Genomic DNA, 57,671 nt, shown 5'->3' with positions numbered 1-57,671 from the left:
TCTTGTTGCGGAAGCACCAGGCACACCTTCAAGTTCAATGACTTTGGCTCCTTCACCGAGATGTTCCACGAAGTATTCAGCTGCCATGCGTCCGCCTTTAACGTTATCCGATGCCACCAGTGCCGCCACTTCGCCTTTATCTGCGGAGCGGTCCAGCGTAATCACGGGAATGCCCACACTGTTGGCGGATTGAACCGCTGTGGAGATCGCCGCAGAGTCCGCTGGATTAATCAGTAGTGCGCTGACGCCTTGCTGAATGAGATCATCCACATCATTGGTTTGTTTAGCCGAATCATTCTGTGCATCAACCACGATGACCTGTATTCCCTGTTTTTTGGCTTCAGCCATTACCCCGTCCTTCAGTGATACAAAGAATGGATTGTTTAGTGTAGATATCGACAAACCTATTTTCTTTTGTCCGTTACTTTTGGAAGGGTCAGGTTTGGCCCATTCTGGTGGCTCCAGAGAGCACCCGGCCATAACGATGATCATCAGCATACTTACAAGTGTTAACGTCCACTTTTTCATATATATTCTCTCCTTATGCTGTTTTCTTGCGATCCAGCAGGACGGCAATGGCAATGACGATACCTTTTACAACCATTTGATAAAATGAGTTTACTTCAAGTAAGTTCAATCCATTATTCAGGACGCCGATAATCAGAACACCGATCAGTGTACCAACGATTCGTCCGCGTCCTCCAGCGAGACTTGTACCACCCAATACAACTGCTGCAATCGCATCCAGCTCATAGGATGTACCTGCTGTTGGTTGCGCTGAATTCAAGCGCGATGTCAGAATTGCACCTGCCAAAGCAGCGAGCATACCTGTCAGGGAGTAGATCATAATTTTCACGCGATTAACTTTGATACCCGAGATAATGGAAGCTTTCTCATTACCGCCGATAGCATACGTTTTGCGACCAAAAGCTGTTTTATGCAGAACAATCCATAGAATCATGAAGGTAATCAGCATCGTGATTGCAGGTACCGGAATACCCAGCAGGTAACCGCGGCCAAACAATTGGAACAACAGGTTATCCCCGAGTCCTGTAATTGGGTTACCGTTCGTGTATACCAAAGTTAGTCCTCTGAATATCGTCATCGTAGCCAATGTAGCGATAAATGGAGCCATGTTACCTTTGGTAATCATCAGTCCGTTCACCATACCCATGACACCACCGAGTGCTACACCAATAATGATGGACAAGATCGGATCGAGGCCCGACAACATCATGTTTGCTACAAAAGCACTGGATAGAGCCAAAATTGAGCCGACAGACAGATCAATTCCACCTGTCAGGATAACAAACGTCATACCGAAGGCAATCAGCGCATTAATCGAGACTTGACGCAGTAAATTCAAGATATTAAGCGGTTCCAAGAAACTTGGATTCAACACCGATACGATGAGAATAAGAATGATTAAGCCAAGCAGCGGTCCCAATTTTTGTATCATATTTGAGAAACGGAAGCCGCTTTTCGCCGTTTTGTTTTCCTGCATTGTTGTCATATCACTGTCCCCCTGTGGCCAATGTCATAATGTGTTCTTGTGTTGCTACTTCCCTTGCGACCTCACCACTGATGTGTCCTTCATGCACAACCGCGATCCGGTCGCTCATGCCCAGCACTTCAGGTAACTCGGACGATACCATGATGATTGCAACTCCGCGGGCTGTCAGTTCATTCATCAATTCATAGATTTCGCGCTTCGCTCCGACATCCACTCCGCGTGTAGGTTCATCCAGGATAAGTACGCTTGGACCGATCCCAACCCATTTTGCGATAACCACCTTCTGCTGGTTACCCCCGGATAGATTTCTTGCCGCCGTCTCGGAGGATTGCGTTTTAATCTGTAGACGTTTGATCAATGTATCTACGAATTCTTGTTCTTTCGAAGCCGAAATGAAACCTTTGTTTGAAAAACTGAACAGATTCGTCAACGCCATATTTTCGCGAATCGAGAAGTCCAGCACCAACCCCTCATCCTTGCGGTCTTCTGTAATAAACCCGATTCCATGTTTCACGGCATCTGCCGGTTTACGAATGTTCGCTTTTTTACCGCGGATGAAGATCTCACCACTGTCCAACGTATCCAACCCAAAGATGGTTCTCATGATCTCTGTTCGTCCAGAACCCATAAGTCCTGAGAAACCGAGGATTTCTCCAGCTCTCACGGTGAAGTTAATATTCTCAAACAACCCTTTGCTGCTTGCATTCCTTACCTCCAGAACAACTTCACCATAGGAAGGCTTCCGGACAGGGTAACGCTCGGTAAGTTCACGACCCACCATTTTTCGCACCACTTCATCAAAACTTGTCTGTGGAATAGGCTGAGTATCTACTGTTCTACCATCACGCATAATCGTAATCCGGTCACAGATCGTGAATATCTCCTCCATACGGTGAGAAATATACACGATGGATACGCCGTCCTTTTTCAGCGAGCTGATCACACCAAATAACTTCTGGATCTCACGCTCCGTAAGTGCGGCTGTTGGCTCGTCCATAATGATGACCTTGGCATCTGTCATTAGTGCTTTGGCAATCTCGATCATCTGTTGCTGCCCGACAGAGCACTCTCCCGCAGGACGTTCCAGTGATATGTCTACGGAAAGTTTGGCAAACTGTTCTTTAGCGAGCGCTTTCATTTGTTTTGTATTAAGTAAACCTAAGGATGATGTCAGTTCCTTACCAATAAAGAGATTATCCAGCACCGTCATTTCAGGCCATACATTCAGTTCCTGATGTATAAAGGTGATACCCAGGCTTTCTGCTTCCTTCGGGCTCCCAAAATAGTTCTCTTCTCCGTCTATACGGATGGTTCCCTGATCTCGCTGATGAAGACCAATCAGAATGTTCATCAGGGTGGATTTGCCGGCTCCATTCTCCCCCATCAGGGCATGAACTTCACCATCCTTTAGTTCAAAATCCACTCCACTTAACACCTGATTCGTACCAAACGCTTTATAAATGTCTTGCATCTGAATGTGCATTACGCAACCTCCTTTAACCGAAATGGACTCCCGATTGTAAAATGCAATTGGCATAGGGTGTTGCTTCACCTGTTCGGATGACCGCCTTCACCTGTCGGGTTAATACTTTGAATTGTTCGTGACTGACGGAAGCATCGATGACTTCTTCACCGAATTTCTCCGTGATGAATTGCATAGCTGTGGGATTGCCTTCTTGAATTTCTTCTGCCACAATAACTTTCTCAATGACCATATCTTCTGCGATAACCTCTACCACTTCGCGAAAACTTGGTGTGCCCAGTTTCAGGGCCAGATCGATTTTGATTACCCCGTCAGGTACCGGCAGACCTGCATCCGCAATCGCAATCATGTCCGTATGGCCCAGATCAGACAGAATCTTGGAGATGTGACTATTCAACATGCCATTTCTTTTCATTACAAGCTCTCCTCTACTTCATCCCGTGTTGGCATGCCGCCCTGGGCTCCGAACTTGGTGACGGACAACGACGCAGCCCGATTAGCGAAGCGTACGCTCTCTTGCAACGGTTTGCCTTCAGCCAAAGCAACTGCAAATGCGGCGTTGAACGTATCCCCTGCACCGGTGGTATCGACAGCCTCCACCTTATAAGTTGGAACTAGAATTTCTTCTGTGCCATCAAAATAACGAACACCTTTACTGCCTTCCGTGATGAACAATTTGTTAGGATATTGACGTAGTGCCTCTGCCGGACTCATGCCCTGAAACAAGATCTCCGCTTCATGTTCGTTCGGCGTGATATATGCGGCGTTGTTGATAACTTCTTGCGGCAATGCTCTTGCCGGAGCAGGATTAAGGAGTAATGGGGTTCCAAACTCTGCACACATTGTACTTACATGAACAACGGTTTCCTCCGGAATTTCCTGCTGAATGAGTACAATATCTGCATTACGGATCACTTCCGCTGCTTCATCGACATATGCAGGAGTGACTTCACGATTCGCCGCTTCAACTACTACAATACTATTATCACCTTCCGCCAGAATGATATGAGCCGTTCCACTTTCTAAATGTGTAACCGGTTTCACATTTTGCGTATTTACAGCATTTGCTCTGAAGTTCTCTAAAATATCTTTGCCAAAGGCATCGTCGCCTACCCGGCCGATCATCGCAACCTCGGCACCAAGTCGTGCAGCAGCTACAGCCTGATTGGCTCCTTTGCCCCCAGGAACCGTTTTGAAGCTTTCGCCAAGAACGGTTTCACCCGCCCCAGGCCGTCTTGACGAAGTAACAACCAGATCCATCGAACTGCTTCCAATTACACATATTTTAGCCATCTGATCTCACCTTTCTCGTAGTGCCCCGTTCGATGAAGCTCACGGGCAACTGTATGTTTTTGTTCTCTATTGCAGCTTGTTCCACAAGCTGGATAAGTAATCCCGCCGCTTCTCTTCCCATCTCGTATGCTGGCTGATGGATGGTGGACAATGCCGGCGATAACAGGCTGCTCATCGGTATATCATCGAAACCAATCACTTGGACATCATCAGGAATCTTCCTTCCAATTCGTGAGGCCTCATGCAGTACTGCCATGGCTGCGATATCATTACTGGCAATCACCCCATCTGTGTCCGCATACTTCCTGAATAATTCTTCAGCCCATATACCTGCCTCGTTAATTGAAAATGAGGTCGTTTGGATTACCCGGTAATCTAACCCAGCATCACGGATAATTTCTATCGCCCCTTCAAAGCGATCCTGAGCTGGTCTGATCTGTGACGGTCCTTGCATAACTGTGATCCGGCGACTGCCGCGTTGGATAATCTCCCTTGCAGCTAGTCTTCCACCTTCCCTACCATCCGCATACACGGATGGACGATCCAGTGATGTTCTATCCAAAAACACGACGGGAATCTTCAGGTTTTTATATATTGAAGAATGAGGGTAGTTCGTTGAAGAGATTACACCGACCACATTGTTCTGGATAAACGTCTGGATGTAATCCTGCTCCTTCCGTTCATCCTCATCACTGTTTCCGAATATCAGTCTGTAGTCCTGTTCCTGCATCCGGTCCTCTACCCCGCGGGCCAACTGCGGAAAGTAGGGGTTGGCAATGTCCGGCAACAACAGGCCAATCAGTTTGGACTTGCGCTTATATAATGAGCGGGCCACTTCATTTGGCGAAAAGTGAAGCGCCTTCACAGCATCTTCTACTTTCTTGCGTGTGTCCGCATGAACATAACCTCTATCATTAATGACTCTGGATACGGTGGCAACAGATACGCCAGCCAGTTGAGCTACGTCTTTAATTGTTGTCATAAGTTGCGCTCCTCTATGTGTAACCGGTTACAGACATTAAATTATCATATTATTTTCAATTTGACAAGCGTTTTTATTCTGGAAATTTCTCCAAGTCTACACGAAATTGCACTGGAATTCATCTATAGCATGGTTCTTCCTGTCTTATTAAGTCTTCTCAGCTAAGTTACGGAGTTTATTATCATTACAAATCATAGCGATATGTGATATGGTCAGTGAGGATATTAGATTCATACATACATATATGCAAGAAATGCGAGGAGAAGATCGAAAGTGAGAGAGAGAAATACCCTTGAGAAACCGAGTAAATTTAGTGATCCCATTGTTGTTATGCTCGTGGCAAGCCTATGTTGCTTGTTATGGGGAAGCGCGTACCCATCCATCAAACTTGGATATATCGCGTTTAACATTCTGCCGGAAGATATTGCTTCCAAGTATGTATTTGCAGGATACCGATTTACACTGGCGGGCGTGCTACTCTTGCTCCTGTCTCGTATCGTAAGAAAACAGAAGCTGCAATTGTCCAAGCCGCAGTGGACAAGTCTCATCATGCTTGGTATATTGCAAACCGGTTTGCAATATATGTTTTTCTACGTTGGCGTAGCCAATACAACGGGTGTCAAAGGCTCCATTATGAATGCAACGACGACCTTTTTCAGTGTGGTTCTGGCCCATTTCATCTATAAGAACGACAAATTAAGCAGAAATAAAATCGTTGGCTGCTTGCTCGGATTCGTTGGTGTAATCATCGTAAACTTTCATACGGATCTGCTTGCTTTTTCCTTCTCATTTACAGGCGAAGGGTTCGTTATTATAGCTGCACTTGTTTTTTCCGTTACGGCCCTTTACGCAAAACGTCTCACGGCTACGATCGATGTTCTGATCATCACAGGTGTCAGCTTATTTGTCGGGGGATTGACACTTACACTGTTAGGTCTGTTACTCGGCGGACGAGTCACTCATTTCACTCTGGAATCCACCAGTAATTTGATCTATTTGGCCTTGCTGTCATCCGTCGCATTTTGTTTGTGGAATATGCTTCTCAAGTACAATAAGGTCGGAAGAGTGTCTGTATACAACTTCCTTATCCCTGTGTTTGGCGCATTGTTATCTGCGTTATTCCTGGGGGAAACGATCTTGGAGCTGAAAAACTTGGCCGCATTGTTGTTCGTATCCGTTGGCATCTACTTGGTTAATCGTGTACGTTCTGTACAAAGCGCCGATAACACGCCAATAAAATAACTAATAGTGCATCTTATGGACATTAAAAAAAGCCGCTAATTAGCGGCTTTTGTTTGTTTATACAGTCCCATGAATATTCAATTCTCTGGATTATATCCCTTAATATATACTCGTAAAGTCAATCAAGTCCTCTTCTTCCTCATAGTTAAATACAATGGCGTGATTACCCAAATGATATACCATCTCATAACCACCTACGACTTCATTGTAATATTCTGAGGACGGTTTCCCCATCCATATTCTAACATTCCATGGCGAAAGATTCTGCTTCTCATTGTACAGGTCAAAAACGGCAATACGTGATTTATTGGTAAGCTCATGCATGTATGAATCGAATCCAACGCCGAATTTAGAATAATAATAGAACGCTCCCCATTCTTCGTTAGAACGAGAATTGGGTTTCCCCAGCTTTTTTTGTGCATTTTGAAGCGTCATGCCAATCTTGATGTCCGTTCGCCCAGGCAATGCACCCTTTAATGCAGCGTCCTTCAGGCTTTTCAGGTAAGCACGATCGCCAACACCCGAGTTCGGCCAATCTCTTGTACGAAGGTTGCGCGTATCTTCCAACCGCATTTCCAATTTGTTCACATTCAGCTTAAACGTATTAACGCCATAGACGAATTGAAGGTTGTTGTAATTTTTTAACTGCACTCGGGCACCTGTAAGAGTACGAATTCCACCATCTCTGATCGCGGAGTATGCATCGTCAATTTTTTTTCCCTTATTATCGACATATGTGACACGGCGCAATTCCCCGGAACGAACGATATACGTTTTCACTTCATTGAAATTAGAAGTTCCCCAGTCCGTGATCATCAGCATATCTGGTGTACTCGCCTCTTTGCCTTTCACAACGAAGTTCCAGGTTTGGGGCATAATAATCGTATTCAGATCCAGTTTTGCTGCTTGCACTGTTCCGTATGCTGCACCTTTTTTCAGCAAGGCCGCACGATACGTTCCTGTATAACTTTTATCACCTTTTTTGTTTTTCGTCCAACCATTTTCCTCGGTCAACGTGCTCTTCTGTTCATCATAAGCAAAAATATAAACCGTGTATGCCGTTTGCTTGACATCACGAAGCGTAAATGAAAGTCGGCTCATACTTGCGAGCTGTTTGGCAGAGATTTGCTCTCCTTTGGCAGCAGCATTGGGTGGTAACAGGAACAATGCGCTCAGAACATAGCCAATTAAGGTAAGTAAGGCCAGCGAAGCCCATTTTGCGTTGTGTTTAGGGTGTATCATTGATGACTCTCCTTTGAGTAAAAAAATCAAAATCTAAAAGCTCATTTCTAAATTTGAATCGTGCATAATCTCAACATTCAAACAGGTACTTGCTAGAGTGTACTCTTGGTCAAACTATGTAATTAATATGGGTTTATGTTCAATAAGCAATCCCTCCTACTAGTACTATTTTCCTAAGAATGATAACATACCCTTTCTAATAAAGAAATATATCAATCTATTTTATCGTTATTAATCCATATAACATAAAAAAGCCGCTAATTAGCGGCTCTTCAAGTAACTTCGAATACGATATAATTATAGGCAGGAGTATATCACATTACGTAAGCGTCGTTGAACGTACGGCTCCTGACTATTCAGCAGGTGCTGGGCATACATGACCGTAAGCTCTGAATCCGGATCCATAATAGCCATACATCCAGCAGCGCCACTCCATCCAAATTCACCAAGCGGGCTTAGCGAACCACTGCCTGCTTTGGAAATATGTGTACGAACACCTAATCCATAGCCGTATCCATACATATGATCCCAAGAATAATCACCGCGAGTCATCTCGTTCAGATGATCTGTTCGCATTAATTCCACTGAAGCTTTTGACAAAATGCGTACACCTTCAGTACTTGTGCCAAGACCAGTAAGCGTGTTCAGAAAACGTGCGTAATCACTAACGGTTGACAACAAGCCTGCACCGCCACTTTCCAGCTCGGTGCCTACCCGGAATCCGTTTCCGTCCAGACGTACAGCCTTCTCAAGCTCATCATTATAAGCATACTGCGGAATCAGGCGTGTCTGCTGCTCATCGTTTAGATTGAACGTTGTATCGTTCATACCAAGTGGACCGGTGATTTTGTCCCGGAGATACGTACCAAAGCTTTTACCACTTACCACTTCAATCAAGGCTCCCAGTACATCATGGCACATGCTGTAATTCCAGTGTGTCCCTGGTTCAAACAGCAGTGGTTCTTTCGCAAGGGCTCTCGCAAAGTCACGTGTCGGCAATGTGCCGTCGGTTCTTTTGACAGCTTCCCGGATGCTTGGACTACCCACGTCATAGGAGAACCCGGCGGTCATGGTGAATAAGTCGCGCACTGTAATGGCTCTTGTCGCCTTTTCCAGTCGAATCTCTCCGTTCGCCATCGTTTTCTTTACGGTCATATCAGCATATTCTGGCAGATAATCGGACAACGGATCACTTAGCAGCATTTCACCTCTCTCCACCAGTTGCAATCCTGCCACGCAGGTCATGATTTTGGTCATGGAGTATAGATTGAAGATCGCTCCATCACCAATCGGTGTTTTCTCTTCCAGATTAGCGTATCCATTACGATAATGGAAAACGGTATCATTTCGATGCATCACCAGCACCTCTGCCCACGGTATACGCCAGGATGTAATCTGGTCAATAAATGAAGCAAGCGGTTTAAAGTCCATGTTTTTTCCTTCTTTCTATGTATAATCATTATATTTCGAATGTGATCTAGGGTATGTCCCATAATCCACATACTATTAATATACGACCATTTGCTTGCGCTGACTACCAGCAGGCTTGGTGATATAATCATCTGTTCCAAATTCAAGGCCCAGAACTCGGTGTATGTATTACATCTCGCATTGTTTATTATCAAAAATTAAAAACCCCCTTTTCTCAACAAAATCAAATCCATCTGAACCGATGGAAGTACTTGTCTACTGAAAGGGGATCAAACAACGTTTTTTACGATCGAGCACGCTTGTTCTCAACAGTCTTCATCCGGTTCTGATCATCATCTAACCGATCATTACTAAATTCCTGTCCTGCTTCTACCTCTCCATGTCCGGAAACATTTCGGGAGAACTGGGTGAATTGCTTTTTATGCTCATCCTGCTCATGTTTTTGCTGCAGAAGCTCTTGCGGGTCCTGATGTGACATCCATTAACCTCCTCATAAATCAAACATAACTTCCGAGTTTATTGCTGATGTTTTGCTTCATCTTTAATTTCTTCACGAAAGCCGGAAATACTATGTTTGCGTCGTTCATTTTTTTCCTCGATTTGAGTCTTTTCGTGTTCCGGGATTTCATCTCCAAATTCCTCAAGATAATCCTCTGCTTCCCGGTAGTTCTCGATTGTGTTCTCCACTGCATTCTGCAGATGCTCCACGTTATCCTTACGGTTATCCGGATTGCTCATAATAGTCACCTCCCGAAATGGAATCATGCAATATATCTGCACTACAGAAGTTTTCCATAACTAGGCTTGGCTTATGCATTTTGATCAAAATCAGCCTTTTTCCATTAAGGAACATGCAAATGAACATAAATATGAGGTTCAAACATAAAATAGCACAAGGTCTGTCGCTGCTTGCTTCATGAATGAGAAGTGCTTGACTTTAAGAGTGGTATTGAGTCTAGCCTGTAACCCAAAGGAGAGTAAGGAAAATGAAGCGAGTGCTCTTGTCCTATCCTCTTAGTGCAAATACTCCTGTGTACAAATATAATCCACCAGTTGAGATACAGCAGCAGTCCAGTATAGAAAAGGGAGATATGTACAATCAATTTGTAATCTCATCTCTTAATCATAATGGTACCCATATTGACGGACCGTGGCACTTCGATCCACAAGGTAAAAAGCTAAGTGATATTCCAATAGACGACTTTATTTTCACTCATCCAACAATCATCGATATTCCCAAAAGTGATGATGAACTGATCACCAAAGCTGATCTGAAGCCATATGAGCACCAGATTGCCGGCTCCGATTTGCTGCTCATACGCACCGGTTTTGGAAAGCTTCGTTTCTCAGACCCTGTTCGTTATAGTGACCATAACCCGGGGTTTGCAGCATCTGCTGCCAGTTACCTGATGGTTTTTGATTCATTACGAGCCGTTGGCATGGATATGATCTCTGCTGGCTCTTCACTTTATGAGGATGAAGCCATCGCTTTCCATCAGAAGATTCTGGGGAAAGACCGGATAGATGGCAAGTTCATTCTCGTTATTGAGGATATGAATTTAAATCAGGATTTATCAGACATCGGTGTTGTCTATGCTGTGCCTTTGTTTATTGAAGGTGTTGACAGCAGTTTCACTACCATTTTCACTGAAAAATGTTAACTATAACACTCTGGAATCACCATTACGTTTCCTTTCTTACACAAACATAACATGTAAAAAACGCGCCGGAGAGTTACTCTCTCTAGCGCGTTTTTTGTAGTGAGTAATGAGTTACTTAGTGAATATCTTTCTTTTTGAAATTGCCGCCTCTGACTTCAGCTACATCGTATACAACTACAAAAGCAGTCGGATCAATTTCATGAATGATATCTTTAATTTTACTCTCTTCCATTCGGTTGATGACACAAGTGATTTCCTTGAATTGCTCATTAGAGTAGCCGCCGTATGCATCGGTATACGTTGCTCCACGACCTAGTCTGTCCCGAATGGTTTCAACCATGATTTCTGGTTGATTCGTAATAATTTTAAACGTTTTGGAGCCGCTCAAGCCCTCTTCAACAATATGTATTACTTTAGAAGCAATAAAATACGCAAGTCCTGACAAGATCGCGCCTTGCAAACCGAATACAGTAGAAACGACAACAAAGACGAACATATTAAGAAAGAGGATGAGATCACTGGTTCCAAAAGGTACTTTGCGCGAAAGGAGTACAGCCAACATATCTATACCATCCAATGCCCCGCCATTACGTAATGCAAGTCCCATACCAAAACCGATGATAATCCCGCCGACCACCGTTACGAGCAAGGTATCACCTTCAATGATGGTTGGTACATGGTGCATCAGACTGGTGCTGATTGCCAGTGAAGCAATACCGATGATTGAATATAACGCAAAGCTTTTACCGATTTGCTTGTACCCTAGCCACACAAATGGAATGTTAATAATCCCGATGAGCATCCCGAGTGGTAATCCAAATAGCTGTGATCCTACGATACTCAGACCTGTGACACCACCATCTGAGACATTATTCGGGATCAATATGGCTTCCAGGCCATATCCCGTTATAAATCCCCCAATGATAATCAATAATACTTTGGAGAGGATCTTTAACTTGTTTGACTTTTGTTTTCTGTTTTGATGCATTGCATTTCCCCCTTGATGAACAACAGATAAAAAACAGTCTATAATAAAAATCACTGTTTTGGCAATAGAATGTCATTGGTATGTGTTACATCATTGTCCGATAAACGTTCGGTACGACGAAATTTATGCTCTAGCATCTCATCGGTGTGTTAAGCATTTCGGGCACGACTTCACAATCATATCTTGACATGCTCTGTGTTCTGTACTGACAACTTGCGTGAATACAAATAGTGGAACCGTAGCATATTACAATAATTGATCGATATCAAGAAGGGAATAGTTACTGTGATTAATAAGTTTAGAAATTGGCTATTTAATCAACCTGCACGATCCAACAATGAAGGGAAACATAAGCAAGTCGATGGCGAGAAGTCAGCGATATTACCTAAGGCGCTGAGTTGTTCGCTTGAGAACAACGTGGCCATGCTGAAGCAAGAGATGGGACATAGCACAGATTACATACTTCGTTGTTGGAACAGTGAACACGGCCATCCTTTACTGGCTGTAAGCTTTTTTGAAGGCCTGGTCGATCAGCAACTACTAACAGCACTGCTGGAGGAGCTTACTGCAGGTATTCGAAATGGCGCTATTTCTGATCATAATGTCGAAACCTGGTTGATGGATCATATTCCTATTGGAAGCATCACCTGTCTTGATAACGAGGAGGCACTTATCCATGCTGTTCTTGATGGACAAGTTGCTCTTCTCGTCGAAGGAAGCCCCAAGGCCTTTGCTGCTTCTATCAGCGGTGGTGCTAAAAGAGCAGTTGAGGAGCCGTCATCACAGACAGTGATACGCGGCCCTAAAGAGGGGTTTACTGAGGATATATCCACTAACATCGCACTTCTCCGGAGAAAGATTAAATCAACTGATCTCCACATTGATTCTCGAAATATAGGAACTTACACTCAGACGAAGGTATCCGTGGCGTATATACGAGGCATTGCAGACCCGGAGGTTGTCATCGAAATATCCAAACGATTAGACTCCATCCACACCGACAGTATTCTCGAAAGTGGATATATTGAGGAATTTATTCAAGATGGTGTATGGACGCCATTTCCAACTATATACAACACCGAGCGTCCGGATGCTGTAGCTGGCAGCTTACTTGAAGGGCTGGTGGCCATATTGGTTGACGGTACCCCATTTGTGCTGACTGCTCCCGTAACCTTTTTTCGGTTCATGGCATCCAGCGAAGACTACTACCAGCGTTATGATTTGGCATCTTTCCTTCGGATCATTCGGATCGCATCCTTTTTTCTGGCATTACTGTTGCCCTCGTTCTTTATAGCAACAACTACTTTTCACCAGGAAATGCTGCCTACGACTATGCTTATCACTCTGGCTGCACAGAGAGAAACCACTCCACTGCCAGCACTGCTTGAAGCGATAATTATGGAATTGACCTTCGAGGTTATACGTGAAGCAGGAACGCGGATGCCGCGTGCCATTGGGCCGGCCATCTCGATCGTTGGTGCGTTGGTCATTGGACAGGCTGCAGTTCAGGCGGGAATGGTTTCCGCTGCTATGGTTATCGTGGTGTCCTTTACGGCAATCTGCAACTTTGTGCTCCCAGCTATCAATATGTCGGGTACGGTTCGTTTACTCCGATTTGTTCTTATGCTGTTGGCAGGTTCCTTCGGATTATATGGCGTGTTGGCCGGCACTGTCCCCATTCTCGTTCGATTGGTATCTTTAAATTCGTTTGGTGTTCCTTATATGCTGCCGATCGCACCTTTCATTAAGGGCAATCTGAAAGATCTGTTTGTACGTGTACCTTGGTGGAAAATGAAGAATCGACCTGTGATGTATGGTGGTGCAAATGTAAAGAGGCAGACCACGGAACACGAGTCCTTTGCAGAACGGGCAGGGGAACACGGGAAAGACCCTATGGCATAAGGAGGTAAGATGTGGCTCGATTAGGTAAGTACATGATGATTATAGCCTTTTTATTCGGTTTGACGGGATGTTGGAACCGTGTCGAACTGAATGAGCTGTGGGTAACTGCTGCTACTGGAGTAGATATGATGGACGATGGCCAGTGGTTGGTGTCGTACCAGATTATTCTTCCCTCCGCCATTGCAAGTGGAACAGGAGGAGGAACGGGAGGGTCATCACAACCGGCATTTCATGTCTACTCTGTAAAAGCCAAAACTTATAATCAGGCTTTATCTTATAGTAATTTGCAAACATCAAGACGAATTTACGTAGCCCATAACCGTGTTATCTATATTGGGAAAAAAGCGGCTGAAAACGGTATGGACCGGGTAGTCGATTTTTATCTGCGCAATACGGAAGCCAGAGAAATGGTATCTATGGTTGTAACCGATGGCCTTGCATCCAATCTAATAAAGAAGATAGCCGTGCCAGAAAAAAATCAAGGTGCTGCCATGTCCGATATGATCGACAAAGAGAGCGATTATCTATCGTTATTTCCAAAAGTTAGAGTTTTTGATTTCGCATTGAGCATGAATTCGGATTCCAAATCCATTGGGGTACCGGTCGCTGAGCTGGTTGGAGAGCATGATCTTAAGAATGAGAAGGAAGCAGAGAATATGGACGCTTTCAAGGCAACATCGGCTCCGCTCAAGTTGACGTTGACTAAACTGGGAGTATTCCAAAATGGAAAACTCAAAGGGTTTCTCGACAAGCAAGAGAGTCTTGGCGTCTCTTATCTCTCACAGAAGATTAATAGAACCGAAATTTCATTCCCATGCAGCGAGCAAGCCGAAAGGAAAATGTACTCTTCCCTTAGAGTAGAGTCAGCAGATGTGAAGCTTATACCCAGAAAAACGAATTCTCATTACACCATGCAGGTTAAAGTTAAGTTGAATGGAGGGTTAATTGATACTACCTGTACTAAGGATATTTCCAAGACAAAGACCATACATGAAATGGAAAATGAGATTGCAAAGGAAGTAACCAGCACGATTAATGAAGGCTGGTCTAAACTCCAGGAACTTGGTGTGGATGCAGTTGGATTTGCTGATCGGATTCATCGCAAGTTCCCCAAAGAGTGGAAAAATATAAAAGGTAATTGGAGTCAGGAATTCAAGAAGATGGAACTGGACATTCGAGTGGATGCACGAATCGACCGTCCTGGACTTCTACAAAAGCATATTGGAAGTGAAAACTAATCCATTTTGTAATAAGGGGATAAATTTATGAAAAAAACAGATGCCCGGGTATCCGGGTTAGTCATTGCCTTCTCCCTGTTTCAGGTTGGCAGTACAACGTTATTCCTGTTGGGAGCTACAGCCAGGCAAGATGCTTGGCTGGCCATGACGATAGGCGCACTTGCAGGGTTCGTACTCCTGATGATGTACCTATCCATTCACAAACTTGACCCGCAGCGAGATTTGTTCGAACTCCTATGTCATTATTGGGGCAAATGGATTGGCAAACTAGGCGGTCTGTTGTTCATCGGTTACTTTACATACGAAGCTTCGAGGACAGTCAGGGACATTGGTGAACTCGGAACACTGACATTGCTGAACAGGACACCAACTGAAGTCGTTACGTTGATTGCATTGGTTGTTTGTGCCGATGTAGTTCGGTTTGGACCCAAAGTCTGGTTCCTTCTATGTCATCTATTCTTTATTCTTTTGGTGTTTGGCTATGGTGTTATCCTACTGTTTACCCCTTTTACGAAACTCATTCACTTTGAATTTTTGTTCCCTGTATTAGAGAATGGGCTAACTCCAGTAATCAACGCTGCTATTCCCGAAATCATGTCCTTTCCCTTCGGTCAGACGATTCTCTTTCTTGTGTTGTTTAAGATTGTCACGAATAAACGTAAACTAAAGCGGTCGATCATCATTGCCTACTGGATCACTGCGGTGTTCCTAGTGATTATGAATGAATTAACCATCCTGGTCCTGGGTCCACAATTGGCTGCATCCATCACCTATCCGTTATTTGCAGTTACTCAAATGATCCAGATCGCGAAGATCATTGAGAGAGCTGATGTCCTGTTTACGTTGGTTCTATTTATTGGGATCGGAATCAAAACAGCGGGTTTTATGTTCGGTGCCGTCATCGGGCTGCAGACGATCTTCCCCTTGAGATATAAGGCTGCGTTGATGTTACTAAGCATAATTATATACGCGCTTACGTTTCTCAGCCCAAGGTTGACCGAATTTTTGTGGTTTGGTTTAAATGTAGCTTTGGTTTATGTCTGGCCTATCTTTCAGATAGCTCTTCCTGCCTTTCTTTTCCTGACCATGCTAATTCGGAAGAAAAAAAGACGGGCGTTAACTTAAAATGTGTCCCCGCCGTATCACGCTGAATTTAATAATCCAGAACCCTTGAGTTGGGGAACATGAGTTACAGATGTAATTTATCCAGACTATGAAGTCGTTATTAACTCAGTAGTACACTTGAAGTTGCGCAAAAAAATACCGGATTCCTAATAGCGGAATCCGGTTTAATATTCACTCATATATAGCAAACATATAATTATGCCAACCTCATTTTGAAATCCTGATATCCGAATTCGCGAACAACTTCGCATTCGCCGTCTTTTCTTTTAACAGCAATCGCTGGAAGCGGCATACCGTTGAACGTGTTGGTTTTCACCATGGAGTAGATCGCCATGTCCTCGAATACCAGACGGTCGCCTTCTTGCAAAGGCTGATCGAATGAATAATCCCCAATCACGTCACCAGACAGACAGGTTTGTCCACCAAGGCGATACAGATGAGCCTTCTCACCCACTTCTCCCGAACCGATCAGCGGCGGACGATATGGCATTTCCAGCACATCCGGCATATGACACGTTGCAGAAGTATCCAGAATGGCGATGTCCATACCGTTCTTATGGAAGTCCAGCACAGAAGTCACCAGATAACCCGCGTTCAGCGCAACAGCTTCTCCTGGCTCCAGATATACTTCCAGGCCATAATCGTTCTGCATGCGTTTGATGCAAGCTTCCAACCTTGGAATATCATAATCTTCACGCGTGATATGGTGTCCACCACCGAAGTTGATCCATTCCATTTGTGGCAACCATTGTCCAAACTTCTCAACCACTGCGTTCAGCGTAGTCTCCAGATCGTCGGAGTTTTGCTGACAAAGTGTGTGGAAGTGCAGTCCGGAGACACCTTCCAACAGCTCTGCTTGGAAATCCTCTTGTTTCGCGCCAAAACGCGAACCCGGAGAACACGGATCGTAGATCTCGTGCCCTTCTTGGGTAGAGCATTCAGGATTGACGCGCAAGCCGACCTTACGGCCAGCTTGAAGCGCCTTATCCTTAAACTTGGCAAGCTGTGAAAACGAATTAAAAATAATGTGATCACAGATGGAGAGAATCTCATCAATCTCTTCTGCGCGGTATGCCGGAGCAAAGACATGGTTCTCTTTGCCCATTTCCTCGTGGCCCAGGCGCGCTTCATATAAACCGCTCGCCGTAGCGCCGCTCAGGTATTCTCCAATCAGCGGATACATCGCGGTCATGGAGAATGCCTTTTGAGCGAGCACGATTTTGGCACCTGTACGCTGCATAACACCGTTCAGGATTTTTAGGTTTTTCTCGATAAGCGTCTCGTCAACAACAAAACATGGTGTCGGTAATTGCTCAAACCGCATTTTAACGAACGAGCTCCGATTCTTTAACTTCTTCTGGCAGCTCATCAACGAGTACCGGGTTGAAGTCTTCTACCCATGGGAGGCCCCATTTGTTCAACTCTTCCATGAATGGATCTGGGTTGAACTCTTCTACATTGTATACGCCTGGTTTGTTCCATTTGCCTGTCATGACCATTGCCGCACCAATCATGGCTGGCACGCCTGTTGTGTAAGAGATCGCTTGGGAACCCACTTCTTTGTAACACTCTTGGTGATCACAAATATTGTACACATAATATGTTTTGTCTTGACCATCTTTTTTACCTTTGAAAATACAACCGATGTTCGTTTTACCTACAGTACGTGGTCCAAGGGATGCCGGATCTGGCAGTACTGCTTTCAGGAATTGCAATGGAATAATTTGTTTTCCTTCATATTCGATAGGATCGATTGAAGTCATGCCTACATTTTCAAGTGCTTTCAAGTGGGTCAGGTAGCTTTGACCAAATGTCATGAAGAAACGGATACGTTTCAGACCTGGCATGTTTTTCGCCAAAGATTCCAGTTCCTCATGGTACAACAGGTACATGTCTTTCTCACCAACTTCTTTGAAGTCGTAGACACGTTTGATTTCCATTGGCTTCGTTTCGATCCATTCACCATTTTCCCAGTATCTTCCGTTCGCAGATACTTCGCGAATGTTGATCTCGGGGTTGAAGTTGGTTGCGAACGGATAGCCGTGGTCGCCGCCATTGCAGTCCAGAATATCGATGTACTCAATTTCGTCAAAGTAATGCTTCAGGGCATAAGCGGAGAATACGCCAGTCACGCCTGGGTCAAATCCACTACCGAGTAATGCAGTGATGCCTGCTTGTTCAAAACGCTCTTTGTAATCCCATTGCCAGCTGTATTCAAACTTCGCTGTATCATGTGGCTCATAGTTAGCTGTGTCCATGTAATTTGTTTTAGTTGCAAGGCAAGCATCCATGATTGTCAGATCTTGATACGGCAAAGCAAGGTTCATAACGATATCCGGTTTAACTTCGTTGATCAGAGCGATTAGTTCTTCAACATTGTCAGCATCAACTTGTGCTGTCGTAATTTTTGTTTTTCCGCCGTCCAGCTTCGCTTTGAGTTCATCACATTTGGATTTTGTACGACTCGCGATGCAGATTTCCTCAAAAACTTCGCTGTTTTGAACGCATTTGTGTACTGCCACGGAAGCTACGCCGCCGGCGCCGATGATTAGTGCTTTTCCCATTTTACATTCTCCTATCCCAATATGTATTTTTTTAATTGGTTTAATTTGGTTTGATACGGTCACAACAACAAGACAACAAAAAAAGCAAGGTGAAAAATGCCCGCAATCGCGCATCATCACACTTGCTTATCGATATACATCATAAAAAAGACGTGAAGTCTCCATGACCAAAAAAGTCCACAAGAACTCCTTTGGCGGAAAGCTCCTTCATGTATATCAATATTGGATCAGAGTCTATATAGCAAATAATTCGCCTTTACCACTCTTATTGACCGTTTCACAAGTTGATGTGCAATTGCACTGGTTGTAAAGTAACCAACTTATAAAATTTGAGCTTTGAACTCAATCAATAAAGCAACGTAAGTTGCCAATCGGCGTTTGACCCGGCTGTCCGTATGGCCTTAACTTCCTGGTGAAGTGGTCAAAATTATCTGCTGGAAAGCTCTAATTCATATTGATAAATAAACTTCCCAAAATCACAGGTCTTACACTATCAGACGTTGAAAAAAAAATCAAGCAATTATCAAAATAATTTTTTTGAACGGATTATGACTTGGAATGAAATTGATATCCTTCGAAGACTTTTAACCCTTCGGTGTTAAGTAATTCCCCTGTTACTTCAGGCTTTTGAGGACTTTTCTCAAATACGTCTTCACACGCGATCATGATGTTACCACCAGCAATTTCCGCTAATTGATCATGGGATACGCTGTACACCAGCCTTCCCAGATTTGACCAAACCATAGCACCTGAACACATTACACACGGTTCACAACTGGTATATAGAGTGTACTCGCTCAGGTCAAACACATGATGTTCGGAACAATATTTTCGGATAAGTCCAATTTCTGCATGATGCGTAGGGTCACAAAAAGTGTTGATTTTATTCTCACCAATCATGACCACTTCTTCATTTTTCACCAGAATGGCTCCGAATGGTTCGTTTCCTTCTTTCCGAGCTTGCAGAGCGATCTCAATGGCTTTATGCATAAAAAACTCATCTTTATTCATAGGGTTTACCTCCATAACAAAAATTATGTATCCCACTTTATCTTTCCTATTTAAGATAGTTCAATCCCTTGAGCTGATTCTTGTTCATCCGATTCTATCATTATTACTAATCAAGAGTATGACGAAAATTCGCCATAATCCAGTGAAGCGCCAAGAAACATTTGGATGCTGTTTCCTAATGATCATGGATAATAATTCATCTTCATTCAGTCGACCTGCCTCCTTAATCGCATTTAATCAAGTCTGAAATAATTGCACAATGAGTAAATTTGCACAATGAGCAACTTGTTGTTATGATAAACCTCACAAAGTGCATATTCAGTACGTGTGCTCTTAGGAATAATTAAACCATTGTCATTGGTGTTGGAGGTGCACGCATAAGCGGAGAATAATGATCAAACGAAACTTGCGACATTTGAAGAAAGAAGCAACGGAAAAAGCGCTTGCCGGTGCTGCATTTGAACTGACTCTTAAACATGGGCTTGATGGCTTTACGGTCGAAGATATCGTGCATCAGGTGGGATGTTCACGCAGGACATTTGCAAACTACTTTACATGTAAAGAAGAAGCCGTAGCAAGAGGAGCAATATCCGTTCAGAATACAACGGAACTCGAAGAGTTACTTACCGAAATGCCTGAACATGCCTCCTTGCTTGACGTACTGTATAACCTGATCAAGATGCAGCTTACAACAGAACTAATTGGGAGACTTCATCAGCTACTCTCCCTATCTCAGACCTATCCCGTGCTAGAACCACATTATCTTGGAGCCATGCACCGAATGCAGACGCAGGCACAAGATACCTTATTAGACTTATCCAACGGGAAGTATGACGAGATCTATACTTATCTTCTGATTAACGCATTATATGGAACGATACTCCCATTAATTGATGGAAGACTCAATGTGTTGCTGCCCGGACAAGTCATAACTGAAGATGCCAAGCCCGGTGCTATCACCTTCGATCAATTTCTGGAAACGACGTTTAGTCACTTGCGGGCAGGATTCGAACATGCCAACCATCCACATTCATCATAGAGGGAGTGTAAAATAGAGAAATGTCTACATTATTATACAGAGTGGGGAAAACCGCTTTTAGCAAACCTGCAACCTTCATCATTGGCTGGGTTTTAATTCTGGGAATTGTCATCTCCATGATCGGTATCAATGGTATTCACATCAGTTCTGAAATGAAAATTGAAGGTACCGAGTCACAGAAGGTTCTGGATCAATTGGCAAAAGAACTGCCAGCCGCCTCCGGCGGTCAAGGAAGTGTTGTGTTCAAGGCACCGGGCAACGAGCGTTTGGATACGCCTGAACGTTTGGCTGCCATAATGAAAGGTGTTAATGAAGTTTACGGATTAGACAAAGTCATTAACCCTGCGGACTATGCAGCTGAAGCAGCTAATTCGGGTGCTACGGCGGAAATGGCTCAGAATGCTCAGGCTACTGATATGGCGCAATCCGCAACAACCACGCCTCCTCCCTATGGACCTTTGATGGTGGATGGTGTTCCTGTACCTGGCATGTTAATCTCTTCGGACGGCAGTATCGCACTGTTCCAATTCCAATTTACAATCGAGCAATCTGCCATCACGCAGGATGTATTTGATTCCGTTATTCAATCTGTTATGACGGTAGAGCAAGGAACCAACATTACGGTCTTGCCAGGCGAGACGCTCAAAACGGTATCGATTGGGGTCGGCTCGGCTGAGATTGTCGGATTGGTCATTGCTGTCATTGTATTGCTGATCACCCTAGGCTCCGTTGTTGCAGCAGGTTTGCCTCTGATCACTGCACTCCTCGGAGTTGCGATTGGAGTTGGTGGTGCGTTCTCGATCTCCAAATTCATCGAAATGCCTAGTGTCACCTCCGTCCTGGCTCTCATGGTTGGATTGGCCGTTGGAATCGACTATGCTCTCTTCATTGTTAATCGCCAGCGTCGAATGATTATCGATCAAGGCTTGAGCGCAAAAGAAGCAACGGCCAGAGCCATTGGTACATCGGGCAGCGCAGTATTTTTTGCCGGATTAACCGTCATTATTGCACTGTGCGGTATGCTTGTCATCGGTCTCACCTTCTTGTCTACGATGGCTTTGGTTGCAGCAGCCACTGTACTCATCAACGTATTTGTTGCTTTAACCCTGTTGCCAGCTTTACTGGGATTGGTAGGCGAACGCATCTGCTCCGCCAAAGCTCGTGAGAAAAGCTCGAAACATCCTAAAGCCTCCAGTCACGGAGTGGCGGATAGATGGGTGAAATTCGTTATTAAGAATCGTTGGGCTACCATTATCGCCATCATCGTCATTCTTGGTTTTGCGGCGACACCGATCGCGAAAATGGAAATGGGTATTCCTGGCGCTTCCTCAGCCAATCTCGATACGGACGCAAGACAGAGCTATGATGCCATCTCGGAAGGCTTCGGAGAAGGATTCAACGGACCACTTATTCTCGTCGCAGAGCCTAATCAAACTTCTGCCAAAGTCACGCCCGAGCTCTTGGGTGGCCTGATGATGGAACTGCAAGGTCAAAACAACGTTGCACAGGTTACACCCCTTGGTATGACAGGAGATTTGGCTATCTTTAGTCTCATTCCAAAAACGGGTCCTAACGATACGCTTACTAAAACACTGGTTAGTGATCTGCGCTCGGCTGATTCGAGTATCGCACAGACCTATGATGTGAAGCTTGGGGTTACTGGACTTACAGCTGTTAACATCGATATGTCTGCCAAACTCGCGCAAGTGTTCCCTATTTATGTAGGCATCATCATCCTGTTGTCACTGATCATTCTATTGCTTGTATTCCGTTCGATCATCGTTCCCATTAAAGCAACGATTGGCTTCCTGCTTAGTATCCTGGCTACATTCGGGATCACAACTGCTGTATTCCAATGGGGCTGGCTGCATGCGCTCTTTGGTTTTGATACCGGCGGCCCGCTGCTGAGTTTTATGCCAATCATCGTGACAGGTATCTTGTATGGCCTCGCGATGGACTATCAAGTCTTCCTTGTTAGCTCCATGCGGGAATCCTATGTTCATGGTCATCGCGGAACTGAATCCGTCGTTCATGGGTACAGTCAGGTCAGTCGCGTGGTTGTTGCCGCAGCAGTGATTATGGTCTCTGTATTTGCAGGCTTTATCTTCACCGATGATGTCATGATCAAACAGATTGGTTTCACTTTAGCTGTAGGTATTCTTATCGATGCTTTCATCATACGTATGGGCATGGTCCCTGCCATCATGGCTATTTTTGGAGACAAAGCTTGGGCACTTCCAAAATGGCTGGATCGAATTCTGCCAAACCTGGATGTTGAAGGCGAGAAGCTGATTGCTTCCCTGAATGCTGAAGAGCCTGCCAACACGAAGTCTGGATTAAAATAATCCTGCCAATAGAATGGTATACCACAATTACTATCAAGACTACATTCACCAATCCAAAGACCTCCTCTGTTTTTATAAACAGGAGGTTTTTTTCTTTTTCACATTTTATGCGGTTGGTCAATATGTACATCATGTACAGGATTCGTATACTAAAAGAACAAACCAAGCCGCTATAACAGCGACTTGGTTTGTAGTCCAAATACCACGGATATGGATTCATCCGTTTAGTTTAAACATCATCTCATCGATTGGGTCTTACTATCAGGCATCTGTTGTTTATATTCCGTTGGACTTAGCCCCGTATACTCTTTGAACACCTTCGAGAAATAGTGCTGATCGCTAAATGACAACAAATCGGATACTTCCTTAAACTTCATGTCGGGTTGACTTTCCATCAGTCTGCAGGCTTCCTGAATGCGAAGCTGGGTGTAATACTGAACAAACGTAATTTGTGTTTCATTTTTGATCACTCTGCTGACATACGACGGGCTGACGTGAAACTTCATGGCAATGTCGTTGATAGACAATGGAGAGTACTTATTTAGTTTTACGTAATCGTCAATCTGTTCGAACAGGATCGCCTTGCTTTTGCGGACGTGGGATTGCAGCATATCAAAACACTGTCCCGTCCATTCCGTCAGTTCCCGCCAAAAATCGGCATAGGACTGTGCCTGGACGAATTGTTTTGCCCGAAGCTCCAACCCCAATCTCATGCCCGAACCCTGTTCCTCGTACAGATGAGCAAACGTGTCTACGATCAATCCAATAAACCGCTCCACCTCGGTCATATGTACATTTTCCTCTGCCCATCGATTCAACAATTCAGATAATTTAAGAGCAAACCGTTCTTTCTGCCGAGCCTGTATCATCTGTACAAAAACAGATTCCTGCACTGGATCCAGACAGCCTGTCTCAGATCTGGCCCTTGACACAGGATTCCCGGTATCCAACACTATTCCTTGCTTCAACCGTTGCTGCTCAGACAAAATGGACGACATTCGGTGATAAAGCTCCGGCAGATTACCAGACTCAGCGAATAGAAGTTGTCCTCCGATGATCGCATCAATGTCATTCGCAACCAGATGCCGTCGCAACGATTCAAGACATTCATGTAGGGAAGAGTACACCTCAAGTGCACTCTTGTTGACAAAAGCGATAAATTGATATGGGGTTTGACTGGTGTACACACGGCAAGAATGGAATGTAAAAAACTTCTGCACTATATCTTCAAGTTCCACCTGTATCCATCGTTCATGCCCTGTGGTGAAGGGTTGTTTGCTCATAACAATCATCATCTGGCTGAATAAGGGCGGAAAATGCTCCCCCTGTTTTGGCGTAGTCTCACATTGGGGATGAATGATTTCCTGCAAATCCAGCAGTTCCTTGGACATCTGTTGATCAAGTTGGTCAATTACTCGACCCATAACTTCTTCAAGCGCCTCTCGCTCGACAGGTTTTAGCAAATAATCAAACACTTGCAGGTTCAATGCTTTTCTTGTGTATTCAAAATCGCTATAACCGCTAATCAAGATGACCTTCAGATCCGGGTTGGCAAGCTTGGCTTGCTCAATCAGGGACAGGCCATCCATTTTCGGCATTCGAATATCTGTCAACAGCAGATCTATCGGTGACTGCTTTATCGCTGCCAAAGCTTCCTCTCCATTTGTTGCCGTAGCCGCTACACGAATTGGGAAGCTCAGCGTTTCCAAGAGCATGTTGATATTGCGTAATATTGGCTTGCTATCCTCAACGATCATAACGTTATACATCGTCTGTACCTCCTTAGCTAGTAAAAATCCTTCGTCAGTGAGCCGATGATTTGAATCGTTGCTCCATGTTGTTCTTCCGCATGATTGTTAAATATATTAATAAAGAGCCGGTTGTTATACATTAGTTTGAGTCGATTGACACTATTGATAATCCCCATGTTACCAAGAGCTGTGCCTCGATCGTCCGTCTGGTTCATTCCGGAACCCGATGCCTGAATGTTGGCTATAATCTCCTGAATCTTATCCAGTGGAAAGCCCTCTCCGTTATCTTTGATCTCCAAAGCCCATAATCCGTTATATTGCTTCACGGTAATCTGGATACGCCAAGGCGGAGCGGTGTTGGCAAAGGCATGTTCAATGCAGTTTTCCACAAACGGCTGAATGACCAACCGCGGCAACCGGATTTCGTTCGCCAGCTCGTCTGCACGGATGTCCCACTCCAGATCCTCTTCGTACTTTTGTTGTACAAGCGACAGGTAATGTCTCGTATGCTGAAGCTCATCAGCCAAGGTCACATGGGCGTAGGGTGAAGAGACAATATAACGCAGACTGTCCGAAAGATGTTTGCACATATCCGATACAACTTTGGTTTTCCCCTCTTGAGCAGCAATACTGATCAGGTATAGAACATTATGAATAAAATGAGGTGCGATCTGGGCCTGCAACGCCGAATTACGCGCCTTTACTTCTTCATGGAGCGCCGATTTTTCCCGGTCAATGGATTGCTGCAGCCGCTCCATGAGATCCTGAAAGGCTTCGTTAAGCAATAACAGATCGTTGTTCTTTGGTGTTTCATCCACTTTCAGATTCATATTGCTGTAGTTCATACGCCAGATTTGACTGCGGAGCTTACGGATTGGAAGCAGCAGGTTTCGCGTTGACAGGAAGATATACACAAAGGAAACCAGCATGAGCGCTGTAATGAGCAGGATGGACATGGTCTGAACCGAATGGATCGAACCCAGGACGGATTTTTTTGGTGTTATGATATACGTAATCCAACCTGTACTGGGTGATATGGAATGTGTGATATAATTGTCGTCTTTGTCCACATCAAGTCCCTCGTCTGATGAAGGCTTCGTCCAATTGGCAAATGTCACACCGTCTTCCGTGCCTGTCATCTGCTCCCCATGTTCATTCAGAATATAGACTTCCCCTGCTGTGATACCTTCCGTAAGGTTCTGTATATAGGCCTGTTCCATCTGAATACTAAGATAACCGTACACCTTACCATTCTGATCATTGATCGTGCGAACAAAGGAAATGGTATCGACTTGGCGCAGCAGAACAAAACCACTTTCCGTCCAATCTCGTCCGATCTGACTACTCTCCATCATGGTGTTCAGGATTGCGGGAGGATTGCCCGAACCCAGATATGACGTCAGGAGAATACCGTGATTGTCATAGATGGACATGTCCTTGATATTCATGCTCGGACCGATCGCCTGAAACATGATGTCTTTGATGATCCTAATTTGCTTCAGCCTTTCATAGTTACTATGAGCTGAGGAGCTCTTATCCATGACTGCAAAGATATTCTTGCTGGACAATATTCGCTGTGACATTTGGTTCTGTTGTTCTACGTATAGATCAACCTGCTCTCTCACCTTCGTAGCAGTCACGAGCGTATCCTGCTCCGTTTTCAGTTTGAGCGGGCGAATAACAATCACATTTACATACACGATAAAACAGCCCAGCACGAACAAAAGCAGGGCCAGAAACGTCAAAAGCACCTTCGTCTGCAAACTGAATTGAGTTGCCTTATGTATGAGCTTCGCCATTCTTAGAGGTGCCCTCCTGTACTGACATGATGTGAAATCCCTTACATTCAAGTCTACTGTATCACGGTACTCCATGAAATGATAGCGATTTCAAGTTCAGAATTTTACACATCAACGTTCAAGCACAGACATGTACCGGCGCGAGAAAAGAATCTATAATCGGACTTGTAAACGGATTCACTAAACGTTTTAGAGGGGGATTTGCATTGAAAACAATAAAAAGAAAAAAGGCGATTTCCATTATTCTGGCCGGTTTATTATCTGTCTCGTTAACCGCTTGTGGTTCAGGAGATACGGATTCAGGTACAGCTGCTGGCGGGGACAGCAAGGGTGGCAAAGTCACATTGGAGCTGGCAATCTCCAAAAGTTCTCAGGACTCTGCCTTCATCCAGCAGGACATTCTCGATGCATTCGAAAAACAGACGAACATTCGCGTCAATCTGCAGTTGATTCCAGCGGAACAAACAACGACCGTACTGCAGACCAAACTGGCTGTAGATGAGACACCCGATATTATTCAGTACAATCTGGCGAGCGCAGTCACGGACCTGAACCTTGAACGTAACTTCGAGATTCTGGATAACGAGCCTTGGGCGAGCAGAATTGTGAACAAGGACGTCCTCTCTTCCGGTGGCCATCTCTACAGCTTCCATGTCAGTCAGGATACGGGGATGCAAGGGGTCGTTTATAACAAACAAATCTTTGAAGAACTCGGGTTGTCGATTCCAACGAACTACGAAGAATTCCTGGCGATCTGTGAAAAAATCAAAGCAAGTGGCATTACACCTGTATTCATGCCATACAAAGATGCCTGGGCTGCCAACATCTGGCCTGCTGCAGCTTTTGCCGATTTTGTAGCCAAAAATGATCCGACGTTTTTTGATGAATTGAACAGCAACAAGAAAAAATGGTCCGATATTCCCGAGTTCAAAACATTCCTAGAACAACAGTATGAAGTGTACACCAAAGGCTACACCAATACCGATGTACTCAGCGATAGCTATGACATGGCCGTAGGTAAATTCCTGAACAAGGAAGTTGCCATGATGTTTATGGGCGACTGGTTAATTGAAGGGGTAGCCGAGCAAGATCCAAATATGGAACTGGGCGTATTCCCGATTCCATCGTCGGACAATGCCAGTCTGGGTGCAAGCCCACTGGGCGGACAACTGTTCATTCCGAAGAAATCCAAACATTTGGATGAAGCCAAACAGTTCCTGGACTATATCGCTTCCAAAGATGTTGCGCAACAGATCGTGGATTCCAAAGGATACGTATCCAATTTCAGTGATGTTACTACACCGGAACTGCCAGCCTACAAACAGGATATTGTAGACAATTACATTACGCCGAAGAAAACCGTACTGACCACGGATGCATACATGCTGGTTGATCGCAGCGAACTGTACCGATTGTTGCAGGACCAATTCGCAGGCGGATTGTCACCGGAGGAAGTACTGAAATCCTGGGATGAGAAGTTCAGTCAGCTAATGCAGGATAAAGGTGTAGAAGGTTTCTAAAGAGTGAAATATAAGGCAGCATCACATGATCAATCGTTATGCTGCCTGGCTATAACGGAGTGTGAGACATGAAAAGGACCAAAAATCTGTACTCGTATTACATGATATTTCCCGCATTGATTATCTACTCCATCTTTTTCGTTGTGCCTGCTCTCGCCGCTTTCTATTACTCTTTCACGGATTGGCGGTTGGATCGATTGGAGCTGAAGTTTATCGGGTGGGATAATTTCCAGAAAATTTTCTCAGACAAAACGCTGATTCTGGCGCTGAAAAACACGGCGATATTTGCGATCGTCACCGTAGTGGGCAAAAACGTTATCGGTCTGTTGCTGGCCGTAGGACTTAACATGCGATTAAGAACAAAAAACCTGCTGCGTGCGATCTTCTACTCCCCTTCCATACTCAGCATACTTGTGATCAGCATTCTGTTCACTCCCATGTTGCGTACCGAAGGTACAATCAACAATTTGTTGGAATCGGTAGGATTGCATTCGTTAAGCCAAGCTTGGCTGACCAACCCATCGATTGTGATTTGGACGATTGCCATCGTCTCCATCTGGCAGAGCGCCGGGTTCCAAATGGCCATCTATCTGGCTGGTCTGCAGTCTATTTCCCAGGAGTATTACGAAGCCGCCAAGATTGATGGCGCAAGTTCGTGGAGAAGTTTTTTCAAAATCACACTGCCACTCTTGCTGCCCGCGATTAACATTAACTTGATGTTGACATTGATCGGTGGACTCAAAGTATTCTCCGAAGTATATGTCATGACCGGTGGTGGCCCGGGTAACGCTTCCCAGGTCGTAGGTACGATCATTCTGCGGTCTTTCGGCGAAGGCAACTGGGGACTTGGTACGGCGGTCAACACCCTTCTGTTTGTGGTCGTTACCATTATCGCTATACCGCTATTGATCTTCATGCGGCGTAAGGAGGTTACGGAATAACATGGGCTATACACGCAAACTCGCCATCCGCAACTATATCGTGGAAGGTTTCCTGATTCTGGCCTCTCTTATCGTTCTGTTGCCGCTTGTCATTCTGATCTTTGGTTCATTCAAAACCAGTGCCGAAGTGCTCAGCTTTTCCCTGAGTTTCCCGGAAACATGGCAGTTCTCGAACTATGTTCGTGTCTTCCAGGAAGGCGGTCTGTCGCGAGCATTCTTCAACAGTATTTTGATTACGGGCATATCTTCCATCATTAATATCGTTGCTTCTTCCGCAGCGGCATTCATTCTGGCACGTCGGGAAACCAAACTATCCGGCACCATCTATATGTATTTCTTCATGGGACTTATTGCGCCAATGTCCATTATTACGACCATACGGGTTGTACAAGGATTAGGATTCTACGGCAGCATCACAAGCGTTATCTTGATCTATGCCGCGCTAAATACGGCCTTCAGTGTATTTTTGTACAGTGGATTCATCAAAACTATTCCACGAGCGCTGGACGAAGTCGCATTTCTGGAAGGAGCAAGTGTGTTCGGTGTGTTCTTCCGCATCGTCACACCGCTCATCCTGCCTGTTAACGCAACGGTAGCGATCATGGTGTTCATGTCCGTCTGGAATGACATCACCATTCCGGTGTACTTCCTGACAGACAGCTCCACTTGGACGATGCCACTATCGATCTACAATTTCTACGGCAAATATAGCCGGGACTGGAACCTGATCTTCGCCAATCTCGTGCTTACTTCGCTGCCTGTATTCATCCTGTATCTATTCGGGCAAAAATATATTGTCAGCGGTCTTACTGCCGGTGCAGTTAAAGGTTAAACCTTATATTGTCGCAGATCTATGATACGCGAAAAATTAGAATCATTTTTATATGCTTCATGATAGACGTTAAGACCCACCTTAATTAATTGGCGGGTCTTTTCCTTGTTTATTTTGTAAAAACGTTTAACACTTCACGATTACTCGTGTTTATATGTGTCGTACAGATTCGCAGGTAACGCCTGCACAAAAGGGGACCACTCGCTAGTGCTATATAGATGAAGTCGGTGCATGGCCCGTGTGCATGCCGTATACAGAAGCTTGCGATCATATTCCTGGCTGTAAGCAACGGGTGAAGCATCATAGACCAGGACAGCATCGAACTCAACGCCTTTGGCGAGATACACAGGAATAACCATGATTCCTTTTTCGAAAATCTGTGTGTTCTTTGTTATGAGCTGTAGCCCTTCGCCGCCTTGACTTTGCAACCTTTCATGGGCGTCACGGCTTTCAGCCGCGGTTTTCGTAATCACAGCGATGGAATCAAACCCCTCCGCCTTAAGCGCGGCGATGTCTGCGAGAATCTGCGCAACACGCAGCTTTTCGTCCTTCAATCCTGTTAAAAGAGGCTTCTGATCTCCCCTTTCAAACGGTCTAATCTCTTCTCCCCCTGGTAACATCTGTCTCGTGAATTCAACAATCTCTTTGGTTGAACGATAACTGCGTACGAGCCGTATCAATGCAGTTTCGCCTTCTCCATATAGGTGAACCAGTGGCGAGTTGGATGCTGCCAAATCCGTAGCCTGCATAAAAATTGCTTGCCCGAAATCCCCCAGCACCGTCATGCGGGCACGAGGAAACAGTTTCTTGAGATACTCGTATTGAAACGCCGAATAATCCTGACCTTCATCAACAAAGACATAACGAATCTCTGTGTTCGTCCGTACGCCTTCGATCATCTCTTTTACATATAAATACGGAGTAGCATCCTCATGGAACAGCTTGTTCTGAAGGATCATGGCCTTGGTCTGTTTACAAATCTCAGGCCAGTGCTGTGGGGGGATTGCCCCATTCGTTTGTTCCCGATAAGCGGCTTCATCTACAAATAGTTGTTCGTATATCCCTTTCACATCCACGAACTGGAATTTCCGCACACTCTTTCTTAACGGTTTAAACGTGTCTTTCACCAATTTCTGACGAAGTAGTTCCTCTTCCCGCACTCCAAAGTTAAAGGCACCCTCATCTTGCACTTCCTTGTTATTTCCGTTCTCACGGGCTGCATATTTTTCCGCCACATCAAACACAGGCTTTTCTTTGTGCAACATGCGGAAAGCTTCCACATACTCATCCGTGTCCAGATAATTCAACTCCTCCTGAACCCAGTCTGCTTCCCGCTCCAGACGTTCCAGCGAAACGAGTTCTCTCAGCAACCATTCCTGCAAAAGAAGAATACGGTTGGACAAGGTAAGATTTTGATCCAAACTGTAAAATTGAGTCTTAATTTGGTCCGCAGTGATGAATTCACGTTCCCGAAATTGAATCCCGTTAAACCGCATGCCCTCCCGCCCCAGCCACTTACCGTAGTTTTGGAGCACTTCAAGGAATGTCTCGGAAGCTTTGTACTTAATCGCCTCCAGACGAGCTTCATATCCCGGATCATTCTGAGCTGTCAGCACATATTCAATCTGATCAAAGGCATCCTCTGGTCGTAAGGAAGAATCCAGCCAATAATTCAGATATTCCTGAAAAGTGGTCTGCTGCATGTTCTCTTCGCCAAGTTCCGGGAGTACGGTCGAGATATAACTGGTAAACATCGGATTCGGCGAGAAAAGCACAATCTGATCTGCTTTGACGGTCTGGCGGTGTTTATATAGTAAGTAAGCGACTCGCTGTAACGCAGCGGACGTCTTGCCACTGCCAGCTGCCCCTTGAACGATAAGCATTCGGCTTCGGTCATCACGGATAATGGCGTTTTGTTCCTTTTGGATAGTTGCTACAATGCTCTTCATTTGTGAGTCTGCACCCTTGGCAAGTACTTGCTGCAACAATTCGTCACCAATCGTCTCAGTTGAATCAAACATGCTATGAAGCTGCCCATGTTGGATCTGGAATTGTCGTTTGAGCTCCATCTTGCCCTCGATTCGTCCTGAAGGTGTGTCATAACTTGCTGGCCCGGGAGAGTGATCATAGTACAGACTCGCAATTGGCGTACGCCAGTCATAGATTAGAAAGTTCAATCCATCTTCATCCATGAAGGATGATACCCCGATGTAGATCTGTTCAGTCAGTGTCATACCTTTTTCGATATAGTCGAAACGGCCAAAATACGGCGTTGGAAGCAGTCTCTTTGTATTTTTCCATTGTTGTGTTAACAGCTTGTGCCCGCGCTCCCTCTCGGCCAACACTCTGGACTGCTGATTAATGGTATAGAATGCATCTTCAAAATCCGTGTACGAACCCGTATTAATTGTAACTTCTTCCCAGAATCGTTTACGAATTTCGGCAGCCTGTTCATGCAGTCCTGCAACCTTCGGTTCTAACTCTTCGAGTCGTGCCTGAAGTTTGTTCCTCACCTGCACCAGTCTTTCCTCTTCCAACTTCCATTCGTTTGTTTTATCCATGAATAAGTCCACTCCCTTTTCCATTTATTAGGACCAAAAAAAGAGCATTGACAAATCGGAATGTCGGATGTAGAATTAAATTAGGAGAAATAATGATTCACCCTTTATATTCAATAGAAATGTCAATTCCGCTATAGATTATATCATGGCTTTTTTTCACGTTCAATGCTTTTTTCTGTTCCGTCTGAGTTGAACAATAATTTATATTAAATAAGATGTCCCTTAAGCTACACTGGGGGCATCTTTTTTTGTGTCCTTGGCATGGTTCATACCCTGAATGTGCTGTAAGCTATACACCCCTTTATAAATTCGATAAAATGAACAAAACATGAAACATGAGTTGATGCTTTTGGGAGGGATACATAAACATGAATATAGAACCTGTGGAGGACCGTTGTCCTGTTGAGTTTGCAGTCAATATGATTGGTGGGAAATGGAAGCTATTAATTATAAATCGGCTCATCCGCCATTCAACCATTCGATTCAATGAATTGCAGAAAATGCTTGACCCCATTACGCATCGCACGTTAACCAGGCAATTACGAGAACTTGAACAAGCTGGTTTGATAAACCGTGTTACCCACCCTGTAGTTCCGCCTAAAGTCGAATATTCCCTTACAGAAAAAGGACAAAGCCTGACTTCGATCTTGTTTCAGCTGGGTGATTGGGGATCGAAACATATGTAAAACGCCTTCCCATAGTATCTCAAGGGATACTTTATATCATTAATGTGCGTACTTACGCTCCTATTCTAAATCCGTTATGCTGAGGTCAATGCTGAGTGTTAACTCATCCATTCCAATGACATATTGAAAGGAAGTTATTGACCACTATGACACAGAATGATCGATTTTTAGTATATGGGGCATCAGGCTCCCAAGGCGGCGCTGTCGCTCAATTACTCGTTCAACACGGTTGTGAGGTTTGCACGATTACTCGAAATGAGGCAACAGCCAAAACACTAAAAGAACAAAACATTGAAGCTTTCATCGGGGATCTATCAGATGTGGAACAGCTCCATACGGCGCATGAAGGTGTAAGTAAAGTATTCCTGAACCTGCCGGTGGAGTTCAATCCTGATAAGATCAGACAATATACCAAAAATGCAATTGATGCTGCTATACAGGCAAACGTTAAATTAATTGTAGTTAACACGGGTACCTATGTTCCTGACCCTATCACCCATTCCAAAGGAATTGAATTGAAACGTGAAGTTATCCATGAATTGCAGCAAAGTGGTCTTCCATATATCATTGTGGAACCCATTGTATACTTGGAAAACTTCCTGATTCCCGGAATACTGAACAATGGCGTTTTGGCCTACCCGGTACCAGCAGACAAGCCGATCTCCTGGATTAGCTTAAACGATGCAGCTCAATTCCACTATTATGCCTTGACTCATTCGGAATTGGCAGGAAGCATTATCCCAGCACCCGGATTAGAAGCCCTGACAGGTGCACAATTAGCGGAACAATTCAGTGCTGTATTAGGTGAAAAGATCAGCTTCATGTCTCTACCTTTTGATCATTTTGAAGCAGCGATTCAGCCTTTGTTGGGAAGTGAGACAGCAGCAGGTCTTAAAGGATTGTACCAATGGATTGATGGGCATACAGATCTTCTTCCACGGTATGAAGAGTTGGATGATAATATCAAAGCCAATCTTAAATTAACCAAAATAAGCGATTGGATTCATCAAACAATGATTAAATAATATTTTATGAACAAGCGATTTGAATCTCCAACCAGAGAACGGAGACAGACAAAATTCGGAAATCCAAGTACAATGCGACTAGCGATGCGGATCGGCTTGTTGTTGAACGCGTTGCATCCATTGCAGAAAAATACGGTGTCCCTCGCACACACATTGCACTTGCGTGGTTACTGCAAAAAGACACTGTAGCGGCTCCAATTATTGGTGCCACCAAAATATCGCATCTGGAAGATGCGGTAGGCGCTCTTTCCGTTAAGTTGACCTCAGAAGATGTCACATTCCTTGAAGAACCTTATGTACCTCACCCTGTAGTAGGTGCTCAATAGTAGATTTTGCTCAAAAATGAAATAGACCCCCTCTTTCCACATCCCGAAGCTGGGGGTCTCCTTTATAAATTGTGATTTATTTGCGCCAAAACGTCGAACATTCTGCCTTATCTTTTATATTAAACTCAATCATTCTTTCAAGTAACGAATAATCAATCTCCTGTTTCCACTTCATTCGCACCAATTCTTTGGTGTGGTCATACCCCGCTTGAGTGATCTCTTCCGAAAAACGATTAATTCCTGCTTTCTCGGGAGCAACAGCCAAATGTTGTTTGGATACACTAAAACCAATAATGAAGGTATCATGGTCGGTAAACATCGGCTGGTTCCATGCTACTTTTGGTTTTAAATTCGGGAATTTTTCAGTGACCCAGTTCAAAACTTCTTCCGTTCGTGCCTGGTGTTCCGGATTATCGATGCGAGCTATAAATTCTGCAAAGGTCTCCATTGGTTCCCCCATATCATGAAATATACTATTTAATTTGCCCCATTCAAACTTATTCTATCATGAATATCAACATTCAAAACCCCTTATCTGCCCGATAACTCAACAAAAAATGAGCAGCCTGCTAGACTTTAAATGTTTTCTATTATCCAAGAACGCAACTGACCAGCATAGAAGGCGCGTTCATCTGGATCGGACGGAGAACCATTTGTCAGATAGAGTTGATCATTCACGTATCTAGGATAAACATGCAGATGATAATGCCACACGTCTTGATTGCCAGCAGGTTCATTATGTTGCCGTGTAGACGTACGACACTTCTGTTCGTTGCGATCATATAACAAAACAAAAAAGCAGCTGACCTTGGCGGTAGCTGCTTTCTACTATCTTCAACTATCACTTTTAAACCTTCACACTTACATTGTGCTGATATCAATAACAAAGCGATATTTCACGTCAGAAGCCAGTACACGCTTATAAGCTTCGTCAATCTGGTCAGCAGAGATGACCTCAATGTTAGGGGCAATATCATGTTCTGCACAGAAATCAAGCATTTCCTGCGTTTCACGGATACCACCGATCATTGAACCTGCGAATGAACGGCGATGACCGATAAGTGAGAATACGTTTACGGCTAAAGGCTCTGGAGGAGCACCCACGTTTACGAGTGTACCATCCAGCGTAAGCAGTGAGAAATAAGCGTTAATGTCAATATTCGCACTTACTGTGTTAATCATCAGATCAAATGTGCCTGCAAGTTTCTCGAATGTTTCCGGTTCGCTTGTGGCAAAGTAGTGATTTGCACCAAATTGCAGTCCATCTTCTTTTTTGCTCAAGGATTGGGAGAGAACCGTTACTTCGGCACCCATCGCATGCGCAATTTTGACAGCCATATGACCAAGCCCCCCCATACCTACAACGGCAACCTTCTTACCTGGGCCAGCTCCCCAGTGATGCAGAGGTTAATATGTCGTAATACCGGCACAGAGCAAAGGTGCAGCAGCATCAAGTGTAATGTTATCAGGGATGCGAACGATGAACTCCTCTACGACAACAATGTGAGTTGAATATCCACCTTGTGTAGGCTCACCGTATTTGTCGACCCCAGCATAAGTAGGAATATTTCCTTTAAGACAGTATTGCTCTTCACCTTTGCGGCAGTTATCACATTCACCACAAGAGTCAACCATACATCCGACCCCTACTCGGTCACCGACCTTGTATTTGGATACTCCGGTTCCTACATCCGTTACAATCCCGGCAATTTCGTGCCCAGGAACGAGTGGATAGTTCACAGGACCCCATTCACCGTGGGCAGTATGGATGTCTGAATGGCAGATACCTGCATATTTAATCTCGATTAATACATCATTGGTATCCAGATCACGTCGTTTAATTTCAGCATTTCTGAATTGTTGGTCTGGTCCGTCAACGGCTCTGGCTTTAGCTATAATCAATGGTATAACCTCCTCGTAATTTAAAGTTCAAAAATAATCTTACCCCCTCTAGTTAACTCTAGGTCAAATGTTGATCTTATTTTTTTATCTCCAAGGTACTTTGACATCCAGTAATCCCACATGATAGAATTCACTCGGATCTATCCTAGAGTTAACTCGAAGTCTACCCCCAGTAGAAAGGAATTCATTCTAAATGACCTATTCAATCGGTGAAGTTGCCAAAAAATTAGACCTTACGGTATATACATTGCGTTACTACGATAAGGAAGGACTCATGCCTTTTGTAGAACGATCCACTAGCGGAACACGGTTGTTCAAAGACTCCGACATCGACTTTTTAAAGATCATTCAATGTCTGAAGCTGACCGGAATGCCTATTAAAGACATTAAGGACTTTATTGAATGGTGCTCTGAAGGGGACTCCTCGCTGAAGCAAAGATACGACATGTTTACGGAGCGAAAAGCGATTGTGGAAGCACAAATGGAGGAATTAAGAAGGACCATGGAAGTTATTGAGCACAAATGCTCTTACTACGAAACTGCTTTGGAAGCGGGAACCGAAGAGATTCATAGAATCAAACCGATGGAAAATGCCATAACCAATTGATGGTTTTTACTCGCTATTTCAATAAATAGCGAAAAAAAGTAGCTTGAAGTCCGCTAACGGATTTCAAGCTACTTTTTGTGCTACGTATCTGCTCACCATATTGAATAGCCATTCAGGGATGCTCATTCTATTACATGTAGAGCTATCCGTGTCACGTGTGCCTAGCTCCACAGCCGAGTTCACGATCATACAACCCGATGGTGTATCCTCTGCTTCACTGATCATAACATTGAAAATTTTATGCAGTGCTTCCACTGCCGTCTTGGATGCCTTAATTTCTGCAAGTAATGTGGTGCTGACCTTACCGCTGTAACGATCCATTGCTTGCAAGAACAGCGAATGTTTATCATCAAACGTATCAAATATGCTTCTGCGATGAATTCTCATATGCTCAACCAGATCACTCATCGACGTCTTCTCGTAACCTTGTTCCCAGAAAATCTTCATCGCTTTATCCAATACTTCGTTCACTTCAAACTCTTTACTTCTAGCCATTCGACTTCCCTCCCAAAATCAATCTAATACATCGGGAACGATCAGTAAACAAAAGATGCAGATACCTCTTTTCCTTCTCAATCTGATCATATATCAGAGTCCTTCACAATTCAGTCGTGAATATTCTCGCATGTTTGGTTTTCCACCCAGAGAAGACATTAAACGCCTAAGAGGCATGGACCCATGAAACGACTGCCTTCTCCTCTCATGCTGCTGGCTAATACCTTTCCGTATCGCTAAAAAAGAGCATCTCCCCGTCTTCTAACGACGTTTGGAAATGCTCTATACTACTCTGCTATTTTATGCAGTCCAATTTTAGTTCTCCGAAAGCAAGCTATCCGAAATAAATTGCAGCTGACCTTCCAATGTTAACGGATCGTTGTATGAGTCTGATGTCGGGTCGAGCTGGAACACATGATTTGCCTTCACCGCAGGCAAGTTCTTCCATAATGTATTGTCATATACGATCTTGGGATCGGTTGTATCTCCCGACCACGGGCTCGTGAAGATGATATCACCCGCATACTCCGGTAATAGTTCCATGGAGATTGAAGCCCATCCAGTCCCGCTGTCAATCGCTTCTGCTTGGGCCTTGGCTGGTGCCTTGAGATCAAACTCCCCGTAAATAATTTCACCGCCTCGACCATAGTTATGACCAAATACAAATAATCCTTTGGCGTACGGATTCAGTATGGAAACGGTGCGATCGCCTACAGCTTCCTGAACCTTGGGCTTCAGTTCGTTGATCTTCGCTTCCCATTTAGCATTCCAAGCTTTAGCAGCGTCTTCTCTATTGGTGAGCTTACCCATTTCAAGCATTAGATCCTTGAAATTGCGCTTACCATATGCAATCTGTACGACAGGCGCAATCTGCTCCAACTTGTCGATGCCCTCTGTGCCAGTGTACACGATCAATAAGTCAGGTTTTAAACTGATTAGTTTCTCTGGCGTAGGCTCTTCACCCAGATCACTGGTGCCTGCTGCTGCAAGTTGATCCTTGATATATTTGTTGTTCATCGCTCCTGATAAAGCGCCGACTACCGGTGCATCCAGGGCAACAAAGTACCCCGTCGAAAATGATGTCAAATCAATAATGCGCTTAGGATTCTTGGGTACCTGTACTTCGCCTGCATCCGATTGATATGTAACAAGTTCCTCTTCGGCAGTTGCCGCTTTATCAGCGGAAGAAGCTGAATCCGAGTCAGACTTGCTTTCTGTCTCCGTAGCTGCATTCGTGCTCTTCCCGGTTGTACTTTGGGTCGTGGCAGTCTGACCACATGCACTAAGTACAATCAGCAAGATAAGTGCCGTCATGATCCATATTGATTTTATCTGTTTACGCAAAATAAACCCACCTTTTTATTGATATTGATAATCATTATCAATGATATCATGCTCTGCAGGATTTGACAAGCTATGTTTATTTCCATCTCTCTATGAACTCTAACTTGCAAGTCACCAACTTAAACAGCTATCATCAATAGAGTAGACAAGTCACTTTTATTAAAAAGAGAGATCATTGGAATGCCAATGAAACGTATTCAAGGAGGACAACATGGAAGAGATTATATTGTGGTTAAAGTATTTGTTTTTAGGTATTGTTCAAGGGGCAACGGAGCCGATTCCCGTCTCCTCAAGCGGGCATCTGATCATCGCCCAGAGGCTCATGGGCATGAAGCAGAACGGATTATCATTTGAGACTTTAACGAACACTGCATCACTTATCGCTATTATTTTTATATACCGGGAAGATATCAAAAAATTGATCATTGGTGCACTAGGTTACCTGCGTACTCGTAAGAAAGAATATAAAGCGGACTTCATGTTTTGCTTATACATAATTATTGGTACGATCCCCGCTGCTGTCATTGCGATCCTGTTCAAGGATCGGATTGAAGAAATTTTCTCGTCCGTGTATACTGTTTCCATCGCATTATTGATCACCGGGGTCGCCTTGTGGCTTATTCGTAATCTTCGTGGTCGCAAACAAGACGGTGATCTGTCTACGAAAGATGCACTGTTGGTGGGTCTGGCTCAGGCGGTCGCTCTTATTCCGGGCATTAGCCGCTCTGGGGCGACGGTAATTGCCTCCATCGCTGTCGGCATGAAACAGGAAACGGCTTTGAAGTTCTCCTTTATGCTGTACATTCCCATAAGCATTGGTGGACTCATTATGGGTGTATCAGACATTGCCAATGATCCGAATCGATCACAGCTGGCCATGCCTTATCTGATCGCCTTCATCACGACGCTCTTTGTCACCTATTTCTCCATGAGATGGTTTATGGGCATTATGGCCAAAGGCAACCTGAAATACTTTTCGTATTATTGTTTTGCGGCAGGAACATTGTTACTGATCTTCTTATAAAAAAAGTTCACACACCAAAAGGAACAACCAGCGATGGTTGTTCCTTTGTTGTATTGTTTTTTGAGTCATCGTAAATCTCCTTTACTTCAAAGTAAGGATAGTATAAACTGAGCCCAAACAAATAAATAGTACGGTCTTTTATGATAGGTACTACCCGAAAGGATAGTGTAAATGATGAGTATGGCTGAATACCACGGTAAAGTTAAACACATTCAAGATACCCCTTTTGGATATACGCTGTCCGTTATTGGTGGCAAATGGAAAATGGTGATTATGTACCTTCTGGCAGAAAACCCACCTGTCCGCTTCAATGAACTGAAAAGGCAGATTGGCACGATCACATATAAAACGCTGAGTTCACAGCTCAAAGAATTGGAAGCAGATGGTATGGTCGAACGGAAAGAGTATCCCCAAGTTCCTCCTAAAGTCGAGTACCGCCTGACAGCGAAAGCAGAAATGTTATTGCCCGTTTTGGAAGGACTATGCGAATGGGGTGTTCAACATCAAGAACCTTCGATCAATAAAAGCGCAAAGGATTGAACGCTTTTGTCTATATTTTCAGATGAAATAATTAGAGTAAATGGAGTATGTTAAATTGAATATTTCTATAAGCATTCCATTCTTAGTCTTAGCACAGTTCTATGGTTTGGCATACTGCAAAATGGCTGTAGCCGCACGAATTCGCAACTCTTCTTCTTCACTGTGTAACGCTTTTCTGAGCACCTGGAGAGCGGCTTGAATCGTGGCTTCATCTACCTCTGTTGAGAGAGAGTTGGTTGCTCCGGCTGCTATACTAACTGCAAGACCTCGATCCAGCTGTGCTTGTGATATGGGATACTCAAACTTCGCAAGGATGGCTGAATCATTTTGCAGTGCCTGTACTTTGTCATTCAGCTCAGCAAGGGGAATGCGCCCCAACCAAGTGACTCCGCGCCGGTGACAGATCAGGTCCTCTTCCGTGCCAGCGGAATCGTCGTAATAATAATCCCCGATATCCCCAACATACGTCCATTCATCATCGCTAATTAATACATAATCTCCATCCTGCATGAGGTTAACAAACATATGTAGTATCGCAAGTGTGTTCGCCAATTCCCACTCATCAAAACCATAGTGCTGGATCAACTTTTCCTTCCATAGCTCCGGGGGCGTTTGCTCCAGATCTCCTGTACCTGACCAAGCGATACCAATATAATTCTCTTCCAAAAAGGACTTTACTCTGTTAATCCCATGCACGGTCGACTGGATATGATACAGATTCATGCGTACCGCCTTCCTTTCAATCATTCGTGTGAACATAGGTAACCATTGTAACATTAGTGGTGTCTATTTCAAACGTGATGACTTCTTCAAGTTCTATACTTCATGCTAAAAAACACTTTGGATATAGCCCCAGGCTATAACTAGGTATAATTTAATGGAATTACATTATAACTCCGGATCTGTGATAAATTTTGTGTAACATAAAAGCAGAGGGGTTTTAAACGATGACAAAAAGCAGTGTATTGGGATATCCGCGTATTGGTGCTGATCGGGAATGGAAGAAAGCGTTGGAAGCGTTCTGGGCAGGTAAGCTGGAGGAATCCGAATTCCACGCACGTTTGCAGGAGATCCGTATCGATCATCTGCGCAAGCAACAAGCGAAAGGCATCGACATCATTCCGGTTAATGACTTTAGCTATTATGATCATATCCTGGATACGGCCGTGATGTTTGGCATTATTCCTAAACGTTTTGCTTATGATGGTGGCTCGGTTCCGTTGTCCGTATATTATGGCATTGCCCGGGGAACAAAAGATGCCGCAGCAAGTGAAATGACAAAATGGTTTAACACCAACTATCACTACATCGTACCTGAACTGGACGGGGCTTCCCCAACTCTGACGGAGAACAAACCACTTCTCGCTTATCGTGAAGCAAAAGAAAAACTTGGCATTGAAGGCAAACCGGTTATTGTTGGACCGTTGACCTTCCTGAAGCTCTCCAAAGGCTATGATAAATCCGAGACGGACGCTTGGCTGGACCGCTTGCTGCCACTTTACACTCAATTGCTTCAAGAACTTGCAAGCGAAGGTGTTCAGTGGGTGCAGATCGACGAACCTATTCTGGTAACCAAATTAAGCGATGAAGACGTACAGCGTCTGAATAAAATATATGAAACATTTGCAGCAGCTGTTTCAGGCTTGAATATCATGCTGCAAACGTACTTTGAATCTGTCGAAAACTACAGCGACATTGTGGCATTGCCAGTTCAAGGTGTAGGACTTGATTTTGTACACGGACTCTCTGGTAACACACAATCCATTCGGACATCCGGATTCCCTGCAGACAAAGTGCTCGGTGCAGGTATTATTGATGGACGTGGGATCTGGAAAGCTTCCCTTCAAGGAAAACTAAAATTGCTGAATGAACTGACTGAGTTCGTGACGCCTGAACGTATCATCGTGCAATCATCCTGCAGCCTGCTGCATGTGCCAGTAACCACAGACCGTGAGGCAAAACTTACATCTGAACTGAAGAATGCTCTTGCATTTGCAGATGAAAAGCTGGATGAGATTGTTCTTTTGACTACTGCCTTATCTTCACCAAATGCAGAGATTACGGCCAAAATAGACGATGCAGAGCTTGCTCTTCACGCGCTTCAGCAATCCGAAGATCGAAACCGTACCGCTGTACAGAAAGCCGTTGCTTCCATCAGTGTTCAACAGCCGGAGCGCTCCCGTCCTTTTGCAGAGCGTCATGAAGCCCAACAGGCCAAATGGCAATTGCCACTCTTCCCGACAACAACGATTGGCAGTTTCCCACAATCGGCTGAAGTCAGAAAAGCACGTCAATTGTGGCGCAAGGGTGAGTTGAACAATGAACAGTATGCTGCCTTCATCCGGGAGCAGATTGATATCTGGATCAAGATTCAGGAAGAGATCGGAATTGACGTATTGGTACATGGTGAGTTTGAGCGTACCGACATGGTTGAATTCTTTGGCGAGAAACTTGCCGGCTTTGCCTTTACACAGTTCGGCTGGGTACAATCGTATGGTTCACGTTGTGTGAAGCCACCTATTATCTTCGGTGATGTTGCATTTACGGGTGAAATGACTGTGGAAGAAACGGAATATGCTCAATCGCAGACAGAGCGCCCTGTTAAAGGTATGCTGACTGGCCCGATTACCATCATGAACTGGTCATTCGTACGCGAAGACATTGCTCGTGAGCAGATTGCCTATCAATTGGCGTATGCGTTGAGACAGGAAGTCGAGGCACTTGAACAGGCAGGCATTGGCATGATCCAGGTTGACGAGCCGGCTGTTCGTGAAGGGCTTCCGCTGAAAGAAAATGAACAAGCCGATTACCTGGCTTGGGCAGTCAAAGCGTTCCGTATCTCCACGTGCACGGTGCATGAAACGACTCAAATTCATACGCATATGTGCTATTGCGAATTCCATGACATGATTGATTCCATCGAAGCTATGGATGCGGATGTTATCTCCATTGAGACTTCTCGTAGTCACGGTGAGCTGATTCACAGCTTTGAAGAAAATACGTATGAACTCGGTATCGGTCTTGGCGTATATGATATCCATAGTCCACGTGTTCCGAGTGTGGATGAAATGAGCAGCATGATTGAACGCGCCTTGCGTGTTCTTGATCCAAAGCTGTTCTGGATTAACCCGGACTGCGGATTAAAAACCCGTGGACAGGAAGAAACGATCGCTTCCCTGCGCAATATGGTTGACGCAACCCGGATCGCCCGCACCAATTACGCTTCAGCTGCTGTATCGTAATCGGCTGCAAGCAGCATAGCTTCAAAAGTAAAGCCGGACACCCCTTTGTTAAATGGGGGTCCGGCTTTACTTTTGTGGTTACTTTTAACATACATCCATCTACTTCAATTTAGGCGATCTCTGGCGTTCCTGCCCCTTTTCTCACCATCCAACGCTTACGACTAGATACTCTCTTCCAGCCATTGCTGCAACGGTACATCTTCGGTCAGTTCACCGAGCAGTATATGACGGAACTCCCCATCCTTATCAATAACCATCGTTGCGGGTAAACCTGTAATACGATACATGCCTGATATGTTGCCCGTCACGTCAATGATGACTGGAAAATCAAATGCCTGCTTATCCATAAACTCACGGATCGTGCCCTTCGATTCCCCCACGTTAACAAACAGGGTCTCCACATCGTTCTGATAGTCTTGAGCAATCTGGTGAACGAGCGGCATCTCCCTTACACAAGGGGTACACCACGAAGCCCAAAAGTTAATCATGACCGCTTTGCCCCGATAATCAGACAGCCGGACTTGTTCGCCTGTTGAGTTAACCGCTGTGAACTCAGGGGCCTTTGCACCTGCTTGAATAGCGTTGCCTCGCCCAGACTCAGGTTCGGATACATTTTCGAAAATGGCCCATGCACCCGAGAACAATGCTACCAAACCAATCAAGATTGTAAGTGTACGTCTACTTTTAAACCTCTTCTTCTGCAATGGACTCACCTTCGCTTTAATCCAAGACTTTGATGAAATGCTGCATGGAGCGAACCATATTGATCACGAAAATCGTGGGTGGAACCCTCTCCCACACTACGTCCATGGTTCATGAATATCACCTGATCCGCAATATCATCAGCAATCTCCAGCTGATGGGTTGAGAACACGACCATGTGGCCATCCTGCTTGATATCCTTGAGCAGCTGAGCTAATTCCTGCATCCAGAATGGGTCCAATCCATTTGTTGGCTCATCCATGATGAGCAGTGGAGGTTTGGACAGTACTGCTTGAGCGAATAACACACGTTGGCGCATACCTTTGGAGAAAGTCGTAACCCGGTTTTTCTTTTGATCCTCCAACCCTACCATGGTCAATACTTCCTCTACTCTCTCCTTGGGAACTTTCCTCAGGGAAGCCCAGAACAGAAGCATTTCCTCCGCACTCAGTCCTTGATTAAATTGATAATCGTCCGGCATATATCCAATCTGCTCTGAATAACGCTTCCGTTCCTTCAACCATCGCACATTGTTCACCACAACCTCACCGGAAGTAGGCCGAAGAATTCCTGCGATCATACGCAGAACCGTGCTTTTCCCTGCGCCATTCCCACCACAGAGGGCAAGCAGTTGGCCGGAATTCATGCGAAAGGAAATATCCTCAACAATAGGGTGCTTTTTAATGGATTTGCCCAATCCCATCACTTCGAGTCCCGCCTTATCCATGAGATCGCCCCCTCTCCCAGATCGCGTATACCGCCAGAACAGAGCAGGCAATCCAGAATAGACAAATCCCGAGGAAAATCCAACTGCCACTTGGTTGCTGCACCCACTCCACCCAGCGATAATATTCCGGTCCCAGAATGGAGCCGCCTCCCAGTTTAATGACGACAAACAATCGCACCAGCTCTGCCGGATTGATGAGCGTTAGCACAATAAGCAACGGTTTCACCCACAAATAAGGCATCAGCCCCAGCACAGAGAGCAATAACGTCGGCCAACCAATGACTGCGAAAAACCATACGGTCACGGAGATGGTTAATGCCTGCCACCGATTGCGTGATAATGAACCGATGAAGAGCGCAAGCGTCAGAAATAACAACACCAGTCCAAAGGAAAATGCGAGGAAAAGAAGATATGTTATGACATCCAGTGGATTCCCAACGACTCCGCTAATGACGCCCATTAGGCCGTATCCAAATGCAACAATAGTGATTAAAACAATCGACAGCCCAACATACTTGCCAACAATAAAGGACATCGTGCCAATGGGATATGTGGACAGCAATTGCCAGCTGCCGTCTTCCTTTTCAGAGGTTAATGAGAAGGAACCGAGGAATAGCGTCATTAATGGCAAAAGGTAAAGAATAAGATTCAACATCGAACCCGTTGTGCCCGAATATCCTTGAACCAGATTCTGCGAATTCAGAAGTAACAAGCTTAAGCTAAATGTGCAAAAAAGGATCAGAAACGAATACGCCCAGGGATTGCGAAATCCCATCTTCACTTCTCGTCTTGCAATCTGTATCATATCTGACATCATTGATCACCATTTTCTATTGTCATTCCTGGTGGCCTGACTCTTCTTTCATCTCACCTTCATGATGCATCTCATTACCATCTCCTTCTTTACCATGTCCGTGCTCAGCATGCCCATGTTCACCCATCATGTCCATATTCTCTGTATTCTGTTTCCAATCATGAGAAGCAAGATCCTCAGCAGTCATAATCGTTCCTACACCTTGCTCTGCAATGAAAGCTTCAGCCGAAGGCTTGTCCTTAAAGTTAAGGATTCCATAGGCCATGGGCGTGCGTAATGAAGCATCGTATACATACGTGGCTTTGCTGTATTCAATCCATTCCTTGTCATTGTAATCACGTACATAGTCCATGCCGATGTTTTCTGTGCCATTTTCTGTTTTCCACTGGTTCATGCACCCGATGTCATCGAACTTGTAATTTTGGCCGTCTTTCGTAGTGAGCTGTGTTGCATATGCATCGTCCTTCACCTGCATTTTACAGATCGCACAGATATCCACGTCTTCATTGATCGGCAATGCCGCGTATTTTGTTCCGCAAGCGGTTAACAATACCATGCCAAACATAAGTACCATGACCAATGTCCATCTTCTGTTCAAACTTTTGTTCATTTTCGTAATACCCCCATATAGATGATTATAAAAGTTGCCATACCCAACAGGACTAGCCCGACCATCCTCACCATTTTGGAACCTGCTACCCTTTCCTCTGAAATGTTCAAAACCGCTTCCGTATCCATGCTCATTCGTGGCGACTTATCGGTAGTCCATTGTTCTCTACCTTCTGTAAACAAATCACTCAGAAAGACCATGCCCGGCGATTGAAAAAAGAGCTGATACGCTGAATTTCGACTCACCAATTGCTCATAAAAAGGATTAATGGCATAGGAAATTTCACTGATCCCATCCTGATTCAGATCGAGCCCCTGAAAGGAGTCCCAGTAATTCTCCATCAGGACATTATTCGGGCTATCCAGCGCCGAAGCTTCAATGACATTGGATACGAATTGGTTACGTGTAAACTCATTGGCTTCTGCCAGAACCAGCTGGATGCCAACAAAATTCCGAAGCACCGCATTGCCACGGATCTCATTATCCGAGGATTCAGCAATATTCATGCCGACACGATTACCTTCCACTACATTATTGAGAACAGAGGATTGCTGTACGTCATACAACAGAATGCCTTGGGAATGAACATTGGTACTCTGTTTGCGAAATGAATTCCCCGATATAACCGTATGCCTGACACCCATGATCATGGCGCCTGTCATGTTCTCTTCTCCGGTATTATCCATGACAGAAGAGCCGTCAATGTACATGCAATGGATGCCATACCTTGTATGTAACAGCCTGTTATTTTGCACGGTAGACTGGCGACTGTTCTCCAGGTAGATTCCATCCCTCATGCCGGTAATCTCATTGGCTTCAATGAAGCTATCATGGGAGTTGTACAGATCAATGCCATTGCCCTTCTGGCCACTGGAAGCAGAATCAGACCCCACCCAAGTAATGTAGTTCCGCTGAATCGTCGCCTGACTCGAATTCCGGATGATCATCCCATACCCTTGGGTTTGAATATGCAGATCCGTGATCTCAACGTTTTTCCCTTGCACCTGAATCGCTGCAGTCTGTTCATTTGTATCATGTTCAATCGTAAACTCGCGCAACTTTACCCCATCCGACTGAATGGCTATCGTAGAGATAGGTTCCACATTTACGACTGTTACTGAAGGATCACCCTGAATGGTAATGTTCTTATCAATCGTTACGGGGCCAGAATATCGGCCTGATGCAAGTTGAATAACTTCTCCGGGTGCAGAACGGTCAATTATGGGCTGAAGGGGAATCAGTTTTCTCTCGCCGGAGACGGCCATGGCTTTACCATGTGGGACAGACAATAGGACAAATATCATTCCGATTAGAAATATCCATCCCCGAAGCCTAACCACCCCAAAACTATTTTGGTTGTACACACCTTCCCTCCTTTCCACTCAGAATTAATTCTTCATGTTCCTCATCCATTGGAGCAACGCAACAAATGAAGCGTTACCACAATCCTGATCACAGTGTACTTAAAATGGTATTTATTCCATATAGCTCAATCAGGCTATAGACGCTACATTTTTGTGTCGATATTGTGATGTAAATCAAAAAAAGCCGCCATATCGGCGACTTCCCAGGCAACTGCGCTATATAAATGCCATTCAAGTAGTAAAAATAATTAATTTCTCTCTTCCCTATTACCCAGAATCCCGTAAAGAAACAGCTTGCCCAACTCTTTTCGCACATTGACGTTAAGCTTTTCTGCGAAAGATGGTTCGCTCAACATGGCCATAATTCCATTCATAAAAATCATGATGGCTTCTGCCGATACACCTCCTTTTATTTTCCCCTCGGCTTTGCCTTGTTCGATCAGCTTCATAAGCTCAGGGATGACAACGTTTCTGGCATAATCCTCAACATGCTCTCTGAATGCCGGATCTTCAAACATAAAATTTTTGATGCCCTCACTATTCAACGTCTCTTGATTGTTTACGGATACCTCATACATTTTACTCATCTTATCTTCAAAAGGAATATCGGAGTTCATTAAAAGACTGAATTCCTTCCCCGATTCATCTATTTGATGGTAAAAAATCTGCTTGGCCAATTCTTCTTTGCTTCCAAAAAAATTATATATGGATGCAGGAGACACACCAGCATGTTGCGCGATCTCTCTTACACCGATTTCTTTAAAATTGCGAGTCATCACCATATCGATTAGCGATTGCAGGATTTGCTTTTTTTTCTGTTCTCTGCGTTTTTCGAAGCCATTCATGGGAACCTACCGTCCTATCCTCCGCGAATTATGTAACAATATACCTCTATGTTATATTTTTATTGACATCTAATCAAGCCGGTAATATTATGTAACTCAGATGGAGTTCGTTACATATTTTTTTTTATGGAGGTGATATCAATGATCAAGGTCCACTCATTAACCAAGATCTATTCGAATGGTAAGGGCATTCGGGATGTGAGTTTTGACGTTGAAGAAGGAGAAGTCTTTGGATTTCTTGGGCCCAATGGTGCCGGAAAAACAACTACTCTGCGTCATCTGATGGGATTTGTGAACCCCTCCAGCGGAAAGGCTAGTATTAACGGCTTAGACTGCAGAAGGGAAGCAGCACAAATACAGAAGAATTTGGGTTATGTTCCTGGCGAGATCGCATTTTACGATAACATGACAGGCATGCATTTTCTGGAATTTATTGATGATTTAAGAGGACGCAACGACAAAACGCGCCGGAACCAATTAATCAACCGATTTGAGTTGGATTCTTGTCGGAAGATCCGCAAAATGTCCAAGGGGATGAAACAAAAAGTAGGATTGATCGCCGCTTTTATGCACGACCCTGCAGTGCTCATTCTTGATGAACCTACAAGCGGGCTGGATCCGCTGATGCAGCGAAGATTTGTGGAACTGATTATTGAGGAAAGAAACCGGGGCAAAACGATACTGATGTCTTCCCATCTCTTTGATGAAGTCGATCACACTTGTGAACGTGTAGGCATCATACGAGAGGGGGCAATCGTAACCGTGGAGAACATAAACTCGCTAAAAAAGACACTGCCGAAGAGCATTGTAGTCGCTCTGGCGCATGCGGAGGATATGAAGGTCCTTCAGAATAACGGACTTGTTTATACTGAATTGAGTCCCTTACGTGTGGAGATTAAGATTACGGATGGATATGACCAAGTGCTCAGGGTACTCTCCCAGTGCAAGGTTATTGATATGGAGTGCCCACCCCAAACGCTTGAGCAAATTTTCATGGACTTTTATGGGAAGGAGCCAAATTAATATGTCTTGGGCATTATTTAAAGCAAACATGCGGGCCAATCGGTTCATTTGGTTTCTTGTTGTAGCCCTTTATTCTTTTTATTCCATTATGCTCATCGGTATGTTCGATCCGGATAGCGTCGATGCATTAAAAGAAATGTTGAACATGCTTCCTCCTGAACTCATTAATGCCATGGGAATGAACGTTGGAACCACCTTGGTACCCTTTCTTTCCGGAACACTTTACAGTCTTCTTCTCTACTTGTTCCCCATGATTGTTTCCATCATTACGAACCACCGAATAATGGCCGCTCATGTTGATAAAGGAAGTATGTCCTATCTGCTTTCAACGTCGAACTCAAGAAAACGGATTGCTGTTACCCAAGCGATTTACAGTCTGATCTCAATAACAGCGATCTTTTGCTGGATTACGGTATTAACTCTTGTTGCATCATCTGTCATGTTTCCGGGGCTTATGGATATTAATAATTTCATTTGGCTTAATATTTACGCCCTACTGATGTATTACGCCATCAATGGCATCTGTTTTTTCGCATCTTGTTTGGCAAATGAAAGCAAGTATAGCCTTGGTCTCGGGGCCGGCATTCCTGTAGCGTTTGTATTGCTGCAAATGTTGGGCGATTCAGGAGAAACGTTGAGCTGGATTGGCAATATGTCATTGTACTCCTTGTTCGATCCGGTGCGATTGTTCGCGGGTGATAGCTTTGCGTATGTGGGAATGGCTGTGTTCGCAGGACTCGCAGTACTTCTGTATGGTGCAGGAATCGTTATTTTTGAAAAAAAAGATTTGCCCATTTAATCGTGGTATAGTTTGATCTATTCCCGTAAAAGGCCGCAATGATGAACAAACGCAAATGGGACGAAACAGGGTATACCTCTGCTTCGTCCCATTTGAACGTGTTATTACTCAACCGATATGTTTTTTTAATGGCTTTTGAGACAGCCACTTTTTTAGTGTCTACTTAAAACTACATCGGGAACTTCCGAATAATTATGTTATTCAAATGGATAGGTCCAAAATGTTTCTTTACCAAAACGACGCTTGATTTCTTCATCATTCAGCTCACGATTTCCGACAAGCTCCGCTGCCTGGAATTGTGAACGATGGGCACGAATGGACGCCATTTTTCTGTCCAGAAATTCGGATACATCAACGAATACATCCGGTTTGCCAATGTACTGTTCCTGATTATTAGCGAATGCCACACAGTGAACCAGTGGACGCTCAGCTACAGGTAGTTGAGCAATGGTACGAATAACAGCGGCTCCTGTCGCATCATGATCGGGATGAACACTGTATCCTGGATAGAACGTAATGACCAGCGAAGGGTCTAACTCTTTAAGTAGCGCCATGATGGTGTCTTCCAGTAACTGCGGATCTTCGAACTCCAGCATTTTATCATGAAAACCCAGCATCCTAAGGTCCTGTATACCAATCGCTTCGGAAGCTTCGATGAGTTCCTGTTTACGGATGGCAGGCAACGTCACTCGGTTGGCAAATGGGGGAATCCCCATGTTGCGCCCCATCTCGCCAAGTGTTAGACAAGCATAGGTTACATGTGCACCGCCATCTATGTATTTGGCTAACGTTCCCGATACAGAGAAAGCTTCATCATCTGGATGTGGATACACCACCAAGATTCGCTCATGCTCATTGTGTGTAGTATTCATGGTTATTCAATCCTCCGCTTTCATCAGAACATCTCTCGACTTAATTGTAACGCCACAACTAGTTTACCTTGACTGTCATGACCAGCTAGAATCAGTCTTTCTGCTTCCTGCTCATCAATGTGTGTCAGCCCTTCGGCATAGAGCCAACCTTGAGTCGTCTTCAGACCAACCCGGTAAGGACCTGTACCTGAGATGGAGCCCTGCGTATATCGAATGGCCGCATTGGTAATGAATGCCGATGCTGGATGTCTTGTACTGTCCATGTGCTGTGCGTAAGCACCTGATGTGAGTTCGAGATGTACGTATAAGTCCTGATCAGCAAGTTGATTAATCCGAAGTTGAATGTCTTGAGGTTTGATCGGTTGCATGGCGGCCTCCTTGTCTAATGTAATTGTACGAATTTCATTTTAACATAACCACGAGAGAATATACATGGAGTGACCCTGTCGCCTCTTATAGACCGTTCTCATGATAATTCAAGTTTGAAAACAAGAACAGATTTGCGTGTTTTTTTCTCTTTTTATTCATCGATGAACTCTATATTATGAAGTGTAGGCATGATGAACCTTGAATCTTAAATCTTAAATGAATCTTGCTCCAACATGTTTGGAAAGGAGTTAAACTTGGATTGAAACCTCTAATACAACTACTTCATTTTGGCTATCATCAGGCTATGAGCTGCATATTTCCTGTAGCGATCTTTGGAACATTGGCTCTCTCCAGCGTAATTCCGATTCCTTTCCTGCATCGATATGATGCCATCCTGCTTGTATTGCTTGGTGTGCAGTACCTGATGTATCGAAGCGGCTTGGAAACGCGGGATGAAATCAAGGTCATCTGTGTATTTCACATCATTGGCCTGGTGCTGGAAATCTATAAAGTATGGATGGGATCTTGGTCTTACCCTGAGCCAGCGTACACCAAAATCCTGGGTGTCCCTCTTTATAGCGGATTCATGTATGCAAGTGTAGCCAGTTTTATGTGTCAGGTGTGGCGAAGACTGCGAATGGACATGACCGGATGGCCTGGTTTTGCACCTTCCATGCTGCTCGGAGCAGCCATCTATATTAATTTTTTTACTCATCATTTTATGCCCGATTTTCGCTGGTGGCTGACGGCGCTTGTATTTATAGTCTTCTGGAAAACGTGGATAATCTACCGAGTACGGGCAACGACCTATCGGATGCCGTTATCGATCGCATTTATCATTGTTGGTTTCTTCATCTGGACTGCAGAGAACATCGCTACATTCTTCAATGCCTGGAAATATCCTGATCAGCATGATGCCTGGCAACTGGTAAGCTTTAGCAAAATTAGTTCGTGGTTCCTGCTGGTCATCATCAGTGTCATCATCGTTGCGCAGCTCAAGTATGTGAAGGCCAATCGAACGGCAGATGATCCAAATTCCATCTAACCATTACTTCCCTAATCATAAAAACAGCAGCACGCTTAGACTGGAAAATAAGTCTTCGAATGCCGCTGTTTTTTTGCGTGGTTCTATTCGAGATTATTCAACAAATAATGAGCCAAAACCATCTGCCTCTTCAATATCTTTGTTGAGTAAGAGTTTCTCCTTTTCATCGTATGCTTTGATCGTATAAGGAGGAGTCGCTGATGAAGGCAGGAATGCGTACCAGATTTGTTCGTTCTCACCTGCCTCAACCAGCTTCACATCGAAAGAGGCGGGCTTTCCATTTTCTTTGATTTCAACAGTTACACGCTTGATAGTGGAGTCTATTATATCACCAAACAGCATGGGAAACGGGGCCGAGACGTTTTCCAACTTCGGTATGCTTATATAATGCAACGCAAACTTGGATTCAACTGATTCATTAATGGAATATCCTCCACCCCATACCCATTTCCATCCGAAAATGTTCTTGCGGGTATACTCCATCTGAAGATTACTGTTGTCTTCCCGATCCTTTTTTTGTGTGAACAAAATCATGCCACCGTCTACAGCGTCCTGATGAATGAATTGGGAGGTATACAACTCCCCTCTAAATTCCTGAACTGCCCTCTCAGGACTGTTCGCTATAGGAATATGTATAGGTTCACTTAATCCCCAAACCTTGGATATCCGTTGATCGGCTAGCCCGCCAGCACGTTCATTCATATACATATATGTCAGGACTGACAAGGGCGTCAGTAAAATTACCATTGTGATAATTATCAGAATTCTCATGTTACGTTTGAACATCTCCAAGTGCACTCCTTATCATAACGATGAAATATTAAATACAATCACTCTGATATTACCATAATTAGCATATGAGTTCTTGTTTGAGTATAATTCGTACAATCAAAAAAGGCCGCCAAGGGCGACCTTTCAAGTCATTCATCAAAGCTATTCTCCCAGAAAGATTACTTCGGTTTCCAATTCAACTTGGAACGTATCATATACTTTCTTCTGAATAAATTGGATCAGATCCATATAATCCTGGGCAGTAGCGTGATCCACATTTACGATAAAACCTGCATGCTTCATGGAGATTTCAGCACCTCCTATGCGAGTGCCCTGCAAGTTACAATCCTGAATCAGTTTACCGGCAAAATGTCCTTCGGGTCGTTTAAATACACTTCCACAAGAGGGGAATTCAAGCGGCTGCTTGGATTCTCTCAGGAACGTTAATTCCTTCATTTTGCTTGCAATATCTTCCTTGTTTCCTTTTTTGAGCCCGAATTCGGCCTCCAGTATGATATAGTGATCCATCTTGAAAAGACTATTTCGATAACCAAATTTCATCTCTTCTCGCGGGATCTCCAACACTGCGCCGTCTTTGGTGATCACAGTCGCACGTTCAACAACATCGGCGATCTGACCGCCATAAGCACCCGCATTCATGTAAAGTGCGCCCCCCGTGCTGCCGGGAATACCGCAAGCAAACTCCAAACCGGTCAAGCTATGCTCCAAAGCAAGTCTGGATACATCAATGATATCAACGCCGCTTTGCGCAATCATAGTGTCCCCGTTCACTTTAATTTGATCGAAGTGGCTAAGAGAAATCGTTACTCCCCGGATGCCCCCGTCTTTAATAATGACGTTTGAGCCTTTTCCAATGACCGTCAGAGGTAACTGATGTAAGTTGGCAATTTCCACGATTTTAGTGATTTCGTCTATCGTTGTTGGATGGATGAGAATATCTGCGTTACCACCTATTTTAATAAACGTGTGATTTTTTAGCGGTTCATTGAATTTCACTTTTTCCAAAGGTATCTGATGCTCAAAAATATTCATGATTTTCTCTCCCTGAATTCATAAAGAAATGATTGCACCATCGCGAAAATGAGATGCTCCTTCTTTATTATATGCTAAATAGGAGATTTTGTTTGAAATTATGTTGTTTTCATTATAATTAATCGCATTCTCTTTAGATTTTGAACTTTTCCGTGAGTTCATGAAGACGTGATGCCCGCATTAAGAATCAGCATGTCAATGTTCCGATCACTCGCCAGAAACCGCTCGGCAAAAGCACGAACACTGGATATTTCAGCGAGGTCCAATACATCTATTTCAACACCTTCCAGACCAGAAAGTGCTTCCTTCGCAACCGCTGGACGACGTGCAGTCACCACTACACGGGCTCCCGCATTAACAAGCGCACGTGTCGTCTCCAACCCGAGGCCGGAATATCCCCCCGTTACAATAGCAAGCTGTCCTGACAAGTCCAGATCTTTCAATACATCCTCCGCTGTACTGTTATGATTGAAGCCAGAGCCCATTTTATGTTGTAAAGTTCTAGTATTATTTCCCTGTGTCATTCTGTACATCTCCTTGGCAATATTTCTCTTCTTCTTCAAAGTCTACACCCTAGAGCGTGCTCTAAGTCAATTTTGGAAGTGAATACATCACCTCGCAACTTCTCCGTGCAATCTGCAAAGTGAAAAAGCCGCTAGTTAGCGACTTTCGTTGAAAAGATTATAGTCACCTAAGGTTACGAATCACCCTGAACGGTGGATAACGAAACAAGGACCGGGCTGGCGAAATCGGGGGCCTCTTTTCCTTTGGGATTATGAAGACAGAATAGAAATGCGTCCCCTTCTTCTGATTTCCATACCATATAATCGCTAATTCCTTCTTCACCAGAAGCCTGAAGATAGAGCTCAGCATAACCAAGCGGGTGTTCTACCAGTTCTCCACTATAATCGGATACCTTACCGGCTTTTTCTAATTCTTCTTTACCCGCTGTCTCCAGTTCTGCCAGATTATAATCCGAAGGCAGCGGTTCAATATCCACATAATAGTCAGCGTTACTAGTCAGTGACAGACGGCCTTGAGCAGCATTGAATGTGAATTTTTCGAATACGTACAAGGAAAATCCTTCTCCTTGTTGCAAGGTCGCTTCGAGTGATTGATTGCCATCTGCGGTCAACATTTCAAATCTTTCGGTCTGTTGACGCTCCGTTTCATTTGCTTCTTCTGTTTCCCCCGCTGTTGTTGATGGTTTCGGGCTAGCCGAAGGTTCATCACTAGCAGAGCAAGCTGCAAGTGTTAGAACCATAATGATTAATGAGATACTCATTATAATAGAACGTGGTTGAAACATCAGGTTCATTCCTCCCTGCCTATATTCTGTGCTCACATGTTATTACCCATGACTGAGACTAGGAATCCATAGGTCCAACCTATGAGTTTATCCATAATTAGTATTTCCCTTGATCCGTTCCAGTTTGTAAAATATGGAGAAAACCTCAAGGAGTGATGAGCACATGGAATTCTCAGTAAAGCAGCTGTTTGATAAGGTAGCCCAAGATTATGATGTGCAGCGAAAGCAGCTTATCCCTTGTTTTGATGATTTTTATGGAATGGCTCTGGATCTAATGGAAAGTTCGCTCGATTCGCCACGTATTCTTGATCTGGGTGCAGGAACGGGGCTTCTCTCCGGATTGGTCCTGCAAAAATATCCTAATGCACGATTAACCTTAATCGACATTAGTGATCAAATGCTCGAAGGGGCACGTCGAAGGTTTGCTGATGCTACGCAAGTAGAGTACTTGGTAGGGGATTACTCAAAGCATAACTTCACCAGTTCCTACGATATGATTATTTCCTCCCTGTCTATTCACCATCTGACCCACGCTGATAAGAAAAAGGTGTTTGAAACTGTAAATAAGCTTTTAGAACCAGGTGGTCGCTTTATCAACGCAGATCAAGTTCAGGGAAGAACCCCCGATACAGACACCTATTACCGCCAGCGCTGGTTAGAAGCAATTCATCAAAGTGGTTTGTCTGAGGAAGCCATCTCGGCTTCAATAGAAAGACGCAAGGTGGATATCAATGCCACGCTGGAGGATCAATTGGTGTGGTTGGAGGAAGCTGGGTTTCGCGTGGCAGATTGCATGTACAAATACTTGGACTTTGCAGTGTTTTATGCGCAAAAATAAAAAAGACCGGATTATGGGCAAGCTATGCCGTGATCCGGTCTTCTCACATATTTTTCATTCTGAATCACTTATTTCAGCGCTGCTGGCAACTTAACACCGAGAAGCTTGCCTTCGGCTTGGATAATGATCATTCCGTTTGTCTTCAACGTCGTGTTGTGCAGATCTCCTTCGGTGGAGACTCGAAAGACGGGTTGACCCGACATCATATTGATGGCAAGCAAAGTCCCGTTACGTTGCGCTCGATACATTCCTTTGCTGTAAACATCCATCTGAGAAATGGGAGCATCCCCATGCCATTGAACCTCTTGACCATTAGCCAACTTGATGCCTGTGAGTTCACTGGTGTCGAGGTTCTTGTATATCAGTCGTTCCTGTACAATGCCAAGCAACGCCATCTTGTCCCCGTAAGGTCGCTGAAAAGTTCGAAGGGGCGCTGTTCCCGACTTAGTCAAATTCAACGGATACTCCGCTATCTTGTCTCCCTGTTCAATGTACAGTTTGTCTTTATGAACAAGTATACCTCCTCGACCATTCGTATACGGTGGGTCTCCCGGCATTGTCCACGTATACTCCTGACTTCCTTTTAACACACCGGTCTTCAGGTTGTATGCGTTGATCTTCCATTCGCGTTCAGGTGACGAATCATATTCCTCCAGCATTGGAGAATAGGTGTCCACCGAATACACAAGACCGTCTTTGATCTGAAGAGCTCGCCCCTGACCAAAATGATCCCATAGCTTTTTGCCCGTTTTCTTGTCATATGCATTAAGCTGAATGGATGTAAGTGCCCCTTGGACAAAAAAAGTTCTCAGCACCACACCATTAGACTCTTCGAGATATTCGGTGCCATGACCTTCACCCAGCGGTTCATCCACC

At 44.4% G+C, this 57,671-nt stretch carries 53 protein-coding genes and 3 pseudogenes (2 of these 56 cut by a window edge); 21 read left to right on the top strand and 35 right to left on the bottom strand.

The genetic code is table 11. The annotated features are described in order from the left end of the window. The 6 genes in view from rbsB to ABTV53_RS13630 are tightly spaced (at most 13 nt apart) and all read right to left on the bottom strand, a layout consistent with a single transcriptional unit that may run on beyond the window. Positions 1-528: the 5' portion of a ribose ABC transporter substrate-binding protein RbsB gene (rbsB, locus tag ABTV53_RS13655; RefSeq protein WP_433753648.1), read on the bottom strand. Its footprint begins 405 nt before the window's first position; the window shows 528 of its 933 coding nt (coding positions 1-528); its start codon is at positions 526-528; the stop codon falls past the left edge of the window. 13 nt (positions 529-541) lie between these two features. After that, complete coding sequence (locus ABTV53_RS13650; RefSeq protein WP_433754193.1) at positions 542-1,504, bottom strand: ABC transporter permease subunit; 963 nt, start codon at positions 1,502-1,504, stop codon at positions 542-544. A 10-nt stretch (positions 1,505-1,514) separates the two neighbouring features. Next, positions 1,515-2,996, bottom strand: a complete 1,482-nt coding sequence (locus tag ABTV53_RS13645; RefSeq protein WP_433753647.1) for a sugar ABC transporter ATP-binding protein — start codon at positions 2,994-2,996, stop codon at positions 1,515-1,517. Positions 2,997-3,009: 13 nt separating this feature from the next. Next, on the bottom strand, positions 3,010-3,411 hold the full coding sequence (rbsD, locus tag ABTV53_RS13640; RefSeq protein WP_433753645.1) for a D-ribose pyranase: 402 nt from the start codon (positions 3,409-3,411) through the stop codon (positions 3,010-3,012). After that, positions 3,411-4,289: a ribokinase gene (gene rbsK, locus ABTV53_RS13635; RefSeq protein ID WP_433753644.1), complete on the bottom strand. Its 879-nt coding sequence runs from the start codon at positions 4,287-4,289 to the stop codon at positions 3,411-3,413. Before rbsK ends, rbsD begins: the two co-directional genes overlap by 1 nt. Then, positions 4,282-5,271, bottom strand: a complete 990-nt coding sequence (locus tag ABTV53_RS13630) for a LacI family DNA-binding transcriptional regulator (protein WP_433753642.1) — start codon at positions 5,269-5,271, stop codon at positions 4,282-4,284. The genes rbsK and ABTV53_RS13630 overlap by 8 nt, the downstream gene beginning before the upstream one ends. A gap of 273 nt (positions 5,272-5,544) precedes the next feature. Between ABTV53_RS13630 and ABTV53_RS13625 the strand changes: the two genes are divergently transcribed. Next, a complete protein-coding gene (locus ABTV53_RS13625; protein ID WP_433753640.1) occupies positions 5,545-6,513 on the top strand; it encodes a DMT family transporter in 969 nt (322 codons plus the stop codon). A 99-nt stretch (positions 6,514-6,612) separates the two neighbouring features. Here the strand turns inward: ABTV53_RS13625 and ABTV53_RS13620 are convergent, their stop codons facing one another. The 4 genes from ABTV53_RS13620 to tlp all read right to left on the bottom strand — a co-directional run bounded on the left by ABTV53_RS13620 (position 6,613) and on the right by tlp (position 9,924). Continuing rightward, positions 6,613-7,755: a DUF4309 domain-containing protein gene (locus ABTV53_RS13620; protein WP_433753639.1), complete on the bottom strand. Its 1,143-nt coding sequence runs from the start codon at positions 7,753-7,755 to the stop codon at positions 6,613-6,615. Positions 7,756-8,052: 297 nt separating this feature from the next. Then, positions 8,053-9,186, bottom strand: a complete 1,134-nt coding sequence (locus tag ABTV53_RS13615; RefSeq protein WP_433753637.1) for a serine hydrolase domain-containing protein — start codon at positions 9,184-9,186, stop codon at positions 8,053-8,055. 283 nt (positions 9,187-9,469) lie between these two features. After that, positions 9,470-9,664, bottom strand: coding sequence for a hypothetical protein (locus ABTV53_RS13610; protein ID WP_433753636.1), 195 nt, complete (start codon positions 9,662-9,664; stop codon positions 9,470-9,472). Positions 9,665-9,702: 38 nt separating this feature from the next. Next, entirely contained in the window at positions 9,703-9,924 is a 222-nt protein-coding gene (tlp, locus tag ABTV53_RS13605) for a small acid-soluble spore protein Tlp (RefSeq protein ID WP_433753634.1), read from the bottom strand. Between the two features lie 248 nt (positions 9,925-10,172). Here tlp and ABTV53_RS13600 point away from each other — a divergent pair, with 248 nt between their 5' ends. Continuing rightward, positions 10,173-10,847: a cyclase family protein gene (locus tag ABTV53_RS13600; protein ID WP_433753632.1), complete on the top strand. Its 675-nt coding sequence runs from the start codon at positions 10,173-10,175 to the stop codon at positions 10,845-10,847. A 115-nt stretch (positions 10,848-10,962) separates the two neighbouring features. On the opposite strand, the gene ABTV53_RS13595 is transcribed toward ABTV53_RS13600, so the two are convergent. Beyond that, on the bottom strand, positions 10,963-11,835 hold the full coding sequence (locus ABTV53_RS13595; protein ID WP_433753630.1) for a YitT family protein: 873 nt from the start codon (positions 11,833-11,835) through the stop codon (positions 10,963-10,965). Between the two features lie 285 nt (positions 11,836-12,120). Here ABTV53_RS13595 and ABTV53_RS13590 point away from each other — a divergent pair, with 285 nt between their 5' ends. From ABTV53_RS13590 to ABTV53_RS13580, 3 genes are read left to right on the top strand one after another with little or no spacing between them, the layout of a single operon-like run. Further along, positions 12,121-13,737, top strand: coding sequence for a spore germination protein (locus tag ABTV53_RS13590; protein WP_433753628.1), 1,617 nt, complete (start codon positions 12,121-12,123; stop codon positions 13,735-13,737). A gap of 11 nt (positions 13,738-13,748) precedes the next feature. Next, positions 13,749-14,975, top strand: a complete 1,227-nt coding sequence (locus tag ABTV53_RS13585) for a Ger(x)C family spore germination protein (RefSeq protein ID WP_433753627.1) — start codon at positions 13,749-13,751, stop codon at positions 14,973-14,975. 27 nt (positions 14,976-15,002) lie between these two features. Next, on the top strand, positions 15,003-16,100 hold the full coding sequence (locus ABTV53_RS13580) for a GerAB/ArcD/ProY family transporter (RefSeq protein WP_433753626.1): 1,098 nt from the start codon (positions 15,003-15,005) through the stop codon (positions 16,098-16,100). 196 nt (positions 16,101-16,296) lie between these two features. On the opposite strand, the gene nspC is transcribed toward ABTV53_RS13580, so the two are convergent. The 3 genes from nspC to ABTV53_RS13565 all read right to left on the bottom strand — a co-directional run bounded on the left by nspC (position 16,297) and on the right by ABTV53_RS13565 (position 19,675). Continuing rightward, entirely contained in the window at positions 16,297-17,424 is a 1,128-nt protein-coding gene (gene nspC, locus ABTV53_RS13575) for a carboxynorspermidine decarboxylase (protein ID WP_433753625.1), read from the bottom strand. A gap of 1 nt (position 17,425) precedes the next feature. Beyond that, entirely contained in the window at positions 17,426-18,664 is a 1,239-nt protein-coding gene (locus ABTV53_RS13570) for a saccharopine dehydrogenase C-terminal domain-containing protein (RefSeq protein WP_433753623.1), read from the bottom strand. A 546-nt stretch (positions 18,665-19,210) separates the two neighbouring features. Further along, the gene (locus ABTV53_RS13565) at positions 19,211-19,675 is read right to left on the bottom strand and encodes a nucleoside deaminase (RefSeq protein ID WP_421889502.1); all 465 of its coding nucleotides are present in this window, start codon (positions 19,673-19,675) and stop codon (positions 19,211-19,213) included. Positions 19,676-20,066: 391 nt separating this feature from the next. Here ABTV53_RS13565 and ABTV53_RS13560 point away from each other — a divergent pair, with 391 nt between their 5' ends. Then, complete coding sequence (locus tag ABTV53_RS13560; protein WP_433753621.1) at positions 20,067-20,714, top strand: TetR/AcrR family transcriptional regulator; 648 nt, start codon at positions 20,067-20,069, stop codon at positions 20,712-20,714. A 20-nt stretch (positions 20,715-20,734) separates the two neighbouring features. Continuing rightward, the gene (locus tag ABTV53_RS13555) at positions 20,735-23,059 is read left to right on the top strand and encodes an MMPL family transporter (RefSeq protein WP_433753620.1); all 2,325 of its coding nucleotides are present in this window, start codon (positions 20,735-20,737) and stop codon (positions 23,057-23,059) included. Between the two features lie 236 nt (positions 23,060-23,295). Here ABTV53_RS13555 and ABTV53_RS13550 read toward each other — a convergent pair whose 3' ends face one another. Both ABTV53_RS13550 and ABTV53_RS13545 read right to left on the bottom strand, forming a co-directional pair. Beyond that, entirely contained in the window at positions 23,296-24,828 is a 1,533-nt protein-coding gene (locus tag ABTV53_RS13550; protein ID WP_433753618.1) for a response regulator transcription factor, read from the bottom strand. A 17-nt stretch (positions 24,829-24,845) separates the two neighbouring features. Next, entirely contained in the window at positions 24,846-26,609 is a 1,764-nt protein-coding gene (locus ABTV53_RS13545) for a sensor histidine kinase (RefSeq protein ID WP_433753617.1), read from the bottom strand. 206 nt (positions 26,610-26,815) lie between these two features. Between ABTV53_RS13545 and ABTV53_RS13540 the strand changes: the two genes are divergently transcribed. The 3 genes from ABTV53_RS13540 to ABTV53_RS13530 all read left to right on the top strand — a co-directional run bounded on the left by ABTV53_RS13540 (position 26,816) and on the right by ABTV53_RS13530 (position 29,902). Further along, the gene (locus ABTV53_RS13540; RefSeq protein WP_433753616.1) at positions 26,816-28,129 is read left to right on the top strand and encodes an ABC transporter substrate-binding protein; all 1,314 of its coding nucleotides are present in this window, start codon (positions 26,816-26,818) and stop codon (positions 28,127-28,129) included. Between the two features lie 68 nt (positions 28,130-28,197). Then, entirely contained in the window at positions 28,198-29,070 is an 873-nt protein-coding gene (locus ABTV53_RS13535) for a carbohydrate ABC transporter permease (RefSeq protein ID WP_036670879.1), read from the top strand. Between the two features lies 1 nt (position 29,071). Then, positions 29,072-29,902 (top strand): carbohydrate ABC transporter permease, encoded by an 831-nt coding sequence (locus ABTV53_RS13530; protein WP_433753613.1) that lies wholly within the window; start codon positions 29,072-29,074, stop codon positions 29,900-29,902. A gap of 140 nt (positions 29,903-30,042) precedes the next feature. Here the strand turns inward: ABTV53_RS13530 and helD are convergent, their stop codons facing one another. Then, positions 30,043-32,463, bottom strand: a complete 2,421-nt coding sequence (gene helD, locus ABTV53_RS13525) for an RNA polymerase recycling motor HelD (RefSeq protein WP_433753612.1) — start codon at positions 32,461-32,463, stop codon at positions 30,043-30,045. A gap of 368 nt (positions 32,464-32,831) precedes the next feature. Between helD and ABTV53_RS13520 the strand changes: the two genes are divergently transcribed. From ABTV53_RS13520 to ABTV53_RS13510, 3 genes and pseudogenes are all read left to right on the top strand, one after another. Further along, positions 32,832-33,149 (top strand): winged helix-turn-helix transcriptional regulator, encoded by a 318-nt coding sequence (locus tag ABTV53_RS13520; RefSeq protein WP_433753611.1) that lies wholly within the window; start codon positions 32,832-32,834, stop codon positions 33,147-33,149. Positions 33,150-33,295: 146 nt separating this feature from the next. Further along, positions 33,296-34,174, top strand: a complete 879-nt coding sequence (locus ABTV53_RS13515) for an SDR family oxidoreductase (protein ID WP_433753610.1) — start codon at positions 33,296-33,298, stop codon at positions 34,172-34,174. Positions 34,175-34,209: 35 nt separating this feature from the next. Further along, positions 34,210-34,500, top strand: a pseudogene (locus ABTV53_RS13510) (aldo/keto reductase); the annotation flags it as partial. 76 nt (positions 34,501-34,576) lie between these two features. Here the strand turns inward: ABTV53_RS13510 and ABTV53_RS13505 are convergent. Together ABTV53_RS13505 and ABTV53_RS13500 are read right to left on the bottom strand one after the other, a co-directional pair. Beyond that, positions 34,577-34,948: an iron chaperone gene (locus tag ABTV53_RS13505; protein ID WP_433753608.1), complete on the bottom strand. Its 372-nt coding sequence runs from the start codon at positions 34,946-34,948 to the stop codon at positions 34,577-34,579. Positions 34,949-35,361: 413 nt separating this feature from the next. Further along, positions 35,362-36,402, bottom strand: a pseudogene (locus ABTV53_RS13500) (NAD(P)-dependent alcohol dehydrogenase). Positions 36,403-36,595: 193 nt separating this feature from the next. On the opposite strand from ABTV53_RS13500, the gene ABTV53_RS13495 reads away from it, so the two are divergent. Further along, on the top strand, positions 36,596-37,009 hold the full coding sequence (locus ABTV53_RS13495) for a MerR family transcriptional regulator (protein ID WP_433753606.1): 414 nt from the start codon (positions 36,596-36,598) through the stop codon (positions 37,007-37,009). Between the two features lie 144 nt (positions 37,010-37,153). On the opposite strand, the pseudogene ABTV53_RS13490 reads toward ABTV53_RS13495, so the two are convergent. Further along, positions 37,154-37,504: pseudogene (locus ABTV53_RS13490) on the bottom strand (TetR/AcrR family transcriptional regulator); the annotation flags it as partial. Between the two features lie 315 nt (positions 37,505-37,819). Next, positions 37,820-38,848 carry an ABC transporter substrate-binding protein gene (locus tag ABTV53_RS13485; RefSeq protein ID WP_433753604.1) on the bottom strand — a complete coding sequence of 343 codons (1,029 nt, stop codon included), beginning with the start codon at positions 38,846-38,848 and terminating at the stop codon, positions 37,820-37,822. Between the two features lie 211 nt (positions 38,849-39,059). Between ABTV53_RS13485 and ABTV53_RS13480 the strand changes: the two genes are divergently transcribed. After that, positions 39,060-39,872 (top strand): undecaprenyl-diphosphate phosphatase, encoded by an 813-nt coding sequence (locus ABTV53_RS13480; RefSeq protein ID WP_433753602.1) that lies wholly within the window; start codon positions 39,060-39,062, stop codon positions 39,870-39,872. Positions 39,873-40,046: 174 nt separating this feature from the next. Then, entirely contained in the window at positions 40,047-40,412 is a 366-nt protein-coding gene (locus tag ABTV53_RS13475) for a winged helix-turn-helix transcriptional regulator (RefSeq protein WP_433754191.1), read from the top strand. A gap of 99 nt (positions 40,413-40,511) precedes the next feature. Here ABTV53_RS13475 and ABTV53_RS13470 read toward each other — a convergent pair whose 3' ends face one another. After that, positions 40,512-41,135 carry a hypothetical protein gene (locus tag ABTV53_RS13470; RefSeq protein ID WP_433753601.1) on the bottom strand — a complete coding sequence of 208 codons (624 nt, stop codon included), beginning with the start codon at positions 41,133-41,135 and terminating at the stop codon, positions 40,512-40,514. Positions 41,136-41,359: 224 nt separating this feature from the next. Between ABTV53_RS13470 and metE the strand changes: the two genes are divergently transcribed. Further along, positions 41,360-43,654, top strand: a complete 2,295-nt coding sequence (gene metE, locus ABTV53_RS13465) for a 5-methyltetrahydropteroyltriglutamate--homocysteine S-methyltransferase (protein WP_433753599.1) — start codon at positions 41,360-41,362, stop codon at positions 43,652-43,654. A gap of 161 nt (positions 43,655-43,815) precedes the next feature. On the opposite strand, the gene ABTV53_RS13460 is transcribed toward metE, so the two are convergent. From ABTV53_RS13460 to ABTV53_RS13435, 6 genes are all read right to left on the bottom strand, one after another. Then, entirely contained in the window at positions 43,816-44,367 is a 552-nt protein-coding gene (locus tag ABTV53_RS13460) for a TlpA family protein disulfide reductase (RefSeq protein WP_433753598.1), read from the bottom strand. Beyond that, positions 44,364-45,083, bottom strand: a complete 720-nt coding sequence (locus tag ABTV53_RS13455) for an ABC transporter ATP-binding protein (protein ID WP_433753596.1) — start codon at positions 45,081-45,083, stop codon at positions 44,364-44,366. Before ABTV53_RS13455 ends, ABTV53_RS13460 begins: the two co-directional genes overlap by 4 nt. Further along, entirely contained in the window at positions 45,076-45,897 is an 822-nt protein-coding gene (locus ABTV53_RS13450) for an ABC transporter permease (protein WP_433754189.1), read from the bottom strand. Before ABTV53_RS13450 ends, ABTV53_RS13455 begins: the two co-directional genes overlap by 8 nt. 22 nt (positions 45,898-45,919) lie before the next feature. Beyond that, positions 45,920-46,507 carry a nitrous oxide reductase accessory protein NosL gene (locus tag ABTV53_RS13445; RefSeq protein ID WP_433753594.1) on the bottom strand — a complete coding sequence of 196 codons (588 nt, stop codon included), beginning with the start codon at positions 46,505-46,507 and terminating at the stop codon, positions 45,920-45,922. Beyond that, positions 46,504-47,871, bottom strand: a complete 1,368-nt coding sequence (locus ABTV53_RS13440) for a right-handed parallel beta-helix repeat-containing protein (RefSeq protein ID WP_433753593.1) — start codon at positions 47,869-47,871, stop codon at positions 46,504-46,506. The genes ABTV53_RS13445 and ABTV53_RS13440 overlap by 4 nt, the downstream gene beginning before the upstream one ends. A gap of 248 nt (positions 47,872-48,119) precedes the next feature. Then, positions 48,120-48,716, bottom strand: a complete 597-nt coding sequence (locus tag ABTV53_RS13435; RefSeq protein WP_215074963.1) for a TetR/AcrR family transcriptional regulator — start codon at positions 48,714-48,716, stop codon at positions 48,120-48,122. A 141-nt stretch (positions 48,717-48,857) separates the two neighbouring features. Here ABTV53_RS13435 and ABTV53_RS13430 point away from each other — a divergent pair, with 141 nt between their 5' ends. After that, entirely contained in the window at positions 48,858-49,739 is an 882-nt protein-coding gene (locus ABTV53_RS13430) for an ABC transporter ATP-binding protein (RefSeq protein WP_433753591.1), read from the top strand. 1 nt (position 49,740) lies between these two features. Next, complete coding sequence (locus ABTV53_RS13425; RefSeq protein ID WP_433753589.1) at positions 49,741-50,538, top strand: hypothetical protein; 798 nt, start codon at positions 49,741-49,743, stop codon at positions 50,536-50,538. Between the two features lie 197 nt (positions 50,539-50,735). Here ABTV53_RS13425 and bshB2 read toward each other — a convergent pair whose 3' ends face one another. Continuing rightward, positions 50,736-51,410, bottom strand: coding sequence for a bacillithiol biosynthesis deacetylase BshB2 (bshB2, locus tag ABTV53_RS13420; protein WP_433753587.1), 675 nt, complete (start codon positions 51,408-51,410; stop codon positions 50,736-50,738). A 23-nt stretch (positions 51,411-51,433) separates the two neighbouring features. Beyond that, complete coding sequence (locus ABTV53_RS13415) at positions 51,434-51,778, bottom strand: YojF family protein (protein WP_433753585.1); 345 nt, start codon at positions 51,776-51,778, stop codon at positions 51,434-51,436. 260 nt (positions 51,779-52,038) lie between these two features. Between ABTV53_RS13415 and ABTV53_RS13410 the strand changes: the two genes are divergently transcribed. Beyond that, positions 52,039-52,824, top strand: coding sequence for a DUF817 domain-containing protein (locus ABTV53_RS13410; protein WP_433753584.1), 786 nt, complete (start codon positions 52,039-52,041; stop codon positions 52,822-52,824). A 93-nt stretch (positions 52,825-52,917) separates the two neighbouring features. Here the strand turns inward: ABTV53_RS13410 and ABTV53_RS13405 are convergent, their stop codons facing one another. The 4 genes from ABTV53_RS13405 to ABTV53_RS13390 all read right to left on the bottom strand — a co-directional run bounded on the left by ABTV53_RS13405 (position 52,918) and on the right by ABTV53_RS13390 (position 55,957). Next, a complete protein-coding gene (locus ABTV53_RS13405) occupies positions 52,918-53,595 on the bottom strand; it encodes a hypothetical protein (RefSeq protein WP_433753582.1) in 678 nt (225 codons plus the stop codon). 162 nt (positions 53,596-53,757) lie between these two features. After that, positions 53,758-54,666 (bottom strand): UDP-N-acetylmuramate dehydrogenase, encoded by a 909-nt coding sequence (murB, locus tag ABTV53_RS13400; protein ID WP_433754187.1) that lies wholly within the window; start codon positions 54,664-54,666, stop codon positions 53,758-53,760. 140 nt (positions 54,667-54,806) lie between these two features. Beyond that, complete coding sequence (locus ABTV53_RS13395) at positions 54,807-55,172, bottom strand: SDR family NAD(P)-dependent oxidoreductase (protein WP_433753580.1); 366 nt, start codon at positions 55,170-55,172, stop codon at positions 54,807-54,809. 173 nt (positions 55,173-55,345) lie between these two features. Further along, positions 55,346-55,957, bottom strand: coding sequence for a hypothetical protein (locus ABTV53_RS13390; RefSeq protein WP_433753579.1), 612 nt, complete (start codon positions 55,955-55,957; stop codon positions 55,346-55,348). A gap of 163 nt (positions 55,958-56,120) precedes the next feature. Between ABTV53_RS13390 and ABTV53_RS13385 the strand changes: the two genes are divergently transcribed. Continuing rightward, positions 56,121-56,795 carry a class I SAM-dependent methyltransferase gene (locus ABTV53_RS13385; protein ID WP_433753577.1) on the top strand — a complete coding sequence of 225 codons (675 nt, stop codon included), beginning with the start codon at positions 56,121-56,123 and terminating at the stop codon, positions 56,793-56,795. A gap of 68 nt (positions 56,796-56,863) precedes the next feature. Here ABTV53_RS13385 and ABTV53_RS13380 read toward each other — a convergent pair whose 3' ends face one another. Next, on the bottom strand, positions 56,864-57,671 hold the 3' portion of the coding sequence (locus tag ABTV53_RS13380; protein ID WP_433753575.1) for a PQQ-binding-like beta-propeller repeat protein. Its footprint extends 596 nt past the window's final position; 808 of the gene's 1,404 nt are visible here — the last part of the coding sequence; the start codon falls outside the window, past its right edge; it ends in the stop codon at positions 56,864-56,866.

It is taken from the genome of Paenibacillus amylolyticus, assembly GCF_050990605.1.
In the GTDB taxonomy this organism is placed as follows: Bacteria; Bacillota; Bacilli; order Paenibacillales; family Paenibacillaceae; genus Paenibacillus; species Paenibacillus amylolyticus_H.
The sequence above is the reverse complement of the archived record's forward strand: the minus strand, read 5'-3'. Positions and strand labels throughout refer to the sequence as shown.

Coding starts and splice junctions, on each gene's coding strand:
- ABTV53_RS13650 (WP_433754193.1), bottom strand. CDS start 1,504: ATGCAGGAAAACAAAACGGCGAAAAGCGGCTTCCGTTTCTCAAATATG.
- ABTV53_RS13645 (WP_433753647.1), bottom strand. CDS start 2,996: ATGCACATTCAGATGCAAGACATTTATAAAGCGTTTGGTACGAATCAG.
- rbsD (WP_433753645.1), bottom strand. CDS start 3,411: ATGAAAAGAAATGGCATGTTGAATAGTCACATCTCCAAGATTCTGTCT.
- rbsK (WP_433753644.1), bottom strand. CDS start 4,289: ATGGCTAAAATATGTGTAATTGGAAGCAGTTCGATGGATCTGGTTGTT.
- ABTV53_RS13630 (WP_433753642.1), bottom strand. CDS start 5,271: ATGACAACAATTAAAGACGTAGCTCAACTGGCTGGCGTATCTGTTGCC.
- ABTV53_RS13620 (WP_433753639.1), bottom strand. CDS start 7,755: ATGATACACCCTAAACACAACGCAAAATGGGCTTCGCTGGCCTTACTT.
- ABTV53_RS13615 (WP_433753637.1), bottom strand. CDS start 9,186: ATGGACTTTAAACCGCTTGCTTCATTTATTGACCAGATTACATCCTGG.
- ABTV53_RS13610 (WP_433753636.1), bottom strand. CDS start 9,664: ATGTCACATCAGGACCCGCAAGAGCTTCTGCAGCAAAAACATGAGCAG.
- tlp (WP_433753634.1), bottom strand. CDS start 9,924: ATGAGCAATCCGGATAACCGTAAGGATAACGTGGAGCATCTGCAGAAT.
- ABTV53_RS13600 (WP_433753632.1), top strand. CDS start 10,173: ATGAAGCGAGTGCTCTTGTCCTATCCTCTTAGTGCAAATACTCCTGTG.
- ABTV53_RS13595 (WP_433753630.1), bottom strand. CDS start 11,835: ATGCATCAAAACAGAAAACAAAAGTCAAACAAGTTAAAGATCCTCTCC.
- ABTV53_RS13580 (WP_433753626.1), top strand. CDS start 15,003: ATGAAAAAAACAGATGCCCGGGTATCCGGGTTAGTCATTGCCTTCTCC.
- nspC (WP_433753625.1), bottom strand. CDS start 17,424: ATGCGGTTTGAGCAATTACCGACACCATGTTTTGTTGTTGACGAGACG.
- ABTV53_RS13570 (WP_433753623.1), bottom strand. CDS start 18,664: ATGGGAAAAGCACTAATCATCGGCGCCGGCGGCGTAGCTTCCGTGGCA.
- ABTV53_RS13565 (WP_421889502.1), bottom strand. CDS start 19,675: ATGAATAAAGATGAGTTTTTTATGCATAAAGCCATTGAGATCGCTCTG.
- ABTV53_RS13560 (WP_433753621.1), top strand. CDS start 20,067: ATGATCAAACGAAACTTGCGACATTTGAAGAAAGAAGCAACGGAAAAA.
- ABTV53_RS13555 (WP_433753620.1), top strand. CDS start 20,735: ATGTCTACATTATTATACAGAGTGGGGAAAACCGCTTTTAGCAAACCT.
- ABTV53_RS13550 (WP_433753618.1), bottom strand. CDS start 24,828: ATGTATAACGTTATGATCGTTGAGGATAGCAAGCCAATATTACGCAAT.
- ABTV53_RS13545 (WP_433753617.1), bottom strand. CDS start 26,609: ATGGCGAAGCTCATACATAAGGCAACTCAATTCAGTTTGCAGACGAAG.
- ABTV53_RS13535 (WP_036670879.1), top strand. CDS start 28,198: ATGAAAAGGACCAAAAATCTGTACTCGTATTACATGATATTTCCCGCA.
- ABTV53_RS13530 (WP_433753613.1), top strand. CDS start 29,072: ATGGGCTATACACGCAAACTCGCCATCCGCAACTATATCGTGGAAGGT.
- helD (WP_433753612.1), bottom strand. CDS start 32,463: ATGGATAAAACAAACGAATGGAAGTTGGAAGAGGAAAGACTGGTGCAG.
- ABTV53_RS13520 (WP_433753611.1), top strand. CDS start 32,832: ATGAATATAGAACCTGTGGAGGACCGTTGTCCTGTTGAGTTTGCAGTC.
- ABTV53_RS13515 (WP_433753610.1), top strand. CDS start 33,296: ATGACACAGAATGATCGATTTTTAGTATATGGGGCATCAGGCTCCCAA.
- ABTV53_RS13505 (WP_433753608.1), bottom strand. CDS start 34,948: ATGGAGACCTTTGCAGAATTTATAGCTCGCATCGATAATCCGGAACAC.
- ABTV53_RS13495 (WP_433753606.1), top strand. CDS start 36,596: ATGACCTATTCAATCGGTGAAGTTGCCAAAAAATTAGACCTTACGGTA.
- ABTV53_RS13480 (WP_433753602.1), top strand. CDS start 39,060: ATGGAAGAGATTATATTGTGGTTAAAGTATTTGTTTTTAGGTATTGTT.
- ABTV53_RS13475 (WP_433754191.1), top strand. CDS start 40,047: ATGAGTATGGCTGAATACCACGGTAAAGTTAAACACATTCAAGATACC.
- ABTV53_RS13470 (WP_433753601.1), bottom strand. CDS start 41,135: ATGAATCTGTATCATATCCAGTCGACCGTGCATGGGATTAACAGAGTA.
- metE (WP_433753599.1), top strand. CDS start 41,360: ATGACAAAAAGCAGTGTATTGGGATATCCGCGTATTGGTGCTGATCGG.
- ABTV53_RS13455 (WP_433753596.1), bottom strand. CDS start 45,083: ATGGATAAGGCGGGACTCGAAGTGATGGGATTGGGCAAATCCATTAAA.
- ABTV53_RS13450 (WP_433754189.1), bottom strand. CDS start 45,897: ATGTCAGATATGATACAGATTGCAAGACGAGAAGTGAAGATGGGATTT.
- ABTV53_RS13445 (WP_433753594.1), bottom strand. CDS start 46,507: ATGAACAAAAGTTTGAACAGAAGATGGACATTGGTCATGGTACTTATG.
- ABTV53_RS13435 (WP_215074963.1), bottom strand. CDS start 48,716: ATGAATGGCTTCGAAAAACGCAGAGAACAGAAAAAAAAGCAAATCCTG.
- ABTV53_RS13430 (WP_433753591.1), top strand. CDS start 48,858: ATGATCAAGGTCCACTCATTAACCAAGATCTATTCGAATGGTAAGGGC.
- ABTV53_RS13425 (WP_433753589.1), top strand. CDS start 49,741: ATGTCTTGGGCATTATTTAAAGCAAACATGCGGGCCAATCGGTTCATT.
- bshB2 (WP_433753587.1), bottom strand. CDS start 51,410: ATGAATACTACACACAATGAGCATGAGCGAATCTTGGTGGTGTATCCA.
- ABTV53_RS13415 (WP_433753585.1), bottom strand. CDS start 51,778: ATGCAACCGATCAAACCTCAAGACATTCAACTTCGGATTAATCAACTT.
- ABTV53_RS13405 (WP_433753582.1), bottom strand. CDS start 53,595: ATGAGAATTCTGATAATTATCACAATGGTAATTTTACTGACGCCCTTG.
- ABTV53_RS13395 (WP_433753580.1), bottom strand. CDS start 55,172: ATGACACAGGGAAATAATACTAGAACTTTACAACATAAAATGGGCTCT.
- ABTV53_RS13390 (WP_433753579.1), bottom strand. CDS start 55,957: ATGTTTCAACCACGTTCTATTATAATGAGTATCTCATTAATCATTATG.
- ABTV53_RS13385 (WP_433753577.1), top strand. CDS start 56,121: ATGGAATTCTCAGTAAAGCAGCTGTTTGATAAGGTAGCCCAAGATTAT.